The 57,671-nt window shown below is 31.6% G+C and carries 59 protein-coding genes and 1 tRNA gene (2 of these 60 only partly in view); 42 read left to right on the forward strand and 18 right to left on the reverse strand.

Features of this window, described 5'->3' with window-relative positions:
* The 5 genes from dnaK to PMN2A_RS04515 form a co-directional block, all read left to right on the forward strand.
* A protein-coding gene (gene dnaK / locus PMN2A_RS04495) for a molecular chaperone DnaK (RefSeq protein WP_011293846.1) crosses the window boundary here: on the forward strand, window positions 1-531 show its 3' end. It extends 1,470 nt beyond the left edge of the window; only the last 531 of its 2,001 coding nucleotides appear in the window; its start codon lies beyond the left edge, outside the window; it ends in the stop codon at window positions 529-531.
* Entirely contained in the window at window positions 515-1,432 is a 918-nt protein-coding gene (locus tag PMN2A_RS04500) for a DnaJ domain-containing protein (protein WP_011293847.1), read from the forward strand. Before dnaK ends, PMN2A_RS04500 begins: the two co-directional genes overlap by 17 nt.
* 56 nt (window positions 1,433-1,488) lie before the next feature.
* Window positions 1,489-1,881 carry a DUF3110 domain-containing protein gene (locus tag PMN2A_RS04505; RefSeq protein ID WP_011293848.1) on the forward strand — a complete coding sequence of 131 codons (393 nt, stop codon included), beginning with the start codon at window positions 1,489-1,491 and terminating at the stop codon, window positions 1,879-1,881.
* Complete coding sequence (gene murQ / locus PMN2A_RS04510) at window positions 1,878-2,810, forward strand: N-acetylmuramic acid 6-phosphate etherase (RefSeq protein ID WP_011293849.1); 933 nt, start codon at window positions 1,878-1,880, stop codon at window positions 2,808-2,810. The genes PMN2A_RS04505 and murQ overlap by 4 nt, the downstream gene beginning before the upstream one ends.
* Before the next feature lie 89 nt (window positions 2,811-2,899).
* Complete coding sequence (locus tag PMN2A_RS04515; RefSeq protein WP_011293850.1) at window positions 2,900-3,337, forward strand: peptidylprolyl isomerase; 438 nt, start codon at window positions 2,900-2,902, stop codon at window positions 3,335-3,337.
* Window positions 3,338-3,367: 30 nt separating this feature from the next.
* Here PMN2A_RS04515 and ribBA read toward each other — a convergent pair whose 3' ends face one another.
* Entirely contained in the window at window positions 3,368-5,053 is a 1,686-nt protein-coding gene (ribBA, locus tag PMN2A_RS04520) for a bifunctional 3,4-dihydroxy-2-butanone-4-phosphate synthase/GTP cyclohydrolase II (protein ID WP_011293851.1), read from the reverse strand.
* Between the two features lie 87 nt (window positions 5,054-5,140).
* Between ribBA and argC the strand changes: the two genes are divergently transcribed.
* Window positions 5,141-6,220: an N-acetyl-gamma-glutamyl-phosphate reductase gene (gene argC, locus PMN2A_RS04525; RefSeq protein WP_011293852.1), complete on the forward strand. Its 1,080-nt coding sequence runs from the start codon at window positions 5,141-5,143 to the stop codon at window positions 6,218-6,220.
* Here the strand turns inward: argC and purN are convergent.
* On the reverse strand, window positions 6,204-6,902 hold the full coding sequence (purN, locus tag PMN2A_RS04530) for a phosphoribosylglycinamide formyltransferase (protein WP_011293853.1): 699 nt from the start codon (window positions 6,900-6,902) through the stop codon (window positions 6,204-6,206). The two genes, argC and purN, sit on opposite strands and share 17 nt — an antisense overlap.
* Window positions 6,903-7,187: 285 nt before the next feature.
* Here purN and PMN2A_RS04535 point away from each other — a divergent pair, with 285 nt between their 5' ends.
* A complete protein-coding gene (locus PMN2A_RS04535; RefSeq protein ID WP_011293854.1) occupies window positions 7,188-8,786 on the forward strand; it encodes a glucose-6-phosphate isomerase in 1,599 nt (532 codons plus the stop codon).
* 3 nt (window positions 8,787-8,789) lie between these two features.
* On the opposite strand, the gene leuS is transcribed toward PMN2A_RS04535, so the two are convergent.
* A complete protein-coding gene (leuS, locus tag PMN2A_RS04540) occupies window positions 8,790-11,378 on the reverse strand; it encodes a leucine--tRNA ligase (RefSeq protein ID WP_011293855.1) in 2,589 nt (862 codons plus the stop codon).
* 135 nt (window positions 11,379-11,513) lie between these two features.
* Here leuS and dapF point away from each other — a divergent pair, with 135 nt between their 5' ends.
* Genes dapF through PMN2A_RS04560 form a run of 4 tightly spaced genes read left to right on the forward strand, consistent with a single transcriptional unit; the run spans window position 11,514 to window position 15,432 of the window.
* On the forward strand, window positions 11,514-12,368 hold the full coding sequence (gene dapF, locus PMN2A_RS04545) for a diaminopimelate epimerase (RefSeq protein WP_011293856.1): 855 nt from the start codon (window positions 11,514-11,516) through the stop codon (window positions 12,366-12,368).
* Window positions 12,369-12,379: 11 nt separating this feature from the next.
* On the forward strand, window positions 12,380-13,561 hold the full coding sequence (locus PMN2A_RS04550) for a cysteine desulfurase family protein (RefSeq protein ID WP_011293857.1): 1,182 nt from the start codon (window positions 12,380-12,382) through the stop codon (window positions 13,559-13,561).
* Between the two features lie 10 nt (window positions 13,562-13,571).
* Complete coding sequence (locus PMN2A_RS04555) at window positions 13,572-14,192, forward strand: DUF1995 family protein (protein WP_011293858.1); 621 nt, start codon at window positions 13,572-13,574, stop codon at window positions 14,190-14,192.
* A gap of 4 nt (window positions 14,193-14,196) precedes the next feature.
* The gene (locus PMN2A_RS04560) at window positions 14,197-15,432 is read left to right on the forward strand and encodes a D-alanyl-D-alanine carboxypeptidase (protein WP_011293859.1); all 1,236 of its coding nucleotides are present in this window, start codon (window positions 14,197-14,199) and stop codon (window positions 15,430-15,432) included.
* On the opposite strand, the gene coaD is transcribed toward PMN2A_RS04560, so the two are convergent.
* Window positions 15,429-15,905, reverse strand: coding sequence for a pantetheine-phosphate adenylyltransferase (coaD, locus tag PMN2A_RS04565; RefSeq protein WP_011293860.1), 477 nt, complete (start codon window positions 15,903-15,905; stop codon window positions 15,429-15,431). The genes PMN2A_RS04560 and coaD overlap by 4 nt on opposite strands.
* 67 nt (window positions 15,906-15,972) lie before the next feature.
* On the opposite strand from coaD, the gene PMN2A_RS04570 reads away from it, so the two are divergent.
* The 4 genes from PMN2A_RS04570 to PMN2A_RS04585 all read left to right on the forward strand — a co-directional run bounded on the left by PMN2A_RS04570 (window position 15,973) and on the right by PMN2A_RS04585 (window position 19,717).
* On the forward strand, window positions 15,973-16,455 hold the full coding sequence (locus PMN2A_RS04570) for a flavin reductase family protein (protein WP_011293861.1): 483 nt from the start codon (window positions 15,973-15,975) through the stop codon (window positions 16,453-16,455).
* Window positions 16,456-16,473: 18 nt separating this feature from the next.
* Complete coding sequence (gene uvrC, locus PMN2A_RS04575) at window positions 16,474-18,396, forward strand: excinuclease ABC subunit UvrC (RefSeq protein ID WP_011293862.1); 1,923 nt, start codon at window positions 16,474-16,476, stop codon at window positions 18,394-18,396.
* Window positions 18,397-18,488: 92 nt separating this feature from the next.
* On the forward strand, window positions 18,489-19,052 hold the full coding sequence (hemJ, locus tag PMN2A_RS04580; RefSeq protein ID WP_011293863.1) for a protoporphyrinogen oxidase HemJ: 564 nt from the start codon (window positions 18,489-18,491) through the stop codon (window positions 19,050-19,052).
* Window positions 19,022-19,717 carry a PHP domain-containing protein gene (locus PMN2A_RS04585; RefSeq protein ID WP_080502530.1) on the forward strand — a complete coding sequence of 232 codons (696 nt, stop codon included), beginning with the start codon at window positions 19,022-19,024 and terminating at the stop codon, window positions 19,715-19,717. The genes hemJ and PMN2A_RS04585 overlap by 31 nt, the downstream gene beginning before the upstream one ends.
* On the opposite strand, the gene cobN is transcribed toward PMN2A_RS04585, so the two are convergent.
* Window positions 19,706-23,494 carry a cobaltochelatase subunit CobN gene (gene cobN, locus PMN2A_RS04590; protein ID WP_011293865.1) on the reverse strand — a complete coding sequence of 1,263 codons (3,789 nt, stop codon included), beginning with the start codon at window positions 23,492-23,494 and terminating at the stop codon, window positions 19,706-19,708. The two genes, PMN2A_RS04585 and cobN, sit on opposite strands and share 12 nt — an antisense overlap.
* Window positions 23,495-23,565: 71 nt before the next feature.
* Here cobN and PMN2A_RS04595 point away from each other — a divergent pair, with 71 nt between their 5' ends.
* Together PMN2A_RS04595 and metH are read left to right on the forward strand one after the other, a co-directional pair.
* Window positions 23,566-24,480, forward strand: coding sequence for a branched-chain amino acid transaminase (locus PMN2A_RS04595; protein WP_011293866.1), 915 nt, complete (start codon window positions 23,566-23,568; stop codon window positions 24,478-24,480).
* Between the two features lie 63 nt (window positions 24,481-24,543).
* On the forward strand, window positions 24,544-28,092 hold the full coding sequence (metH, locus tag PMN2A_RS04600; RefSeq protein ID WP_011293867.1) for a methionine synthase: 3,549 nt from the start codon (window positions 24,544-24,546) through the stop codon (window positions 28,090-28,092).
* Window positions 28,093-28,126: 34 nt separating this feature from the next.
* On the opposite strand, the gene PMN2A_RS04605 is transcribed toward metH, so the two are convergent.
* Window positions 28,127-28,354, reverse strand: a complete 228-nt coding sequence (locus PMN2A_RS04605) for a hypothetical protein (protein ID WP_011293868.1) — start codon at window positions 28,352-28,354, stop codon at window positions 28,127-28,129.
* 515 nt (window positions 28,355-28,869) lie between these two features.
* Here PMN2A_RS04605 and PMN2A_RS04615 point away from each other — a divergent pair.
* Both PMN2A_RS04615 and PMN2A_RS04625 read left to right on the forward strand, forming a co-directional pair.
* Complete coding sequence (locus PMN2A_RS04615; protein WP_011293869.1) at window positions 28,870-29,706, forward strand: DUF4922 domain-containing protein; 837 nt, start codon at window positions 28,870-28,872, stop codon at window positions 29,704-29,706.
* Between the two features lie 379 nt (window positions 29,707-30,085).
* On the forward strand, window positions 30,086-31,129 hold the full coding sequence (locus tag PMN2A_RS04625; protein ID WP_011293871.1) for a molecular chaperone DnaJ: 1,044 nt from the start codon (window positions 30,086-30,088) through the stop codon (window positions 31,127-31,129).
* Between the two features lie 713 nt (window positions 31,130-31,842).
* On the opposite strand, the gene pheT is transcribed toward PMN2A_RS04625, so the two are convergent.
* Window positions 31,843-34,317: a phenylalanine--tRNA ligase subunit beta gene (gene pheT / locus PMN2A_RS04630; RefSeq protein ID WP_011293872.1), complete on the reverse strand. Its 2,475-nt coding sequence runs from the start codon at window positions 34,315-34,317 to the stop codon at window positions 31,843-31,845.
* Window positions 34,318-34,432: 115 nt separating this feature from the next.
* On the opposite strand from pheT, the gene rpmG reads away from it, so the two are divergent.
* The 5 genes from rpmG to lptC all read left to right on the forward strand — a co-directional run bounded on the left by rpmG (window position 34,433) and on the right by lptC (window position 38,461).
* Window positions 34,433-34,630 carry a 50S ribosomal protein L33 gene (gene rpmG / locus PMN2A_RS04635; protein ID WP_011293873.1) on the forward strand — a complete coding sequence of 66 codons (198 nt, stop codon included), beginning with the start codon at window positions 34,433-34,435 and terminating at the stop codon, window positions 34,628-34,630.
* Between the two features lie 25 nt (window positions 34,631-34,655).
* Entirely contained in the window at window positions 34,656-34,877 is a 222-nt protein-coding gene (gene rpsR, locus PMN2A_RS04640; RefSeq protein ID WP_011293874.1) for a 30S ribosomal protein S18, read from the forward strand.
* A 32-nt stretch (window positions 34,878-34,909) separates the two neighbouring features.
* Window positions 34,910-36,184 carry a ribonuclease catalytic domain-containing protein gene (locus PMN2A_RS04645; protein WP_011293875.1) on the forward strand — a complete coding sequence of 425 codons (1,275 nt, stop codon included), beginning with the start codon at window positions 34,910-34,912 and terminating at the stop codon, window positions 36,182-36,184.
* Window positions 36,185-36,251: 67 nt separating this feature from the next.
* Complete coding sequence (metG, locus tag PMN2A_RS04650; RefSeq protein WP_011293876.1) at window positions 36,252-37,802, forward strand: methionine--tRNA ligase; 1,551 nt, start codon at window positions 36,252-36,254, stop codon at window positions 37,800-37,802.
* Window positions 37,802-38,461 (forward strand): LPS export ABC transporter periplasmic protein LptC, encoded by a 660-nt coding sequence (gene lptC, locus PMN2A_RS04655; protein ID WP_011293877.1) that lies wholly within the window; start codon window positions 37,802-37,804, stop codon window positions 38,459-38,461. The genes metG and lptC overlap by 1 nt, the downstream gene beginning before the upstream one ends.
* Here the strand turns inward: lptC and PMN2A_RS04660 are convergent.
* A complete protein-coding gene (locus PMN2A_RS04660) occupies window positions 38,447-39,064 on the reverse strand; it encodes a cofactor assembly of complex C subunit B (protein WP_011293878.1) in 618 nt (205 codons plus the stop codon). The genes lptC and PMN2A_RS04660 overlap by 15 nt on opposite strands.
* Before the next feature lie 133 nt (window positions 39,065-39,197).
* Between PMN2A_RS04660 and PMN2A_RS04665 the strand changes: the two genes are divergently transcribed.
* Both PMN2A_RS04665 and PMN2A_RS04670 read left to right on the forward strand, forming a co-directional pair.
* A complete protein-coding gene (locus PMN2A_RS04665; RefSeq protein WP_011293879.1) occupies window positions 39,198-39,755 on the forward strand; it encodes a bifunctional adenosylcobinamide kinase/adenosylcobinamide-phosphate guanylyltransferase in 558 nt (185 codons plus the stop codon).
* Window positions 39,752-40,252 (forward strand): tRNA (cytidine(34)-2'-O)-methyltransferase, encoded by a 501-nt coding sequence (locus PMN2A_RS04670; protein ID WP_011293880.1) that lies wholly within the window; start codon window positions 39,752-39,754, stop codon window positions 40,250-40,252. Before PMN2A_RS04665 ends, PMN2A_RS04670 begins: the two co-directional genes overlap by 4 nt.
* Before the next feature lie 7 nt (window positions 40,253-40,259).
* Here PMN2A_RS04670 and PMN2A_RS04675 read toward each other — a convergent pair whose 3' ends face one another.
* Entirely contained in the window at window positions 40,260-40,445 is a 186-nt protein-coding gene (locus PMN2A_RS04675; RefSeq protein ID WP_011295182.1) for a hypothetical protein, read from the reverse strand.
* Between the two features lie 244 nt (window positions 40,446-40,689).
* On the opposite strand from PMN2A_RS04675, the gene PMN2A_RS04680 reads away from it, so the two are divergent.
* Window positions 40,690-40,869: a hypothetical protein gene (locus PMN2A_RS04680; RefSeq protein ID WP_011294977.1), complete on the forward strand. Its 180-nt coding sequence runs from the start codon at window positions 40,690-40,692 to the stop codon at window positions 40,867-40,869.
* Window positions 40,870-40,873: 4 nt separating this feature from the next.
* Here the strand turns inward: PMN2A_RS04680 and PMN2A_RS04685 are convergent, their stop codons facing one another.
* The gene (locus PMN2A_RS04685) at window positions 40,874-41,080 is read right to left on the reverse strand and encodes a hypothetical protein (RefSeq protein ID WP_011294991.1); all 207 of its coding nucleotides are present in this window, start codon (window positions 41,078-41,080) and stop codon (window positions 40,874-40,876) included.
* A gap of 328 nt (window positions 41,081-41,408) precedes the next feature.
* On the opposite strand from PMN2A_RS04685, the gene PMN2A_RS04690 reads away from it, so the two are divergent.
* Window positions 41,409-41,624, forward strand: a complete 216-nt coding sequence (locus PMN2A_RS04690; protein ID WP_011295200.1) for a hypothetical protein — start codon at window positions 41,409-41,411, stop codon at window positions 41,622-41,624.
* A gap of 315 nt (window positions 41,625-41,939) precedes the next feature.
* Here the strand turns inward: PMN2A_RS04690 and PMN2A_RS10985 are convergent, their stop codons facing one another.
* The 3 genes from PMN2A_RS10985 to PMN2A_RS10475 form a co-directional block, all read right to left on the reverse strand.
* A complete protein-coding gene (locus PMN2A_RS10985; protein WP_263892592.1) occupies window positions 41,940-42,074 on the reverse strand; it encodes a hypothetical protein in 135 nt (44 codons plus the stop codon).
* Window positions 42,075-42,689: 615 nt separating this feature from the next.
* Window positions 42,690-42,944 carry a hypothetical protein gene (locus PMN2A_RS04700; RefSeq protein WP_011293882.1) on the reverse strand — a complete coding sequence of 85 codons (255 nt, stop codon included), beginning with the start codon at window positions 42,942-42,944 and terminating at the stop codon, window positions 42,690-42,692.
* A 782-nt stretch (window positions 42,945-43,726) separates the two neighbouring features.
* Window positions 43,727-43,882 (reverse strand): hypothetical protein, encoded by a 156-nt coding sequence (locus PMN2A_RS10475; protein WP_011295121.1) that lies wholly within the window; start codon window positions 43,880-43,882, stop codon window positions 43,727-43,729.
* Window positions 43,883-44,536: 654 nt separating this feature from the next.
* Between PMN2A_RS10475 and PMN2A_RS10480 the strand changes: the two genes are divergently transcribed.
* The 5 genes from PMN2A_RS10480 (at window position 44,537) to PMN2A_RS04715 (ending at window position 46,609) form a co-directional block, all read left to right on the forward strand.
* A complete protein-coding gene (locus PMN2A_RS10480) occupies window positions 44,537-44,722 on the forward strand; it encodes a hypothetical protein (RefSeq protein ID WP_187146472.1) in 186 nt (61 codons plus the stop codon).
* On the forward strand, window positions 44,667-44,873 hold the full coding sequence (locus PMN2A_RS04705; protein ID WP_011293883.1) for a hypothetical protein: 207 nt from the start codon (window positions 44,667-44,669) through the stop codon (window positions 44,871-44,873). Before PMN2A_RS10480 ends, PMN2A_RS04705 begins: the two co-directional genes overlap by 56 nt.
* A gap of 15 nt (window positions 44,874-44,888) precedes the next feature.
* Window positions 44,889-45,032: a hypothetical protein gene (locus tag PMN2A_RS10485; protein WP_011294997.1), complete on the forward strand. Its 144-nt coding sequence runs from the start codon at window positions 44,889-44,891 to the stop codon at window positions 45,030-45,032.
* Window positions 45,033-45,171: 139 nt separating this feature from the next.
* Window positions 45,172-45,714 carry a pyridoxamine 5'-phosphate oxidase family protein gene (locus PMN2A_RS04710; protein WP_011293884.1) on the forward strand — a complete coding sequence of 181 codons (543 nt, stop codon included), beginning with the start codon at window positions 45,172-45,174 and terminating at the stop codon, window positions 45,712-45,714.
* Between the two features lie 821 nt (window positions 45,715-46,535).
* A tRNA-Met gene (locus PMN2A_RS04715) sits at window positions 46,536-46,609 on the forward strand.
* A 128-nt stretch (window positions 46,610-46,737) separates the two neighbouring features.
* Here PMN2A_RS04715 and PMN2A_RS04720 read toward each other — a convergent pair.
* Window positions 46,738-47,148, reverse strand: a complete 411-nt coding sequence (locus tag PMN2A_RS04720) for a hypothetical protein (protein ID WP_011293885.1) — start codon at window positions 47,146-47,148, stop codon at window positions 46,738-46,740.
* A gap of 124 nt (window positions 47,149-47,272) precedes the next feature.
* Here PMN2A_RS04720 and PMN2A_RS04725 point away from each other — a divergent pair, with 124 nt between their 5' ends.
* Window positions 47,273-47,869, forward strand: a complete 597-nt coding sequence (locus tag PMN2A_RS04725) for a peroxiredoxin (RefSeq protein WP_011293886.1) — start codon at window positions 47,273-47,275, stop codon at window positions 47,867-47,869.
* Between the two features lie 20 nt (window positions 47,870-47,889).
* Here the strand turns inward: PMN2A_RS04725 and ftsH are convergent, their stop codons facing one another.
* Window positions 47,890-49,617 (reverse strand): ATP-dependent zinc metalloprotease FtsH, encoded by a 1,728-nt coding sequence (gene ftsH, locus PMN2A_RS04730; protein WP_011293887.1) that lies wholly within the window; start codon window positions 49,615-49,617, stop codon window positions 47,890-47,892.
* A 172-nt stretch (window positions 49,618-49,789) separates the two neighbouring features.
* Here ftsH and rpmF point away from each other — a divergent pair, with 172 nt between their 5' ends.
* A complete protein-coding gene (rpmF, locus tag PMN2A_RS04735) occupies window positions 49,790-49,969 on the forward strand; it encodes a 50S ribosomal protein L32 (RefSeq protein WP_011293888.1) in 180 nt (59 codons plus the stop codon).
* Between the two features lie 6 nt (window positions 49,970-49,975).
* On the opposite strand, the gene PMN2A_RS04740 is transcribed toward rpmF, so the two are convergent.
* Window positions 49,976-50,296 carry a DUF565 domain-containing protein gene (locus PMN2A_RS04740; protein WP_011293889.1) on the reverse strand — a complete coding sequence of 107 codons (321 nt, stop codon included), beginning with the start codon at window positions 50,294-50,296 and terminating at the stop codon, window positions 49,976-49,978.
* A gap of 1 nt (window position 50,297) precedes the next feature.
* The gene (locus PMN2A_RS04745; RefSeq protein WP_011293890.1) at window positions 50,298-51,044 is read right to left on the reverse strand and encodes an HAD-IA family hydrolase; all 747 of its coding nucleotides are present in this window, start codon (window positions 51,042-51,044) and stop codon (window positions 50,298-50,300) included.
* Between the two features lie 61 nt (window positions 51,045-51,105).
* On the opposite strand from PMN2A_RS04745, the gene recJ reads away from it, so the two are divergent.
* Entirely contained in the window at window positions 51,106-52,995 is a 1,890-nt protein-coding gene (gene recJ, locus PMN2A_RS04750; RefSeq protein ID WP_144043266.1) for a single-stranded-DNA-specific exonuclease RecJ, read from the forward strand.
* A 2-nt stretch (window positions 52,996-52,997) separates the two neighbouring features.
* Here recJ and psb30 read toward each other — a convergent pair whose 3' ends face one another.
* Window positions 52,998-53,081 (reverse strand): photosystem II reaction center protein Ycf12/Psb30, encoded by an 84-nt coding sequence (gene psb30, locus PMN2A_RS11090; RefSeq protein WP_071813363.1) that lies wholly within the window; start codon window positions 53,079-53,081, stop codon window positions 52,998-53,000.
* 281 nt (window positions 53,082-53,362) lie between these two features.
* Between psb30 and PMN2A_RS04755 the strand changes: the two genes are divergently transcribed.
* From PMN2A_RS04755 to PMN2A_RS04780, 6 genes are all read left to right on the forward strand, one after another.
* Window positions 53,363-53,710 carry a TMEM165/GDT1 family protein gene (locus PMN2A_RS04755; RefSeq protein WP_011293892.1) on the forward strand — a complete coding sequence of 116 codons (348 nt, stop codon included), beginning with the start codon at window positions 53,363-53,365 and terminating at the stop codon, window positions 53,708-53,710.
* A 16-nt stretch (window positions 53,711-53,726) separates the two neighbouring features.
* Window positions 53,727-54,023, forward strand: a complete 297-nt coding sequence (locus PMN2A_RS04760) for a TMEM165/GDT1 family protein (RefSeq protein WP_011293893.1) — start codon at window positions 53,727-53,729, stop codon at window positions 54,021-54,023.
* An 82-nt stretch (window positions 54,024-54,105) separates the two neighbouring features.
* Window positions 54,106-56,403: an RNB domain-containing ribonuclease gene (locus PMN2A_RS04765; protein ID WP_011293894.1), complete on the forward strand. Its 2,298-nt coding sequence runs from the start codon at window positions 54,106-54,108 to the stop codon at window positions 56,401-56,403.
* Entirely contained in the window at window positions 56,404-57,012 is a 609-nt protein-coding gene (locus tag PMN2A_RS04770; protein ID WP_011293895.1) for a flavin prenyltransferase UbiX, read from the forward strand. It abuts the gene before it with no gap.
* On the forward strand, window positions 57,009-57,566 hold the full coding sequence (locus PMN2A_RS04775; protein ID WP_011293896.1) for a hypothetical protein: 558 nt from the start codon (window positions 57,009-57,011) through the stop codon (window positions 57,564-57,566). Before PMN2A_RS04770 ends, PMN2A_RS04775 begins: the two co-directional genes overlap by 4 nt.
* Before the next feature lie 73 nt (window positions 57,567-57,639).
* A protein-coding gene (locus tag PMN2A_RS04780) for a DUF2996 domain-containing protein (protein WP_011293897.1) crosses the window boundary here: on the forward strand, window positions 57,640-57,671 show its 5' portion. 520 nt of this gene lie beyond the right edge of the window; 32 of the gene's 552 nt are visible here — the first part of the coding sequence; its start codon is at window positions 57,640-57,642; the stop codon falls past the right edge of the window.

A 57,671-nucleotide genomic window follows, 5' to 3' on the forward strand; every position in this document is an offset into this window, starting at 1 on the left:
AAACAGTCTGTAAGTGTTACTGGCGGTTCAAATTTGAATCAAAATGAAGTTAATAAGTTGATTGAGGAGTCCAAAGTAAAAGCATCTGAAGATAGAAAAAAGCGAGCTTCTATTGATCAGAAAAATAATGCATTAACACTTGTTGCTCAAGCTGAGAGACGGCTAAGAGACGCTTCACTTGAGTTGGGGCCCTATGGCGCTGAGAGACAACAAAGATCTGTAGAGGTTGCGATGAGAGACGTTGAAGATTTGCTTCAAGACAATGATTTGCAGGAACTCGAATATGCAGTCGGTTCTCTACAAGAAGCATTGTTTGGTTTGAATCGTCGCTTATCAGCAGAAAGAAAAACAGATTCTAATCCCATACAAGGTATTAAAAATACTTTTGGGTCATTAAAGGACGAGTTGTTTTCAGACGACTACTGGGATGATGATCCTTGGGATTATTCTCAAGGACGTCAAAATAGAAATGGTGATAATAATTATGGGAGAAGGGATGTAGATCCTTGGGATAATGACTACTACCGTTGATCCTAATTATTGGTCTCTATTAGGAGTCTCTCCAGAATGTGATTCTAATGAGCTTAAATTCGCCTTTAGGAAAGAGGCAAGAAAGTGGCACCCCGATTTAAATAAAAATGATGTCAATGCAGAGGAAAGATTTAAATTAATTAATGAAGCCTATGCGATTCTTAGCGATCCAAAAAAGAGAAGGGAATGGGAGAAACAAAATCATAACCATAAAGATATCTTTGATAATAGATTCCCAACCTATGAGGAATATATAGATCTTGTATTAGGAATTAAAACAGATTTAAAAAGTGAAAGTGATGATCAATATTCAGAACATTCTGAAGAAGAATATGAAAACTTTGAACAAACTAATTTTAACGAATATGTTCCTACAACTAGTGAACCTGCGCCACCTCCAACTTTAATTTATGAAGATCAAGAATCAATTGTAGAAATCTCACCAGATCAAGCTCTTTATGGATCTTCAGTTGAAATCCAGTTACAAGACGGCACTCTTGTTGAGGTGTTAACTCCGCCATTTGCAGGTGATGGATGGAGATTACGAATAGAAGGTGCTGCAATAGGTTGTCGAGATCATTTTGTACAATTAAAAGTACAAACAGAAGATGGTCTAAGAATTGATGGATTAAGAGTTACGTATCGTCTTGAATTGTTTCCACATGATGCTTTATTGGGATGTGCTGTAGATATTCCAACTTTAAATGGATCTGTGACATTACAAGTTCCTCCTAATTCATCTACAGGGAGATTGTTAAGACTTAGAGGACGTGGATTGGAATATGAAGAATATCGTGGTGATCAAATCGTTGAAATAATTATTGTGTTACCAGATAATTTAAGTGATTCTGAACTAGCATTATATCAGCGACTAAATGAAATATCTATGGAGAATTATTAGAATTATATTGTTTATTCAATTTATCGATTTATAATCGAATTGGTTATTCATTTATTATGTTAGTTCATGTCCTTTTGTATGAAGCGGGGACTGAAAGTGAAGGTATACACTCCCTCGAACTTAAGGGAACGACAGTAATCCTTATGTTCGAGGATAAGGACGATGCTGATCGATATTGTGGACTTTTAGAAGCACAAGACTTTCCAACACCATCTGTTGAGGAGTTAACGAGGACAGATATTGAAGCATTTTGTATTGAAGCTGGTTATGAACCCCGCTTTGTCGAAAAAGGTTTTATCCCAAGAACTGACGAAGACCGCCTTATGATTTCACCACCACTTTCAAATTTAGAAGTTGGAAATTGGCAAAATCAAGATAATTTAAATGGACAAATATCCTCTAATGATCAACTCCAAGATATAAAAAAGCGTTTAGAAAATCTTTTATGAGTGATACAAATAATCATTCAAAAAATATTATTCATCGAATACTAACAGAGCAGATTAATTTAACTTCGAATGAATTGGATACAAAGTCTACTAAAGAAATAGTTAATATTTTTTCGGAAGCGGATAAAGAACCTCAAAAAGCTGTTGAGCGAGTTATCCCAGAATTAATTAATGCTATTGATGAAATCACTTCAAGACTAAAATCCAATGGTAGATTATTTTATATCGGTACTGGAACTTCAGGAAGATTAGGTGTACTTGATGCTTCTGAATGTCCCCCAACTTTTTGCACGAATCCAGATTTGGTTCAAGGAATAATTGCTGGAGGTATATCATCGCTTACAACAAGTTCAGAACATCTTGAGGATGTATCTGAGATTGCTATCTCTGATCTTAAAGATAGAAATTTCTCATATAGAGATGTCTTAATAGGCATAACAGCAAGTGGTAGAACTCCTTATGTTCTTGGGGCATTAAACTATTCCAAAAGTATAAGCGCACTAACTATTTCTATTTCATCAGTTCCCGAAAGAGATTCAACTTTAGATAATGATATAGATATTAGGCTGATTACTGGACCTGAAATTCTTGCTGGTTCCACAAGATTAAAAGCTGGAACAGCTACAAAGATGGCTTTAAATATAATTTCTACATCTGTGATGATTAAATTAGGTAAGGTTTATGGTAATAGAATGATTGATTTATCAGTATCTAACGATAAATTATTAGATAGAGCAATCGGTATTTTATTTGATATTGGATCGGTTGATAAAGTTACTGCTGTTCAACTTTTAAAGAAGACAAATGGATCTGTAAAACTATCTTTATTAATTGCTTTGTCTGGAATGGATGTTATAGATGCTAAGCAATTACTTAATGATTCAAAGGGTAATTTAAGAACTGCACTAATTAGAGTTAAAGGTAATTGAATTATGTTCAATTAAACTGTAGGTATACATATTATATTTTCTGCAATAAACTTTAAAAGTAGTTATTATGAGAAAAATTTACTTGAGTTATGTCTAAAGTATTGATGGAAACAGATAAAGGCCAATTGACTATTGACCTATTTGATAATGATGCACCCAAAACAGTAGAAAACTTTTTGAAGCTTGTTAAAGATGGTTTTTACAATGGCCTTTCTTTTCACAGAGTCATTAATGGGTTTATGGCTCAAGGCGGATGTCCTAATACAAGAGAGGGCTCAAGAGGGATTCCTGGGACTGGAGGCCCTGGATATTCAATCAATTGTGAAATTAATTCAAACAAACATGAAGCTGGTTCTCTTTCTATGGCCCACGCTGGAAAGGATACTGGTGGTAGCCAATTCTTTTTAGTTCATGCTCCACAACCACATTTGGATGGAGTACATACTGTTTTTGGTAAAACTAATGATATTAAAATTCTTCTATCTATTACTAATGGTACTAAAATTAATAGTGTAAGTGTTATTTAATAGACTTAAATTTATTATCTAATCTTTCAATTAACTCCATTCAATAGTACTCGTCTTATCTTTTAAATTCCAGTCAAATAATGGCGAATTTTCAAAATTTGAAAGTTCGCTTATTTTTTTTGACTCTATAGATATATTTGAAGAAGGATGTAAAAGTCTTTCATAATTCTCAGTTTTAATGATTCCTATTCTTTCTGTATTTTCCCAATTGCTCAACTCCTTAAGTAGTGACTCAAGCAATCTTTTATCTATCAAGTTACCTTCTAAATGTGTTTTGATATCTCTATGTCTAACATTCCAAATAAATAATGGGTTTTCACATAGAGCTATCAACCTTGGAGCTGTTTGAATAGAAATATTTAAAAAATGGTTTTCTGACCACTTACATGCTTTATCTTCAAAATGCTTCAATTCACTGTTGTTAACTTTTCCATCCCAATAGACAACAATATTTTGTCTTTCATTTGTTAAATTCCTCTGAATATTATTATCAATTAAGTGTCCAAGTTTTTCTCTTTTCACCTCAAGATAAGCCGCATTATGATCTCCGGGACAAATAACTAATGGAACTCTAGATTCAACCTGAAGACCATATCCACCAAGACCAGCTATTTTTCTAGGATTATTTGTTAGTAATTTAAGTCTATTTATTCCTAAATCTGTCAATATTTGCGCCCCTACTCCATAGTTTCTTAAATCTGCAGGAAAACCTAACTTCTCATTGGCTTCAACAGTATCTAATCCTCCATCTTGTAGATTATAGGCTTTTAATTTGTTAACTAAACCTATACCTCTCCCTTCCTGCCTTAGATAGACAACAACTCCTTCTCCTTCTTCTGAAATTCTTGACAAGGCAGCTTCTAATTGAGGCCGACAATCGCACCTTAATGATCCAAATGCATCTCCTGTAAGACACTCTGAGTGCATTCTTACCAATACCGGCTCTTTTAAATTTTCTGGATTTCCTTTTATTATCGCGACATGTTCTGATCCATCCAATTCATTCTTGTAACCGATTGCCTTGAAATCTCCAAATAGGCTAGGCAACTTTGCTACTGCTTGTCTGTACACAAATCTCTCATTTTCAAGTCTGTAGTGAATTAAATCTGCAATACTGATCAATTTTAAATTTCTTTCTCTCGCATATTTTTTTAACTCTGGTAATCTTGCCATTGAGCCATCCAGATTTTGAATTTCACAGATAACGCCTGCAGGAGATAAGCCTGCTAACAAAGATAGGTCTACTGCCGCTTCCGTATGTCCAGCCCTTTTTAATACTCCTCCAATTTTTGCTCTTAAAGGGAAAATATGACCGGGTCTTCTTAAATCAATTGGTTTTGTTTGACTGTTAAGAGCAACTTGAATTGTTTTAGCTCTATCTTCAGCTGAAATACCAGTAGATACTCCAAATTCTGGACCTGCATCGATACTTACAGTGAATGCTGTTTGGTTTGAGTCGGTATTTCTGTCAACCATTAAAGGAAGATCTAATTCATCTAACCTTTCCCCTTGCATTGCTAGACATATCAAACCTCTAGCTTCTGTTGCCATAAAATTTATTTGCTGGGGAGTCGCAAATTGAGCAGCACATATTAAATCGCCTTCGTTTTCTCTCTTTTCATCATCAACCACAACAACACATTCACCATTTCTGATAGCAGCTAGTGCATCTGCAATATCATCAAATTCAATTTCATAACAATCTTCTGATTTCAACTTATTCCTCGTGTTTGTGGTGAAATGGTTCTTTGCTAATTATTCTCAAATGAATATCTCCTCATTCTACGAAATAACATTGATGTTATGGCAATAAGTACATTGAAAACTGGGAGGATCGCAATTATTGGAGCATCTGGATATGGTGGACTTCAACTAGTCAAGTTGATCAATGAACATCCTGATTTTGAGATTTCAACTTTAAATGGTGAGCGATCAGTGGGTAAAAACTGGAATGAAATAAATCCGTTTATGAAAATTTTGGGAGATAAAAAGATTACTAAAAGCAATATTGACGAAATCGCTCTTGATTCTGATTATGCAATTTTAAGTCTTCCTAATGGTTTATCATCACAGTTAACACCTTTATTATTAAAAAAAGGTGTTAAGGTCCTCGATTTGTCGGCAGATTATAGATTTAAATCTCTAGATAAATGGAAAGAAGTCTATACAAAAGAGGCAGCGAAATATAAAAGATATGACTACGATTTATGTGAAGAGGCTATTTATGGTTTTTCAGAAGAATTTAGTAGCGAAATCTCAAAGTCAAGATTAATTGCCTGTCCAGGTTGCTATCCAACTGCCTCACTTAGTTTACTTATTCCATTTTTAAAACAAGGTTTAATAGAAAGTGAGGGAATTATTATTGATGCAAAATCTGGTACATCTGGTGGTGGGAGAAATCCAAGTGAGCAACTTTTATTGTCTGAATGCTCTGAATCAATTAGACCCTATGGAGTTATCGGACATAGGCACACGGCTGAAATAGAAAGTATTGCCAGTCATTTTGCTGGTCACCAAGTCAATTTACAATTCACTCCTCATTTAGTGCCAATGGTTAGAGGGATTTTGTCGACAGTTTACGCTCGTTTAAGAGATCCCGGATTAACAGCTGAAGACTGCAAAATTGTAATTGAAGCTTTTTATAAAGATCAACCATTTATTGATATCTTGCCTGTAGGAACATATCCAGCAACTAAATGGGTTAAAAATACTAATAAAGTTATGATTTCTGTTGAAGTTGATAAACGTAACGGAAGAATTGTTCTAATGAGTGTTATAGATAATCTTTTAAAAGGTCAAGCGGGACAGGCAATTCAAAATTTAAATATTATGCACGGACTTGAATCAGATATTGGTCTTCCTAAGATTACTTTTTATCCTTGAAACTAGTTCTAATTTCATCTGCTACTTTAGCAATCGCTAAAGGTAATATTATATGTTCCATATCTTGAATTCTTTTTTTTAAGGTTTCTATACTATCTTTTTCTTTAAGAGGGACTGCCGCTTGAATAATTATTGAGCCTGAATCAACCTCCTTTTGAACATAGTGAACTGTACAGCCAGTAATAGTTACCCTTTTGTCCATTGCCTGCTGTATTGCATCAATGCCTTTAAAAGATGGTAAAAGTGATGGATGTATATTAATTAGTCTATTATTGAACTTATTAATTATTTCTTCACCAACAATTCTCATCCACCCAGCCATAACAACTAGTTCTACAGATAGTTCCTCTAGTTTATTCATAACCAATTTATCGTGTTCTAATCTCGAATTACAATCTCTATGATTAATAATTACATAGGGTATATCATATTTAATTGCCTTCTCTATTGCTAAGCAATTAGGATTATTAACAATTAATATAGATACTTCTGCATTAAGTTCATTGTTTTGAATAGATTTAATAATGAATTCAAAATTTGATCCATTACCAGATGCAAGGATACCTAATCTAATCTTTGGCTCAATAAAATTACTTACTGATTCAATTGGACTTATTAGGCTATGTCCATTTAAACCATTAAATAAGTTACTTTCGCAATATTCTTTATTATCTTGATTCATCAATTAAGTCTTATATACAACAAATATATGACCTAACGAAGAAATTACAATATCTAAATGTAAAGACATTTTTAATATTAATAATATTCTAGACTAGTATTTATAAAGATACAGGTTTAGATAGTAATAACTAATTAACATAATATCATTCTTATTTGTCAATTGCTAAACATTCAGCATATACAAACCATTCTTGACTAATATAAATTAAATATTTTTGTTAAATGGCTCTCATTTGAGTGTACCTGTTAGCAGAATTCATTAAGGAGTACTCTTTTATTAATAATGGCAATAACTGACATCTTCCAGATGAATAACAACGATAAATGGGCAAGGTATTGCGACCTTTTGTATAGCGATGATTCATTAGGTTTTTGGCTTGATATAAGCAGAATGGATGTAGCGATAAATGATTTTGAAGATTTTAATGAAATTTATTCCAAAGCCTTTGATGCATTAGAAAGTCTCGAGAATGGTTCTATTGCTAATATTGATGAAGGTAGGCAAGTAGGTCATTACTGGCTTAGGAATCCAAAAGTTGCTCCAAGTCCAGAGATTTCAGATTCTATAACTAAGGAAATTCAAGACATATCAAAGTTTGGGTCTTCTATATTAAATGGTGAAATAACAAACAGCGATGGAGAAAAATATACAGATGTATTTTGGATTGGAATCGGTGGTAGTGGTTTAGGTCCTCTACTCATTAAGGAGTCCTTCAAGAGAGAATCAATCGGATTGGATCTACACTTTCTAGACAATGTAGATCCTGAGGGAATTTCCCATAAATTAAATTCTATCCTTCCTAATCTTAATTCAACTTTGTTTGTAGTCGTTAGTAAATCGGGTGGCACTCCAGAACCATTAATTGGAATGGAGCAAGCTATGAAGTTTGTTCGAGATAACAACCAGAATTGGTCATCTCGAGCGATAGCTATTACATCAAAAGGGAGTAAATTAGATCTTTTGGCACATAATGAGAATTGGTTAGATATTTTTGATTTGCCCGATTGGGTTGGCGGCAGGACAAGTATTACTGGCGCTGTTGGATTATTACCTGCTGCTCTAATTGGCGCTGATATTAATAAATTCTTAAATGGAGCATCTCAAATGGATGCACTAACAAGAGTAAAAGACATTAAAAATAATCCAGCAGCACTTTTGTCCTTAGCTTGGTTTAAATCTGGAAATGGAAAAGGGTTAAGGGATATGGTTGTTCTTCCCTATAGAGACAGATTAGAAGTTTTCAGTAGATATCTTCAACAACTTGTGATGGAATCTTTAGGAAAGAAGTTTGATAGAGATGAAAATCAAGTTAATCAAGGTATCGCAGTTTATGGAAACAAAGGTTCTACAGATCAGCATGCATATGTCCAGCAATTAAGAGATGGTATTGATAATTTCTTTGTTAATTTCATTGAAATTCTTCACGATCCTTTAGAGATTGTTGAAGTAAAAAATAAAAGACCAGGTGACTATTTGTCTGGATTTCTTCAAGGAACTCGTTCAGCATTGACTGAAGGTGGTAGACAGAATTTGACAATCACTTTTAAGTCATTTGATGAATCAAGTCTTGGCGCTTTAATTGCATTGTTTGAGCGAGCTGTAAGTCTCTATGCTGAATTGATTAATGTTAATGCCTACAATCAACCGGGAGTTGAAGCAGGTAAAAAAGCGGCTACAAAGATAATAAAACTTCAAAAAGAGATTGAGGAATTATTAGATGATGGAAAGCAAAGAACATTAAATGAAATCAATGATGCGTTATCTTCTGATTCAACAGAGTCAATTTATTTAATTCTTAGAAAACTTTCAGAAAATTCTGATCATTATTCAATGATTGGTAATCAATCAAATCCCGATAAGCTTATTATTTCGAAAACTTAATTGCTAAATAACTATATTTACTAATTTATTCGGGACAACAATTATTCGTTTTGGTTCCTTTCCATCCATCCATTTTATAGCAGCCTCAGTTTTAATAGCTAAGTCCTCTAAATTTTCTTTAGATAGATTTTTACTAGCATTAATTGATCCTCTAACTTTTCCATTTATTTGAATCATAAGTTTAAAAGTATCTTGTTCAATTGCACCTGCATCAAATTCTGGCCATGACTGAAGATGAATACTTTGAGTATTTCCGATTGTCTTCCAAAGCTCCTCTGCAATATGAGGAGAAAATGGAGAAGTTATTTTAACTAATATTGAAATAACTTTATTTAGAGTTTCATTACTACAGTAATTAACTATTAAACTTAGGCCATTTACAACCTTCATAAGTTCAGATATTGCTGTATTAAATTGAAGATTATCCAAATCATCAGTAATTTCCTTAATAGCAATATTAATTAGGCGTAAAGCCTCTTCGTCTTTAGACTTTTCTTTTTCTATATTAGATCTTGAATTATTATTTGTTAGTTTAAAAGTATTAATAACAAATTTCCAGAGTCTCTGTATAAATCGGTATTGCCCTTCGACATCGGAGTCATCCCACTCTAAATCTTTCTCTGGTGGAGCTTTAAAAAGAATAAACATTCTTGCTGTGTCAGCTCCATATTTATCTATCACTACAGATGGATCTACACCATTGTATTTTGACTTCGACATCTTTTCATAGATGATTTCAATATTCTCTCCTGTAAGTGGATCTTTAGGATTATCAATATCTTTAATTTGATCCTTTGAAAAATATTTATTTGTATTGGGATTTTTAAAAGTAACGGCTTGAACCATCCCTTGAGTTAGCAGTTTCTTAAAAGGTTCATCGATATTTATTAATCCACATTTCTTGAGAGCCTTGGTTAAAAATCTAGAATATAGTAAATGTAAAATAGCGTGCTCGATACCACCAACATACTGCTTAACTGGAAGCCATTTGTCTATTTCGCTTTTCAGAAAAGGCTTTTCACAATTATCAGGATTTATATATCTTAAAAAGTACCAAGATGAACACATAAAAGTGTCCATTGTATCAGTTTCTCTTTTTGCTTCAGTTCCACATTTTGGGCAACAAGTATTTATCCATTCGGTTTTGGTTGTTAAAGGACTCTTACCTTTACCAGTTAATTTAATATCAATTGGTAGTACAACTGGAAGATCATTGTCAGGGACTCTTACTTGGCCACACTTCTTACAATTAATAATCGGAATTGGGCAGCCCCAATATCGTTGTCTAGATATAAGCCAATCTCTTAATTTGTATGTGATCTTTGGTTTTGCCCAATTTGAATTTGAACCAAATTCAAGTATTTGTGTTTTTGCAATATCAGATTCAATACCATTAAATTTATCTGAATTGATCATGATTCCTTTATCAACAAATTCAGCATTTAAATAACTTTCATCTTCATCAATATTGGGTTTTATTACATATTGAATTGGTAAATCATATGATTTTGCAAACTGATAATCTCTACTATCGTGAGCTGGAACACCCATCACAGCACCAGTTCCATATTCCATAATCACATAGTCTCCTATCCAAATCGGTATCTCTTTATTATTTGCTGGATTAATTGCATCTACTCCTAAGTACATTCCAAGTTTTTGTCTAGTATCTGAATTACGTTCAAGATCACTTAACTTTTCTTGAGTTTGTCTAAAGTCATTTAATTTATCTATATCATTAGAACTTATTAATTGATCAATTAATGGATGATTCGATGCTAATACCAGATAACTCACTCCATAAACGGTATCTATTCTTGTTGTGAATGCTGTTATTTTTTGGTCGCTATTTTTGATTTCAAATGTTATTTCTGCTCCGATGGATTTACCAATCCAATTTTTTTGCATAACTCTTACTCTATCTGGCCAGTCATTAAGCTTAATTAAATCCTTATTAAGATCTTCGGCGAAACTAGTAATTCGTAAAAACCACTGATTTAATTCTTTTTTCTCAACTTTAGCTCCAGATCTCCATGATTTACCTTCAGCGTCTACTTGCTCATTAGCAAGAACAGTTTGATCAATTGGATCCCAATTAACTGTTGCTTTTTTTTGATAGGCAAGATTATTTTTATGTAATTGATTAAATATATATTGAGTCCATTTATAATATTCTTCTTTGCAAGTAGTAACTTCTTTAGACCAATCTATTGATAGTCCTAGACGATCTAATTGATCTTTCATTTGTGAAATATTTTTATCTGTCCATGTCGATGGACTTATTTCTCTCTCTATTGCTGCATTTTCAGCAGGTAAACCGAAGGAATCCCAACCCATTGGATGTAGGACGTTAAAACCTTTCATCCTTTTATATCTAGCGAGCACGTCTGTAATTACATAATTCCTGACGTGACCCATATGTAAAGAACCTGATGGGTATGGAAACATGGACAAGGCATAGAAAGTATTTTCTTTATTTACTTCAGTATTTGTCCTATAAAGGTCATCACTAGCCCATTCTTTTTGCCAATAAGCTTCTACTTCCCGAGGCTCGTATCGCTGGTCATTAATATCTGAAGTAGTATTATTCAAGGAAGATCTCCTTCAGTAGTTGATTTGCTAATCAAATAATGTTCTCATAAATTGATGCGCAATATGCCAATAGTTCTGAAATTACTACCAAGAGTCCTTTATTTCCTACAAACATAGTTTAACAATCAGAAAATCATGAAAAATAATTTTTCAAAATATCAAGGACTTGGTAATGATTTTATTATCTTTGATGCTCGTAGTAACAATTTAGACCATTTATTTTCAAAAAATAAAGATAATTTTATTGAGCACCTATGTAATAGAAATTTCGGCATCGGAGCTGATGGTATTATTCTTATATTAGAGTCTAATAATAAATGTTTTGTGAGAATGAAGATTTATAATTCTGATGGATCTGAGCCAGAAATGTGTGGCAATGGTATTAGATGTCTGATTGCTTTTTTGAATGATAATAATGAAATTAATGAATTGTCTGAGATCCCCATTGAGACCAAAGCGGGTCTTATTCTTACTTATATTGATGGTAATGAAAATATAAAAGTAAATATGGGTGAACCTATTCTTTCTCCTTTAGATATACCCACAAAATTGTTGATGAACAGTTTAAAAGTTCCTAATGGTGTGATTACATTAAAAGATCAAATATTAAATGTTTATGCTGCTAGTATGGGCAATCCTCATATGATCGTATTTGTTAATGATATTGAAGGGATACCATTTCAAGAATGGGGTAGTTTCCTAGAAAAACATAATACATTCCCAAACGATACCAATGTTCACTTTGTTGAAATAATCGATAAGTCAAATATTAAAGTAAAGGTATGGGAAAGGGGTTGCGGCCCAACATTAGCTTGTGGTACTGGAGCATGCGCTTGTCTAGTAGTTACCTCTAAGCTAGGGAAAACTTTAAACAATGCTAATGTCTATTTACCAGGCGGCAAATTAGAAGTTGAGTGGCCAAATCAGTCAGGTCCCGTTTTCATGCAAGGACCAGCTTTAAAAGTATTTAGTGGAGAGATAGATATTTAATAAGTCCTCATATGAATGATATTTATCTCGATGCATCAGCGACTACTCCTCCTCATTTAGATGTTATTACTAAATTAAAGGATATTCAATTTGAATGCTGGGGTAATCCATCAAGTATTCATAAAGTTGGGGTTATCGCAAGAGAGATTTTAGAAAGATCAAGATTATCAATAGCAAATAAATTGAAAGCGTCTTCTGACGAATTATTTTTTACATCTGGAGCAACTGAATCAAATTATCTAGCTCTAAAAGCTGTATCTAATAATCTTGATAGAGGAAGAATTGTCATTTCTAGCGTTGAACACCCCTCGATTAACCTAATAGCTAATCAATTGCGTAATGAAGGCTGGGATATTAAATACTGGCCTGTGGATAGTTATGGAATTATTGACCTAGATTTATTAGAGGAGGTGTTATCTCCTCCGACAAAATTGGTTTCAATAATCTGGGGACAAAGTGTGATTGGCTCCATTCAGCCCATAAATCTCATAGGTATGGAATGTAAGAAACGAAATATTCTTTTCCATACAGATGCAACACAGGTCCTCCCTTGTGGCCTTATTGATTGGAGTAATTTAAATGTCGATATGCTTAGCGCCTCTGCTCATAAGCTTCAAGGCCCTAAGGGTATTGGTTTATTGATGTTGCGAAAGGGTATTCAAGATTTATTAATGAAGAATCCTTCATATGGATTTAAAAATGGCTCTATAAGATCTGGTACTGAGTCTGTTCCCCTTATTGCAGGTTTTTCGACAGCGATTGACTTACTCAATGAATATATAGAGGTTAAAGATAATCAAACTTTATTTCCTGTTAATAATGTTTCAAAAATGACTTCTCTTTTAAAAAGAAAGCTAATTAATAATAAACATCTTACGTTTATCGGACCAGACAAGGAACGACTGCCCAATAATCTTTCATTTCTCTGTCATACAGAAGCAATGATTCCGATTAAAGGTAGAGAAATTGTTCGATTATTGTCAAAACATGGAGTTTATATAAGTAGCGGTAGTGCTTGCTCTTCATCTAGTCAAGGACCAAATCCAATACTTGTAGCAATTAATGTCGATAAAACATTTCAAGAATCTGGATTAAGAATTACTATTGGTCCATGGATTTCAAATGATGATATTACCTCAGTCTCAAATATAATATTCGAATCATTGAAATCTTTAGAACTCAAAAAACAATGATCATTAAACAATGAATATGTTGCCATCAGATCTTAAAGAGGCTGAATCAAATGTATATGAATCTGTTCAAAGTTACTTTTTAAGTAACTCCGAACAATCATTTCTATCTATAAATCTAAAATTCGATGGATTAAGACTAAATCCAATTATCTTTCGTTTATCTAATAAACTTACAGAAATTAAATACGATAATATTTTATTGTGGGCTGATGCTGGTGGAGCAGCTCTCGCGAAAAGAGATTATCCTGAATTAGCTACTAAGATCTTTACTTTTAAAGAATTTATTAATTCTACAGATTTGTCAAATTCTATATTATTAGTTTGTTCTCCTCAACCATATGATATAGAAATGTTTGAACAAGTATGTTCACATGCAAAATCTAATGTAATTATGATTAATGGTAAGCTGGAGGATCCAATTGTTGGAATTGGAAGCGTAGGAAGAGAAATGAGAAAAAGATTTGCTAAAAAATGGAAAGTTTTATACTTTGTTCAACCATTATCGATGGGTGCATTATTAAAAAGATATCCCAATGATTGGGAACTTTTTAAATTAAATAATAATGGTTATACTTTTGTTAAATCATTTATTAATAGACCTGACGATGAAACAATAATCCTTAACTTGTAAATTAATGAAAAAAAATCTTTCTTTATTTATTGGATTAATAATTATATCGATAAATACAGCCAATGGTAATATATTTTCGATATATTCTTACGTCCGACAAAGAATTAATATTAATACTATAAGTCCTGAGGAGACAAATATATGTTATGCATTGCAAAAAAAGATAGAGGATTATATTGATAACTTTAATAGTCAAATAAGTGTTAACATTTTAAATAAAAATGGTGAGTATATTGTAGATATAAATGGAAAAATCCCTAGAATTCCTGCTTCGAATCAAAAGATTTTGTCGAGCGCTTTTTCTTTAGATAATTTAGGACCAAACTATATTCTCAAAACATCTCTAAAAGAGATGAGTAGTGGAGGATTATACTTTGATGCATCTGGTGATCCTGACTTTAATAAAAGACATTTAGATGAGTTACTAAGAGGACTAAATAGTAAGGAGATTAATACGGGTATTAAATTACCAATTTTAATCAGTAGTAGTAATAAAAATACTTGGTGGCCCCCTAGCTGGTCCTATTCTGATAGGAAAGAGGAGTATGGAGCACCAATTACTAAGTACTCGATAGCTAGTAATGCAAGTACTAAAGCTTTAAATAATCCAATAGATAATTTTATTAATGAGTTAAATACTTCTCTAGTAAGAAATAACTTATCAAGTAAATATTTTATTAAACCTGTTTATAAGGATTTTTCTGTTGATTTTGCTTCTACTATCAAAAGTGTTAATTCTGCGCCCTTATATATTTTACTTAATCTAGTTAATTCTGAAAGCCATAATTATACAGCTGAGGTTGTTTTCAGACATTCATTAAATAATTGGTCTCATGATTTTCCTAATGTTAAATACACTAAGTGGTTAAATGATCAAAACTTTGATTCAGATGATTTTATCTTTGCTGATGCTAGTGGTTTATCAAGAGAAAATAGAGTTACTACATATGGTTTATCTCAATTTTTGAGAAGAATGCAATTAAGTAGATATTCCGATTATTATTTCTCATCTTTTTCTATTTTAGGGGTTAGAGGATCATTGAAAAATGTAAAAGCCCCAATAAATCTCAAAGGTAGAATTTTAGCTAAATCAGGAAGACTTAGTAACGTTAGATCTATTTCTGGTATTATATTAGGCAAAGATAAAATATTTAGTATTATTGTTAATAATAAGGAAAATTCGACGAAGAATATTATTAATATTTTATCAATAGTAGATAATACTAATTATTGTACTTAATTAGTATTTAGTTTCATAAGATCCTTAGCGATGAATTCAGGAACCATATGGCGAATCTCACCGCCAAATCTTGCGACTTCTTTAACTACTGAACTACTTAAAAAGCTATGGTGCGTTTCTGTCGCGAGAAAAATTGTTTCGTACTGATTATTTAAAGATCTGTTTGTATGAGCAACCTGTAGTTCATATTCAAAATCACTCATAGCTCTTAAGCCTCTTAAAATAAGATCAGCATTGTTTTCATGAGCACAATCAACAGTTAATCCTTTAAAAGCTATTGTTCTGCAACCTGGGATATCTTTTGTAGCATTTTTAATCTGCTCGATTCTTCTCTCGCACGAGAAAGTTGCCTTTTTTGATGGGTTTTCTAATACTGCAATGAGAACCTCTCCAAATAAATCACTTCCTCTTTGAATTAGATCAAGGTGCCCAAATGTTAATGGGTCGAAACTACCCGGATAAAGCGCCTTCATTGTTTTTTAGCTTTAAAAATGTCCATTTCTTTCATAGAATCACATATCTATAAACGTATCAAAGCGCATGACTCTCAATCAGGATGCAAAAAAAGTTCTTTTGCGCAAAATCCCTCATGGATTATTTATATGTGCAGTAAGAGAGGGTGATGAAATAAATGGTTTTACAGCTAGCTGGGTAACACAAGGTTCATTTACACCACCATTAGTTGTAATGGCTGTTCGTGCCGATGGATCTAGTCATGGAATTATTCAAAGAACAAAGATGTTTTCTTTAAATGTTTTGAGAGAAGATCAAAAGGACCTAGCAGCTGTGTTTTTTAAGCCTCAAAAAGGATTAGGAGGAAGATTTGAAGCTTGTAAATTCACTTATGGAGAATTAGGCATGCCGTTAATCGAAGATGTCATAGGTGGCGTTGAATGTGAAGTCATTTCAGGAGTCGAGCATGGAGATCACACAGTTTTCGTCGCTGAAGTAAAGAGTGCAGTATTGAATAAAGATGGATCTGCCTTAAATTTAGCGAGCACAGGTTGGAATTATGGTGGTTAATTTATCGAGACAAGTTCGGTGGAACTAACACCGTTAATAAGGGACAAGTCAAGATTATCGGATTTTTTAAAGGATATACCTAATGATCCTGGATGTTATTTGATGAAAGATGGTGAGGATAGATTGCTTTATGTTGGTAAATCTAAAAAGTTAAGGAATAGAGTTAGAAGTTATTTTCGTTCAGGTAATGAATTAAGTCCTAGAATATCTTTAATGGTGAGACAAGTTGCAGATATTGAATTGATTGTTACTGATAATGAAAGTGAAGCATTAACATTAGAATCAAATTTAATTAAATCTCATCAACCATATTTCAATGTTTTACTAAAAGATGATAAAAAGTATCCCTATGTTTGCATTACATGGGGTGATAAATATCCAAGAATATTTTTAACTAGAAAAAGGCGTCAACGACAATTAAAAGATAAATATTATGGTCCTTATGTAGATGTTTATTTACTTAGACAGACTCTATTTAGTATAAAAAAATTGTTTCCACTCAGGCAAAGAAGAATTCCACTTTATAAGGATAGAACATGCCTTAATTATTCAATTGGAAGATGTCCTGGTGTTTGTCAGGAAGAAATAAGTTCAGAAGATTATAAAAACACTTTAAAACGTGTTGAAATGATATTTCAAGGAAGAACAGATGAATTAAGAATATTATTAGAAAAACAAATGATTTCTTTTTCAGAGTCATTGAAATTTGAAGAGGCTGGATCAGTTAGAGATCAGCTTAAGGGTATAGATAGATTGTATGAATCTCAAAAGATGATTATTCCTGATTCATCTGTTTGTAGGGATATAATTGCAATGGCATCAGAAGAAAATATAAGCTCAGTACAAATTTTTCAAATGCGATCAGGTAAATTAATTGGTCGTTTAGGATATTTCTCAGATAATAGTAATTTTAATTCATCTCAAATACTTCAACAAGTAATAGAAAATCATTATTCAAATGTAGATCCTGTTGAAATCCCATCAGAAATATTAGTTCAACATCAACTTGTAAATAATATTTTAATTTCAGATTGGCTTAGTGAAATAAAAAAACAAAAAGTTAATATAAATGTTCCTAAAAGATCTAGAAAAGCAGAGATTATTAAACTCGTAGAAAAAAATGCTAATTTAGAATTACAAAGAATTAAACAATCTCAGGATAAGAATTTAGTTGAACTTGATGATCTGACTAATATCCTTGATTTAGAAAATATTCCAAAGAGAATTGAATGTTATGACATAAGCCATATCCAAGGAAGTGATGCTGTTGCATCACAAGTAGTATTTATTGATGGTATTGCGGCAAGGCAACACTATAGAAGATATAAAATTAAAAGCCCGAATATAAAAATTGGTCATAGCGACGATTTCGAATCAATGGCTGAAGTGATAACTAGAAGATTTAGAAGATGGGCTCGTTTTAAAGAAGAAGGTGGAGATATTGATGCCCTATTAAGTAATGAAAGCAGTGTTCTTGATAATCTGAATTTAAATGACTGGCCAGATCTCGTTGTGATAGATGGAGGTAAAGGTCAATTAAGTTCTGTCGTAGCAGCTCTTGAGGGCCTGAAACTTGATCAAAATTTAAATGTCATTTCTTTAGCAAAAAAGAAGGAGGAAGTTTTCATTCCGAAGGTTAAACAATCATTAGTTACCGAATCAAATCAACCAGGAATGCTTTTGCTAAGGAGACTGAGAGATGAGGCTCATAGATTTGCAATTACTTTTCATAGACAAAAAAGGAGTCAACGGATGAAACGTTCTCAGTTAAATGAAATACCGGGTCTTGGACCTCAAAGAATAAAATTATTGCTTGAGCATTTCAGGTCAATTGAGGCAATTCAAATGGCTACTTTTTCTGAACTTTCATCAACACCAGGCTTAGGCAGATCAACTGCTGTTGTTATTAGAAACTATTTTCATCCCGATAAAAATATATAATCTATTTTTAAATTATTAACTATTTAGCGACATCTAATCTTTATTAGAGTAATGTATAGAGTGATATGAACGTACCTAACATTTGATTTAGTATGAATTTTTCGCCAGAGACATATTTATGGTTTAAATCATTTCATATTATCGGCGTAGTTGTTTGGTTTGCAGGTTTATTTTATTTAGTTAGATTATTTATTTACCATGTTGAAGTACAAACTCAGAAAGAGGAAATTAGGGAAGTTTTTAATAAGCAATATACTTTAATGGAGAAAAGGTTAGCTAATATAATTACCACTCCAGGAATGGTATTGGCTGTTATAATGGCAACTGGTCTATTATATATGCAGCCTTCTTATCTATCGCAAGCATGGATGCAAGTTAAATTATTATTTGTATTATTTCTACTTATATATCATTTTTATTGTTATAGAATTATGAATCAATTAACTAATAATCAGTTCAATTTTAGTGGTCAGCAACTCCGAGCATTGAATGAGTTGCCAACACTACTGTTGGTAGTTGTTGTAATGCTTGTTGTATTTAAAAACCAATTCCCAACAAGTGCTGCAAGTTGGTTGATCTTTGGGTTAATACTTTTTATGGCGGCAAGTATACAATTTTATGCCAAATGGCGCAGGAACAAGAAACAACTTACTTAGTTAATATGATTAATAAGGATTTTCTTTGTATAAAAAATATAATCAAATCTGTTACTAAAGATAGTTGTCCAAATTCTATTAACTTTCATATGCATTCAACTTATAGTGATGGAAGTTTGTCTCCTATAGAAATCTATAATCAAGCTTTAGAACTAAATATTGATCATTATGCAATTACAGATCATCATTCAGTTGATGCATATCTTGAATTAGTTAAAATTATTGAATCTGATTATCTTGATAGTTCATTTTTTCCAAAACTTTGGACTGGTATAGAAATTACCTGTTTATTAAAAGGATGTTTAGTCCATGTTTTAGGGCTTGGATTTGATCCTAGCTCTAAACACTTATTACCTTATGTTGAACATAGATCTGCTATTGGTAATGAATTACTAGCATCAAATGTAGTTGATTCGATACACAATGCGAATGGAATTGCTGTTTTAGCTCATCCTGCAAGATATAAGCTTCCATTTGATATTTTAATTAATGAAGCATCAAAGCTTAATTTTGATGCTGTTGAAACTTGGTACAACTACGAAAGAGCACCTATTTGGATCCCGTCAGAGTTTATTTGCGATAAAATATTTGATTGTGCAAATTCTTATTCATTGTTATCAACATGTGGAACAGATACTCATGGATTATCTCTTTTAAGACGCTGATTTATTATTTCTTCTATTGGAATTAAATTTTTCAATTTTACTGTCTATATCAGATAAAGCAGATTTAATAGATGCTATTTCTTCATTAGTTGCATCTGTCCAAAGCTTTCGATTTGATGCTTCTAGTAGTCTTTCAGCGATATCTCTTAATGCCCATGGATTGTTATCAATAATAAATTTTCTTGTCTTTTCATCTACCAACCAATTATTTGCAATTGACTCATAACACCAGTTAGGAACAAGGTTAGTTGTTGCATCAAAAGAGAATAAATAGTCAAGGCTTGCTGACATCTCGAAAGCTCCTTTATAGCCATGTTGTTTCATTCCCTCAAGCCATTTTGGATTTAATAACCTACTCCTAACAACCTTATCTATTTCTTTTGAAAGTTTATGTATTCTTGGTCGTTGATATCTAGAATTATCTGCAAAATAAGCTTGTGGATTGTTACCACTAGTTTTCTTTACAGCAGAGATTAAGCCACCCTGAAATTGATAGTAATCATCTGAATCGAGTATGTCGTGCTCTCTATTATCTTGACTATGTAGTACTACTTTTACTTTTGATAAATTATATTCCAACCCTTTTTTGTCTTTAACAATATTGTTTGAACCTTCATATCGCCATTTACTCCATTCTATAAATGCATTAGCCAGTTCAGATTGATGATCCCATGAGCCATTATTGATAATTTCTTGCAAACCTGCTCCATATGATCCAGGTGCTGATCCATATATTCTTGAGTCGGTTTTTCCATTTCTATAAGACTCAGCAAGGGGATTAATTGCATTGGGCTCATTTAAGTTCCCAATAAGGTTTTGTCCTCTTCGTATTAATTCAATGATTTGTGGGAATGCATCCCTAAATAAACCAGATATTCTTAATGTGACGTCGACTCTGGGCCTATTTAAAACACTCATGGGAATGACTTCAACGTCCACAACTCTTCTTAAAGTTCCATCCCATATAGGCATTAGACCCATAAGTGCAAATAGTTGACAAATATCTTCTCCTCCATTTCTCATGGTTGAAGTTCCCCATATTGAAATAGCGAGATGTAAAAGGTGCTCTCCATTTTCTTGTAGGTAAAGATCAACTAATTTTTCAGCACTTCTTTTCCCTAGGTCCCATGCTGTTTCTGTTGGAATAGCTCTAATATCAACAGAAAAGAAATTTTTACCTGTCGGTAAGACCTCTAATTTTCCTCTTGTTGGGGCACCAGAAGGGCCGCTAGCAATTCTCTTCCCTTCCAATGCTTTAAGTAAATTAGTCTTTTCGGTTTTGGAACTTTTTAATAATCTAGGTAAAATATTAGTTATTAAATGATTTATAAATATATTTGGGTTTTCAATATCTAAATATTTTAGTAGTTTACTATCAAGTTCGATTTTATTTTTGACAGTGGTTTCGAGATTAAGTATATGTATACAATGAAACTCAATTATATACATTCCAATTTCATTAAACCAGTCAATTAGCTGCCCTACTTTTCTTGCATTAATAGAGGTATATTTTTTAAATAAATTAATATCTATTTGCGTTAAGTCCAAACTTTCTTCGTCTCTCCAGGGGTCTATGGTAAAACCTAAATCTTCAGCTAAACATTGTGATAAACCAGCGATATTCCCTGTAGGTACATTTGATATAGCCAACGTTAATTCAATTAGTTTATCCATACTTAGATTCACACCAAAGATATGAAGTCCTGTCCTTATTTGGGATTGTTTTAATTCACATAAATAACTTTCTGCAGTATCTATTATCTCTTGTATATTAATTTTTTTCATATCATCTTTAATTATATTTGGGTCAATACTTGGCCATGAATTTTTAATTAATAACTCTATAATCTTTTTTTCTAATAACTCATTTCTATTATCATTTATAAGTTTAGATTCATAATATTCATCAATTAGGTTCTCAATTTCTATTAACTCATTATAACTACCAGCGTGAGAAAGTGGTGGTGTTAAATGATCAATAATTATCGCGTGTGTCCTTCTTTTTGCTTGTGACCCTTCTCCAGGGTCATTTACTATAAATGGGTATATGTTTGGTACTGGTGGGCAAATAATAAATGGGAAACAATTACTACTTAAACCAACACCTTTACCAGGTAACCATTCAACGCTACCGTGCTTTCCTAGATGTATAATTGCATTTGCCTTAAATGAATGCGTTAACCAAAAATATTGCGCAATATATTTATGTGTAGGTGGTAGATCTGGTGAGTGCAAATCTGATAAATTATCTGATTCAAAGCCTCTACTTGCTTGAACTAATACAGTTATATTTCCTAGAGTAAATCCATTGATCGGGAACCCGCTTTCTTCTAATTGTTTTGAAAAATTTGGTTCTCCCCATCGTTTAATTAACTTTTCCTTTGCATTAGATTCCATTTTATTCCAATGGTATAAATAATCAACAAGGCTTAAATATGATTGGGGTTCGTTAGATATGGTTTCTTCAGAATTTGTCCTATAAGTAATTAACTTGTTAATTAGCTCTTTACTAGTTCGTGGCAAGGTGCTATCTCCTAAATAATATCCTTCATCTTTTAACCATCTCAAAAGGTACATAAGGCTTTCTGGTGTATCTAAACCAACTCCATTTGCAATCCTTGAATCCTTAACAGGATAATTAGCTATTACAACGGCAATTTTTTTATTGAAGTTACTTGATTTTCTAAGATAAACAAGATTTTTTATGTAATTAATACACCATTCAATATGTTTGCCATAAGGTTCTGTCTTATATACAGATATAGATAATTCATTATCTATATAGCTAAGATTTTTAAATGCAATTGGAACTGTACAAATTCGACCATCTACTTCTGGCAGAACAACTTGAATTGATAAGTCAATTGGATTTAAACCAACTGTTGATTTTTTCCATTCATTAACCGTCGAACTGGATATAAGTAGTTGATAGACAGGAACGTCTAATGTGTCCCATAGGCTATTTTTTATATTATCATTCTTATATTCAACTGATGAAAATGAAGTAGTAGTAATGATCGCTTCAATTTTTTCATTATCCAATAAATTTATTATCTCTTTCTGAATATCTTTTGACTTAAAACTAGTAATCCATACGATTTTGGCATTTATCTGATGTCTTTTTGATATTTCAACTATTGAGTCTGCTAATTCTGTGTTGCCTGATTGCAATAATGATTTGTAGAGAAATATAGCAATCTTAGGGTAATCATTATCTATCCATTTCCATTTGACTAAATCATCATGATATTCAATTAAATCTCTTTCTACTTTAATTTCCTCTAAACTTTTTAAGTTATCTAAAACCTTTAATAAGTAATTATAGTTTTTTAAACCGCCTTCATTTAATAGAAGTTGAATAAAATCAACTTGAACTTTTTTTATACTACTAATATCTTTAAGATCATTTGCTGTACTCTCTATGCCAGAGACTACTATTAATTGTCTATTAGGTTTCTCTAATTGCCATAAACTTAATTGTTCAAATCCATATGACCAATATGATCTTGATCCTAAAAACCTAACAATAACGATTTCTGCTGTGTTACATGTATTGGATATATAATGGTCAATTGATGCATTTGATGATAAATAAGCTATTGGTAAAGCCCTGATTTTATTTCTCCACTTTTTATTTTTAGGTTGCTTTAATACAGAGGATAAGCATGTTATGTCGGATGTAGCACTAGTTAAGAAGATAACTGGTGCATTTGGTTGTTCAATAAATGTAATTTCTTCTTGAGGATCATTCCCAGGAAGGCTGGCAATTCTATGCATTCATTTATTATGTGTAATTAGTGCAGTAAAACTAAAAATGCTGATTTTTTTTCATCCTAGCTCTAGCTTAAATGCATAATTTTCTTCCCTTCGCTTGGTTTGAGGGTCAATGTATTCCATTCAATGATGCAAAGCTATCAATAGCTACTCACGCTCTTCATTATGGAACTGCAGCTTTTGGTGGGATGCGTGCTATCCCTGACCCAAATAATAGTAAATCATTTTTATTATTTAGGGCAGATAAACATGCAAAAAGATTATGCCAAAGCGCTAAATTTTTGATGACTGAATTAGATGAGGATTTTGTATTAAACTCTCTAGAAACGTTTCTAGTCAAAAATAAACCTACTCAACCTGTTTATATAAGACCATTTGTATATACTAGTGATTTAGGAATTGCACCAAGATTACATAATATCGAAACTAATTTCTTTATTTATGGAATAGAATTAGGGGATTATCTTTCACCAGATGGTGTTACATGTCGTGTCAGTAGCTGGACCCGTCAGCAAGACAATTCACTTCCTCTGCGTGGAAAAATTAGTGGAGCATACATAACAAGCTCATTAGCTAAAACAGAAGCAGTAAAAAGTGGATTTGATGAGGCACTTTTACTTAATAGTCAAGGTAAAGTTAGTGAGGCTAGTGGAATGAACATCTTTATAGTTCGGAATGGTGATCTTATAACACCTGGTGTAGATCAAGATATTCTTGAAGGTATTACTCGTGCAAGTGTTATAGAACTTGCTAAGAGTAATGGAATAAATGTTATTGAAAGACCTGTAGATAAAACAGAGTTATTTATATCGGATGAGGTATTCTTAACAGGCACAGCTGCAAAGATAACTCCGATTAAAATGATTGAAACAACATTAATGAGTAAAGAAATGCCAACAATGAATTTACTCAGAGATAAATTAACTAAAATTACAGAAGGTTTAGTACCCGAATATGAGAATTGGGTTAAACGTGTGAATATAGATTAAAATCTTAATGTATAATTTATTTAGATTTATGTTTTTCATTTTTATAAGTAAAGTATATATTATATGACTCACTTTTTAGACTATCTAAACTCAGAGAAAAGGCCAATAATAGTCTTTGATGGTGCAACAGGCACGTCTTTACAAGATCAACAACTAACTGCAGATGATTATGGTGGTGCTTCTTTAGAAGGTTGTAATGAAAATCTTGTTTTAACCTCTGTCTCTAGTGTTGAGAAAGTACATCAGTCATTCTTAGAGGCCGGTTGTGATGTAATAGAAACAAATACATTTGGCGCAACTTCTATTGTTCTTGATGAGTATGGAATTGGAAACAAAGCTTATGAGATCAATTTCAAAGCTGCACAAATAGCAAGGAGTATTGCAAATAAATATCAAACAGCTGAAAAGCCAAGATTTGTTGCTGGTTCAATTGGTCCAACAACAAAGCTTCCAACCCTTGGTCATATCAGTTTTGATGAATTAAAAAAATCTTATCTTGAACAAGCTAAAGCACTGATTGAGGGTGGAATTGATCTTTTTCTTATTGAAACTTGCCAAGATGTTTTACAAATAAAGGCAGCTCTGCAGAGCGTAAATGAAGCAATAGGTGATGGAATTAAAATCCCAGTAATGGTATCTGTAACCATGGAAACTACAGGTCAGATGCTTATTGGTAGCGATATTTCTTCCATAACAACAATTTTAGAGCCTTTTAATATTGATATTTTGGGCCTTAATTGTGCTACTGGCCCAGAAGAAATGAAAGATCATATTAAATACTTATCTGAGCATTCACCCTTTCACATAAGTTGTATTCCAAATGCTGGACTTCCTGAAAATGTAGGAGGTAAGGCTCATTATCGATTAACCCCAATGGAACTTAAGTTCCAACTTAGTCATTTTATTAATGATTTAGGCGTTCAATTAATTGGTGGTTGTTGTGGGACGAGGCCAGAACATATAAAACAACTTTCAGATTTATCGCTTGAGCTTTTATCATCAGATCGTAGGTTGATTAACCTATCAAAGGAAAGATCTATAATTCCAGCTGCATCTTCAATTTATGAGTCAATTCCATATGAACAAGACAACTCATTTTTGATAGTTGGCGAAAGATTAAATGCAAGTGGTTCAAAAAAGGTAAGAGAACTTTTGAATATTGAGGACTGGGATGGTCTGGTTGGAATAGCAAAATCACAACTTAAGGAAAATGCGCATGTACTTGATGTAAATGTTGATTTTGTTGGAAGAAATGGCATAGAAGATATGTCGAACTTGGTTAAAAGATTAGTTAATAATATCAATTTACCTTTGATGCTTGATTCAACGGATTATGAAAAAATGGAGAGTGGTTTAAAACATGCTGGCGGAAAATGTATTTTAAATTCCACTAACTACGAAGATGGACAAGATAGATTTCATAAAGTGATTGATCTAGCTAAAGAACATGGTTCAGCAGTTGTAATTGGAACAATTGATGAAGATGGAATGGCTAGATCTGCAGAAAAAAAAGCCGAAATAGCAACTAGGGCTTTTAAGGATGCTACAAATTCTGGGTTGAAACCCTATGAAATTTTTTATGATCCTTTAGCTTTGCCAATATCTACAGGACTTGAGGAAGATAGAAAGAATGGTTTTGAAACGATTAAAGCTATTAAGTTAATTAAAGATCGACATCCACAAGTACATTTAATCCTAGGCATTTCAAATGTAAGTTTTGGCCTATCATCTAGTGCGAGAGTTGTCCTTAATTCTATCTTTCTAAATGAAGCAATTAAGGCTGGATTAGATTCGGCAATTGTTTCACCATCCAAGATATTACCTTTAAATAAAATTAGTGAAGAAGAGATAAAAATATGTTTAGATCTTATTTATGACAAGAGAATTATAGATAATAGTGTATGCACTTATGACCCCCTAACGACCCTAACTTCTTATTTTGATGACTCGAAAAAACTTCTAAATAATAGCTCAATTGATGAGGATATTAATTTACCTATTGAAGATAAGTTGAAGAATCATATTATTGATGGAGAAAAAACAAATCTACATTCAAATCTTGATTTAGCATTAAATAAATATAAGCCTTTGGTAATAATTAATGAATATTTACTAGATGGAATGAAAGTTGTTGGGGAATTATTTGGATCAGGTCAAATGCAATTACCTTTTGTACTTCAATCTGCAGAAACAATGAAATATGCAGTTTCATATTTAGAAGATTTTATGGATAAATCCGAGGTAAATCAATCAAAGGGTAAATTTATTATAGCTACTGTCAAAGGCGATGTTCACGATATAGGAAAAAATTTAGTAGATATTATTTTGTCGAATAATGGGTATGATGTTATTAATTTAGGAATTAAACAAGATGTCAATGCAATTATAAACGCACAAAAAGAACACCATGCCGATTGCATTGCAATGAGCGGTCTACTTGTAAAATCGACTGCCTTTATGAAAGATAATCTTAAAGCTTTAAATGAGGAAGATATTGATGTACCTATTATTTTAGGTGGGGCTGCATTAACCCCTAAATTTGTTAACCAAGATTGCGCAAGTGTGTACAAGGGCAAGGTTATTTATGGGAGAGATGCCTTCACTGATTTGAAATTTATGGACGCATATATGAAAGCTAAATTAGCTAATAACTGGAATAACAAAACAGGTTTTTCCGAAGGAGCTCCTGAGGGGATTACTATTGGAACTTATAAAAGTTCTAATTCAGATCCAAAAGTAATAAAAGAGAGTTTAGAGGTTAAAAAAGTTAACGACAATTCCAGATCAAAAGATATATCTTCAGTAAAATCTATTAAACCTCCATTTTTAGGCCCCAAGGTTTTACTTGAAAAAGATATTGATTTATCCAATGTTTATAAATTCTTAGACCGTAATGCATTATTTGCTGGACAATGGCAAATGAAAAGATCCAAGGACATGTCGGCTTCAGATTATAAGGAATTTCTTAAGAAAAAGGCTGAGCCAAAATTAGATTATTGGATGAATAAAATCATAAATGATAATCTTATCTCACCATCATTGGTATATGGATATTTTCCATGTGGGAGAGAAGGGAATTACTTAAATGTTTATGACACTGATCACAAATCTCTTTTAGGAAAATTTCTATTACCCAGACAAAGATCTGGAAAGAGATATTGTATCGCAGATTTTTATAATGACTTAGTAGATAATCATCCTTCTGATTATCTACCTATGCAGGCAGTTACAATGGGAGAAAAAGCTAGTGACTATTCCCATAAATTATTTAGCAAAGACTCTTATTCTGATTATCTATTTTTCCATGGTTTAACTGTACAATTAGCTGAAGCCCTAGCAGAATATATACACTCAATTATTAGAATAGAGTGTGGTTTTAAATATGAAGAACCAGATAATATTAAAGATATATTGGATGTAAAGTATAGAGGTTGTAGATACTCATTTGGTTACCCTGCTTGCCCAGAGGTATCTGATTCTAGAAAGCAATTAGATTGGCTAGATGCAGATAAAATTAATATATCTATGGATGAAAGTGAGCAACTGCATCCAGAACAAAGTACTACTGCAATTGTTGCATTACATCCAGTAGCTAAATACTTTGGTATTTAATTAATTGACTTAATTGTTTAAACTTTTAATTAATCTAAATATTATTTTCATCCATCGCCTCTAATACTTCTATCTGAAATTCTGCCATTGATTCTGAGTCACTTAAATCAATTCCTTCTCCAGCAGCATTTTGAGTTAACTCTTGAAAATGAAAAGCTCCTTCACCAGTGGCTAAAAATTCCATAGCAGAAGTTTCGCCGCTCTCTTGAAAAGCGTCACAAAGAGCCAAAAATGCTCCGTCTTCAGAAAAGTCCCAATCCATCGAGGACACATTACTGAAAGAGGTTTTAACTCCTTCCCCCCTGCTTACGTCAACCTAAACTGACAAGATTTTTAAACTTTTTTGCAAAATGATAAATTAGGAATCGTTTATTTTTGCTTCAGATCTGTTCCAGCACAAGCGTTTCTATATAATCATTGAACATAAAATATATTTTCAGAATTAAATCAATTTTTAATGCTTGCCAACAAAAGAATTTGTTCGCATAAATAATTTTTTTATTCTGGAATAATTCAAACCATACCCAAGACGCTAAATAGCCTGAAAGACCTTTTAGAAGGGCTGTAGAGCATCCAATCAAATGAAGACAGGTATTATGCCTTTCAGTCATTTGATCCTTCTCTGAGTTAGAAATAAGGAAAGATAAAAAATACTCTGCCGATTTTATTGAGATCAGATCCCTTGAAATTTAATTAGTTAATAAGTTTTGATTTGAACTTTAACTTTTTAGTAGTTAAATCTATAATAATCATATTAATGAATAAGGTCTATTGAAGGTGAAGAGCGAATTAATATGGTCGAAAGCTCTTGAAACCAGCAGAAAAGCTATTGATTGTGCAGCTGTTATTCCATTAGAAACTTATAAATATAAATCTATTAAAAAATGTTTTGACTTTGAATTGAGGTTTCTAAAAAGAACCTTTCCAAAAAATTTAATTGACTATGGTCCAAAGGCAAATCCCTTTATCCCTTGGGATAGAAGACTTGAAGTTCAGGCAGTAAATGATAATTACACTATAATTTTAAATAAATATCCTGTACAACTTGGGCATTTATTATTAATTAGTAATTATTGGAAACCACAAAATAGTTGGTTAAGTATCGACGATTTTGAAGCAATTGCCAAAGTTGATAACGATACAACAGGATTATGGTTTTTTAATAGCAGTAAGGATGCAGGAGCGAGCCAGCCTCATCGTCATTTTCAATTATTACGTAGGGATAAATATGAAAATATTTGTCCTAGATATGAATGGTTTTGTTCTTTACTAAATAATAGTGAAGGTTTTAACTCTGACATCAAACAATGTATTTCAATTAAACCAAGAAAGAGTAAATTAGATATAGATGCTCATGACTTATTTAATTCATACAAGTCAATGATTATTGAAATGGATTTGGGTAATATTAATAATGATGATAAACCATTAAAGCCATATAATCTTCTTATCACTGAAAAATGGATTTCACTAATTGTAAGATCAAAGGATAGGGCTCATGGTTTCGGTATAAATGCACTTGGATTTGCAGGGTACTTTCTTGGAACAAGAAGATCAGATATTGATATGTTAATTAAATTTGGTCCAGAATCTATTTTAAAAGATGTAATTTAAACTATAAAAAATATTTTTTAACTTTCTACAGTAGAGAGATTTGATTCAATTTGCTCCTCTAGCTTAGAAATAGAAGCTGATATTGCAGCAAGTTTCCTTTCATAAGATTCTTTAATCGATATTAACATATGTAATTTTTTAGTTTGAAAGAACTTTTTTCTTTTGCTCCAATCTTGATTAGAATTACAGAAGTCCATCTAGGTTAAATTAATTAAATTTACAATAGACATTAATTATAGCGAATGTGTATCAAGAGTGATTATTTAAAGAAGATCAAAGATTTTATTTTTTTTATATTGATTCTATTTATATAAATTCAAACGTATAGGAGTGTTGAGATTCAAAACCCTATTACTATAGTTTTAGTTTATGACTTGATGTGGCAGAAGCAGAAACTGAAGAGAAGAAGGTAAAAAGAATTTCAATTGACTTGCCAATTGAGTTAATAGAAGGTGTAGACCGTCTTCGTAAAGAGTGGGGACTAAGAAGTAGAGGACTTGTCTTTGCGAGGTTATTAGAAGTCATTTTGTCAAATGACTTAGAGGAAGATTTAACTAATAATCAACAACTAGAGCTTAACCAAAGTGCTAAGACTGACTTAGTAACAAACAATTATGATGAAATAGACAATAAGACTGAAGAAAAGGCAATTGTTATAGTTGGTGATAAGAATATTGAAATAAAGAATGTCTCAGTACTAGAAAATGATTTAGAAAATAACAATAAGAATAAAAAAGATCAGATAACATCTGGCATTGAACTACCTGGGTTTATTAGGAAACAAGCTACTAATCTTAAGAGAAGTTTAAGCAAGGACAAGTCTATAAAAAATATGGAGGACACATCAATTACTACTATTGATATAAACGATTTATTAGAGGCTAAAAATGATGCAGTAAAACATTGGATCTACCTTTACGGACAAAAACCCACAGATAATGTTCTTGAGGCATCAATGATTTGGCTAGCAAGAGATATATGGCCTAACGTCGATGGAACGGAAAATATTCCTTTCACATGGAGTGCTGCATGCAAAATGTTGAATTCATATTGCAAGGATTGGCACAATGAAGATTTGACGTTTGATCAAGTAATCATATTAGCTGGAGCATTAGAAGATCCATTCTCTACTAGAAACCTAAAAAGTAGAATTCCTACTCTCATTCGAAGATTCGTTAATAAATTTAAGCGAAGCAATAATGTGACTTCTTTTCAAACACTTGAATCAACCATGACCGTCCATGGAGCACTTAAATTATTAGGTTTACCCACAAAGGCCGGCTCTTCATTAACACTTTCTTTCATCAGGGAAGCATATAAAAATAAAGCATTATCTAACCATCCAGACGCTGGGGGCTCAAATGAATCAATGAGGAAGCTAAATGAAGCATATCAACTTTTAAAAGATCTATACAAAAATTGACGTCTAATATATCCCATGCAAGACTTACTATGAGTCTCATAACGCGTCTGGAACGAGTCAAGTAAGATAAGAATTTTTCCTTTTGAACGAATGCAATCTTTGTAAAAAAAATGGTGAGAAATTTGCTTTTATTACTTGTTTTTTCATGGTCTTTGTTCAGTTGAAATGACTACTACCATGTAAGCAACAAATTAAAATGCTTATTTATCCGTCCTTTTCAACCTAAAATCAATAAGAAAACTCTAAAAAAATATTAACTTACAAAATTACAGTCCAATTCCTGTCCATTTTAATTATCGAGGCTTAAATGTACTGCCGCAAAATGCTTTTGAGGTGTGCATAACTGCTTTATAGACAGTTATGCATAGATATCGATCAAAACATCTCTTGGATTTTCAACTCCTATATGTATTCTATGGATTTCCTTAGTTAAAAAAATTCTCATTAGTCTAATGTCAGTCCTATTACTAGTCCTGTATTGCGTCGCATTAAGGATCTTAGAGACTATTCTTAAGATGTTTTTGCAATTGAAATATAAAATTTTAAATATGAGTGATTTTTCATCAATGTATATTTTCAAGCAATAACAAAGACATCGATCTTCAAAAAATGTTTATTCTCTAAATATATTTTCTTAAAAAGCGGTGGTCTCGCAAGTCTTGTATTAGACTCTTTATTGGTCTAACTAAGAGACAAGGCTGATATTTCTGAGACTAACTTCTTAGTTCCGCTTTTATTTTTTCTTTAAGAGCATTTCTAATCTTTTCGTGTATTGGATTAATGTCTTTCTCTACTAATGTTTTTTTTGCATCTCTGTATCTGATTCGAAAAGCTTGGCTAATCTCATCCTCGGGCATTGAAGAGCCCTCGTAACGATCTATTAACTCTACTTTCTCTAATAATGGCCTTCCAGTTTTTTTAATTAGACCCATGATTTCTAAAGAGCTATATTTTTTTGAATGTATGAGGGCAATATCTCTTTCCATATAAGGAACAGTGGGGTAATCCTTGTAAATTCTTGTCCAATTTGTTTTCCTTGTCGCAGCTTTTATCAATGAATCAAAATCAAGGTTAAATAAATAAGTTTCCTTAATTAGATCAAATTTCTCAGACTGCGAAGGATGAATTTGACCAAAGAAGCCGATACTTTTGCCTTCAACAAATAATTCAGAAGTTCGGCCTGGATGCATAAAATCTTTTTCAGCAAGCTGCTTATCAATAGTCTCAACTCCAAGAACATCAAGAGATTGCTTAAGTTTGCCTCTTGCTTCAAAATAATCTAACGATAGTTGTTTTGACGCTCCGCCCCACTTACTAAGTCGTTTACTACCAGTCAATGCACCTGATAACAAATTAGTTTCAACAAAACATTCTTTATCTTTTTTGTATGTCTTTGCTATTTCAAAGATCCAACAACCTTCAGCTCCAAAAGATACGTTTCTCTGAAGTATTTTAAGATGTTCATCCCATACATTTGTTCTTAATCTACTTGTCTCTGATAGTAATGGGTTTTTAATCAATACAGCATTATCATCAGTATTTTCTGGACCAACAAGTGAAGAAGTAACTACCTCTTGAAAACCATTGTGGATGAAAGAATTTCGTAAACGTCTTTCAACTAACTTAGTGGGTGAAAGTACTCCTGGCTCAAGAGGATCTGGCATATTTGAATCAAAATTGTCATATCCAATTAGCCTCGCTATCTCCTCTATTAAATCAATTTCTCTTGTTAAATCAGATGATCTATAAGGAGGTACTTGAACATTCCAACCGGAATCATTTGAAGTAAGTATGAGACCAAGTTTTGATAAGAGTGTCTCAATCTCATCTTCATTAAGATATCGAAGTTTAGTAGAATTATTATTTACAAAATTACTATCAGAGCTACTTAATTTACCTAAGACGCTATTGATTTTATCCATTCTTAGATTAACACTAATACTTTTTTTCTTGAAATCAGTATTAACATAAGAAGATATATTGTCTCCTCCTAACTGAACAGAAATTAGTTCACTAGCTCTTTTAGAAACAGCAGTAGTCATATTTGACGATATTCCTTTTTCGTACCTACTACTTGCATCTGTCCTAAGACCTATTTCTCTACTGCTATTTCTAATTGAAGTAGGGGTAAATACAGCAGCTTCTAACCAAATCCTTGTTGTTTTATCACTTACAGAACTATTATTTCCACCTATAACTCCTGCTATTGCTATTGGAATATCGTCGCAGGTAATCAACTTTATCGTGGGATTTATCTTATATTCCTTTTTATCAAGTGCGACAAATAATTCACCTTGCTTACCATTTCTAATACCAAAATCATTTGGTTTAACCTTTCTACCAATTATATTATCTAATAGATCTGCATCAAAAGCATGTAATGGTTGTCCCTGTTCAAGCATTAAATAATTTGTTATGTCTACAACAGGATTTATACAATTTTGTTTTAATGAACTTAATTTATTAAAAATATTTTTATTTGTCTTTCCAGTATTGTCAATACTGTCTATATACGTAATTGAGTATATACAGTCTACTCCAATCGTTTCTTTATCACATATTTTTGGTTCAAATATATTAAAGTCTTCAATGTAATTTAAATTTGGTAATGTTAATTTTGAATTTGTTATTGTAGATATTTCTCGTGCAATACCTACCATTGACATACCATCAGGTCTATTAGCAGTAATAGCTAATTCAATTATGGTGTCATTCAAACAAAGGTAATCAACAGCATTTGAACCAATTGGTGGGATATTTGCTTCATTTTCTTCAAGAATTTCAATACCTTCATTACTACTTTCAATACCTAATTCTTCCAGCGAGCAAATCATTCCCTCGCTTTCAACGCCACGTAAATTAGATAATTTTATTTTTAGTGACTTTGAAGATAAATAAGCTCCAACCTTCGCCACTAGGACGTGAAATCCTGCTTTTACATTTGGTGCACCACAAACAATGCTCAACTTTTTGGGTAAACCAACATCTACAGAACAAACTTTTAGCTTTTCAGCATTTGGATGCGGCGTGATTTCCTCAACAAAACCAATAACAACATTCTTTGCTTGTTCTGATAAGTCTTCTAAAGATTCAACCTCAAAGCCTGTCATTGACAGCTTTTCAGAAAGCTCGTCAATATCATTGTTAAATTCGACAAGATCTTTTAGCCAAGAAACAGATACCTTCATGATTTGTTCTTACACGAGTTATACATAGGTGCTCAAATGAATTTATAAAAAAGGGTGCTTAGCCTAGTAAGATTGTACTTTGTTCCCAGACTCACCAAAGTTGAGCTAAGTTCATATGGCGAAAAAAGGTACCAGAATTGTGGTTACTTTAGAATGTACTGAGTCTAGAACTGTTCCTAGCTCAAAAAAACGTTCTGCAGGAGTATCTAGATACACCACAGAGAAAAATCGTAGGAACACTACTGAGAGACTTGAACTTAAAAAATTCTGTCCTGAATTAAATAAGATGACAATTCATAGAGAAATCAAATAATTGTCCCATACAAACTTTTAAAAAAATGACTAATTCACTATTTAAACAAAAGCTTTCTCCAATAAAGCCAGGCGATCCTATTGATTATAAGGACGTTGAATTATTAAAGAAATTTATTACTGATAGAGGAAAAATTTTACCTAGAAGACTTACAGGATTAACAGCTAAGCAACAAAGAGACTTAACAACAGCGGTTAAAAGAGCAAGAATTATTGCCTTACTTCCCTTTGTTAATCCAGAAGGATAGTTATATATTTTTAATATTCTATTAAAAATAGAATGGGCACAAAAATAATAGAAGATGAAATAAAAGATATAATATTCAGATCTAACACAAGTAATAATTTAAATTCTGCAGTTAAAGATCTTACCCATCTTAAAACATATACAATAGATGATTCTAAAACGGTAGAAATAGATGATGCAATTTCACTAGAACAAGTATCTGGTCAGAACAAGTTATGGATTCATATTGCATCCCCTGCCTCCTATATTGAATATCAATCAGGTATAGATGAAAAAGCAAGAAAACTTGTCTCAACTGTTTATTTGTCTAACAATACCTATTACATGCTTCCCAAAGCCTTAATAAATAATGTATTCAGCCTAAGTGATAAAGAAAAGAGAGAATCATTAAGCTTAGGTGTTATCTTAAATGATGACGGTAGTATTTCTTCTACTGAAATTGTTCAGAGTTTGATACAAGTAGATTATCGCTTAGATTTTATAGAAGCTGATGAACTTATAGATTATGCGCCAAAAGAAGAGATAGATTTAAGTCTTATATCAACAATTTTAGAAAGTAGAAAGAGCTGGAGAAAGAATTTAGGTTCAATTGAAATATTAGAATCTTATGGAAAAATAGTTGTTGAAGATAAGATTCCCAACATAAAAATAATTGATCCAACTTTATCAAGACAACTTATAAGTGAGGCTATGATCTTGTACGGAGATATTATTTCAAATTTTACTAAGCTAAATAAAATACCTGTTCCATATAGGGTTCAAGAACGCTCAGATAAAGTAAGTAATGATAATATTCAACTTTCTGATAATAAAATTTTATATAATTTTTTACTTAAGAAAACTATGGGTAAAACTTATTATTCTATAAATCCAATGCAACATGATAGTTTAGCATTAACTTCTTATTTACATGCTACATCTCCCATTAGAAGATATGCTGACTTGTTAGTTCACTATCAATTAAATAGATTTCTTAATAATAAAGTTCTCATATCTAAGGATGATGTTCAACAGATTATTCATGAGATTAATATTCAAGGAAGACAAAATATCATGAGATTTAGAGAAGATCAAAAATATTGGTTAGGTAAATGGTTCGAAAATAACACTTTTAATGAATATAGTGTGATATTGCTTAATTGGATAAATAGGTATAAAAATACTTGCCTTCTATACTTTGTCGATTATAATTTTTCTACAATATCCAATTTGCATTCAAAATTAAATATAAATATCGGGGACAATTTTAACGTAAAAAATACTAACCATGATAATAACGATATGAATAATTTTGAGATAATTCAATGATTAATATAAACTATAATCATTGAAGTGCAAAAGCCTTTAAAATATAATATAATAATCAGAATATGTAATGAATATGAAATACACAATTACAACACCACTATATTATGTTAACGACAAGCCTCATCTAGGTAGTTCATATACAACAATCGCTTGTGATGCAATAGCTCGTTTTGAAAGACTAAATGGAAATACTGTTCTTTTTCTTACTGGTGTTGACGAACATGGTCAGAAAATAGAACGTACTGCAGAAAGCAAAAACCTTGAACCTCAACTTCATTGCGATGAAATCACAGAAAAGTATAAGTATTTATGGGATAAACTAAATATTAGTTACGATCGTTTCGTTAGAACAACTTCTATTGAACATACATCTTTGGTCCATCAATTTTATTCTAAAGTTTTGAAATCTGATGATGTATACATGGGTAGGCAAAGTGGTTGGTATTGTGTTGGATGTGAGGAATATAAGGATGTTGAGGATAAAGATAAAAGTCCAATCTGCTCAATCCATAAAAAGGAATTAGAGTGGAGAGATGAAGAGAATTTATTTTTTAAATTATCAAAATATCAAGATCAAATTGAAAAATTAATTCATGTCGATGGTTTCATATCTCCGAAAAGTAGAAAAAATGAAATTATAAATTTTGTCTCTAAGGGCTTAAGAGATTTCTCAATTTCAAGAGTGAACTTAAAATGGGGAATAAATGTTCCAGGAAATAAGGATCACACATTTTATGTCTGGTTTGACGCATTACTAGGTTATGTTAGTGGATCTCTTAATGATCAATGCTCACCGGAACTAACCGAAAAATCGTTAAGTAATTGGCCTGCAAACATACATGTTATTGGTAAGGATATCCTCAGATTTCATGCTGTTTATTGGCCTGCAATGCTTCTGTCCGCAGGTATGAAAACGCCACGAAGTGTTTTTGGACATGGATTCCTAACTCGAGAAGGTCAGAAAATGGGTAAATCACTAGGTAACGTACTTGACCCCATTGAACTTCTGGAATATGGCGGGATCGATGCAATGAGATGGTATCTTCTAAGAGATATTGAATTTGGAGAAGATGGTGATTTTCAAATGAGAAGATTTGTTGATATCGTTAACAGTGATTTATGTAATACTATTGGTAATTTATTAAATAGAACAATAACGATGTCGAAAAAATGGTTTAAAGAAAATATCCCAATAGATAATACTTTATCATCTGATTCTACACTTAAAGTTAAATCAGAGACAAAGATAATCGAATATATGGAGTCATTTAAGGATAGTAATTTTAAAAGCTCAGCTAATGCAATAATAGATTTAGCCAATAGTGCAAATCTTTATCTAAATGATCGAGCACCATGGAAACTAATTAAGGATATTTCTAATAAAAATATTGTAGCTCTTGATATTTATTCTGTTCTCGAATCATGTCGGATTATTGGAATATTACTTAATCCAATCGTACCAAATTTAAGTAATAGAATATTAAAACAACTTAATATTGACACTTCAAATATAAATTTTAAAGATTCACTGCAATGGGGTTTATTAGATCCTAATAATGGATTACAGGATCCGACTCCTGTAATGGATAAGATTGAATTTAATGAGGACCCTAGATAGTGAAATCATTCAATATCTATTTACTATTTATACTTACTATATTTGCACTTTTAGGGTGTCAGAAATCTAATAAATCTACTGCAAAGATTGATAACAAAAGCTATATTAATGATTTTGAACTACTACAAGAAAATCCAAACAAAGAAACTAGTGTAAAAATTACTAGTCCTAAAGCCATAATTGATCCGACCATTAACGATATAGAAATATACGAAAGTTCAATTGATATACTGAATAGAAATGGAATTGACTTTCAAGTTAAATCTGGTAATGCAACCCTAAATAATTTATCAAATAATATAAGAGTTTTTAATAATGTATACATATCATTCCTGAAAGATTCATATTACAATATTACCACTAATTCATTTAATTGGGATTTAAATACCTCAGTTATAGATATAAGTAATCCACTTGCTATAAATTTAGAAAATACTAAGATAAATGCATCTAATGGATTTTATAATATCGACACCAGCCTACTAAAAATAGATAATACTAGATTTAATAGAAAAATAAGTAATTCTGAAGGTGTAGAGGAATATCAAGTAGAAATAAAATCTGACTTTGCTAAATGGTTCAAGAATGATAATAAATTAGTTTTCACATCGAATGAGAAACAGGTAGAAACAACTATTAAATTTCTACTTACTAAGTAGAACGTATAACTTATCAGACCATCCTGAAATCCATTTCTCATCTGAATTTGTAAATGATCTCTTTGACCAGCCTCCAACTATAGTTAGGCCCCTATTAGAGAGAGGATAAACAATCACTGCAGGTAAATCAGTTAAAACGTCATCAAATTCTTCTCTCCCTGGAAATAACTTTGTATTTACTAACGAAATAAGTCTTTTTTGATCAATAGCTCTATTACATATTTCTCCAGGTTTAAATTTATTATTTGATATTATGCCTCTTCTAAGTATAACTCTATTATCCCAATATATTAATATTGTACTTGCCGCTGTTGCAGTTAGTATTTGCTTGCTTCCCCATGCTAATTCATTTCTTTGATCTTCTGATAATTCATTGCAAAGTTCAAAACCTTCATTTCCATTCAACTTTACTTTTGAAGGTTGTTTAGGATTAATTTCGGTCCAGAGATATCCTATAGTTATTAATGCTATAGAAGAAATTCCAGATATAGTCTCTGCTCTAACTAGGCTTGGATTTACTTGATTAGTAGTAACAATGTTTATAATTGATAAAATTAATAGAAAAGCTCCAAATATAATAACTAAGCTTGAAATTTTATACATTTATAAGTTCTAAAAAATTAAAAAACTAGATATATTGAATATGTATTATACATTTCGATGTCAACTTTAATTTTTGGCTTTATCGATATAATATAAAAAAACACTATTAATAGATAATCCAATTGCTCAACATATGATTACACCATTAGAAAAAAACTATAAAGGACTTATATCAATTACAGGACCGACAAGAAGTGGAAAAAGTCAATTGGCAGAATTTTTAATCAAGAAACAACAATCCGTCACTTATATAGCAACATCAAAACCAAGACCAAATGATCCAGATTGGCAACAAAGGATTGACCTCCACAAGAAGAGAAGACCTGATCGATGGAAGTTAATTGAGCATCCTAAGGATATCTGCAAAGCAATTGAATCGATCAGTAAAAATGGATCAATATTAATAGATTCAATAGGTGGCTTAGTAGAGCATCACCTAGGAGATGACGATACTCAATGGGAAATATTCCAAGATAAATTACTTAATTGTTTTACAGATGATAATTTGCTAATTGTTTTTGTTTCAGAGGAGGTTGGTTGGGGAATTGTTCCTGCAACACCAATAGGCCATTTATTTCGTGAACGTCATAGCACGTTAACCTCATTGCTTAGCTGTCGTTCAAAAAAAAGGTTGCTTGCTATCAATGGGATTGCAATTGATTTAGATCAAATTGGCGACCTCATACCATGAATTCATTTAATCGTACAAGACCTCGTGTCGCATTATTTGAACCAAGAATTCCACAAAATACTGGAACAATTGGTAGAACATGCTTAGCCTTTAATATGTCATTAGATATTATTAAGCCAACTGGGTTTAGCTTCGAAGATAAATATTTAAAAAGAGCAGGTTTAGATTATTGGCCTCACGTAGATGTACATTTATATGAATCGTTTGAACAATATAAAAATTCATTTAAAAACTCAAGAATTATAGCTCTTACAAAAAAAAGTAATAATTTAATTTCAAATATTATTTATAAAGATACAGATATACTATTATTTGGACGAGAGGATACAGGTTTGCCCGAAAGCATAATTAATAAGTGTGAAATTGTTGCAGGAATACCTATGCCAGGAGGTGAGAATCAATTAAAGACAGGAGGAGTTAGAAGTTTGAATTTATCCGTTGCAAGTGGGATAGTTTGTTATTCTGCATGTTTACAATTAAACTTATTAAGCAAGTAGAAAGTCATTATCCAAGATAATTACAATATAAAACCCCATCATTTATTACATTATCATCATCAACCTCTAACCATTCTTTGTATTCATCATACAGAGCTTCCCTGTTTTCACCATTCAAATTATTCAATCGTTTAAGTGATGCGTTTAGCATCACTTCTACTGCGTTTAAAGCTCCAGATTGCCTAGCAGACATAGAATAAATGAAGATTTAAATTAAATATTAGATCATGTAATACTTTTTTTCAGTTTCATTTATTACAGAATTCAGAATTTGACTAGTTTACGTAAAAAAATTTCTAAATAATTGAACAAATTTTGATTAATGTAGATGTATACATATAATGAGATTCATTTCATAGAGGTTTTAACTTATACGGGATTTACTAATTAACAGATGCTAGTAGAGATAATAGTATAAATTTAACTCATTAATTTAGATGTCTAACACAAACATTCTAGGAAGTTGTGAAGTCACAATTAACTCTGCACTTAAGAGAATTTCTCAACTCGAAGGCAAAGACAAACAAGCTCTAAAGAGTGAGTTTAAAGAGTGGATAAATGCAATTGAAAGTATAGAAAAAAACTATGATGTTCTTTACATAAATAAAATCATTTGATCATTTATGCACGAGGATGTAAATCTGGATATCTACTGTTTTCGTCTTTTATTCTATTTGGATTTTCACGATCTGAACTTCTGGCAGCGTTAAAAATAACTAAAAAAGGTATGAATATTGCGAAGAAATAAAAATGCAAGAGGACTAAATCCCATGGAGCACCTGTACTTCCGTAATCTGGAAAAAACAAAGCGGTAGCAAAAGGAAGCATTTTGATCCAATTTCTGATATCAACATAGCCAGATTCGCTATCAAGCGTGGGTTACTTTTTTGACCAGGACTTAATTAAAAGCTGCAACTCTCTTATGCGTTTCTCTGCTGCTTCAATCTTTTCTGACTTCATTTTAGAATCTCAAATAAGCAGAACATATCCAAATGAACTGTACTGCGCGGTGTTAATAACCGTAAGAGAGTGATTAAATCCTAATAATTAAACTAAATATTTGCTGTATGTAATAAGTTCAAACAACATACTAAAGCTTTGCACAAAAATAATTAACGAACTATATTAAAATCGTAAATATTTAATTCTATAAAGGATGAAGTACATAACAGAGAGCATAAAAAATATAAAAAACCTTTTACCCTATTTACTGTTAATAGCTATATATTTCTTTTTTGTTAATCTTGAGGCACGGAAGGATAACGAAACTATCAGAATAAACGAGAATGAAGTTAAGTTGATAGAAGAAAAATCAAGCGAAAAAAATAAACAACAAAGAATAAAAATCCCAGTTATTCCATATAAACAATAAATTAATACCTAATATTTATTTTAGAAGTCCTTGCTTTAAATAAATTGGCTTGTCTTTGAGCAGCCCTATCTAGCTGTTTTTTAATTTCTAAGCAGTGCTCGCAGTTGCATGTCATTTTAGAAAATAAATAAAGAAGGTTTTAAGTGAGAAGGTAAATAAATGAAAAGCGAAAATGATTGAGAAGTTTAAAACTAACTAATTTTATGATAAATTTAACAAGAAATTAGAAAATTTCAAGTTGATTTTTTGAATAAAAGTAAAGTCTGATATTAGCTTTGTATGTGATTTAGTTGAATCTAATCCTTAGAGAATGATTTAGTGATCATTGGAACCACGTTCGGCATCAATCGACTTCTCATAATAAAGGTCGAGAGTTGAGTTTAGTTCAGCTAATAAATATGTTATGCGTTCGTCCTTTTGATTTAAATCTTCTTGATTGATTAGTTTCATATTTATATGAGTAAGTAAGGTACTCAGGAATGATTGGAATTAATTTGAAGTACATGATTAGATAAAGCTTCAGATATAATCTGACTTTAAATAACCAGTGTTTTGAAATATTTAGTTAATTATTGGGGATTGAGAACTGAAGTGTGAATAAAGCTTGTTCGGTTTACAACCAGTCGGATTCTTCAGGATTACCAAATTTTAATAATGAATGTTTATATTTTTAAAAACTCCATTACCAATATTTATAAGTGATCTAAAATTAAAAATCTATCAGATGTCAATGAAAAGAAAATTATTTAACATCGATAAAAACACTCCATTTTCACTTATAGGTCTGGAAAAAAGAGCTGCACTTGCTATTCAGAACCATTTTCGATTGAGCAATTATCAAATGCTAGTACTAAGTTGGATAAAGGGTCTATGGACAGGTATTTTGCTTTCTCTAGTGGTTCATTATTTTATAAGTCATTAAACTCATGGATTTTTGCCATTTAATTAAAAATACTAATATATTTCCTTATAAAAAGTTCAACATCTTGGCAGGTTATAAAGTAGGTTTTCTATAGGAATTAATTCGATGTTCTATTTTTAAAAAGAAGATTATAAATCTTACTTTTATTCAGATGTTAACTGAACTTCCTTTCCCAAAATATTATCGTCTGTATTATCTAAATCATGAATCTCAAAATCATCTGTTAAAAATGTTTTTTTTGATTCAGCTGATTGGCTTTCTAAGGTTGTAAGATATGTTTTACCTATTTTTCTTTTATTTGTATAATACATACCTTGAATATAATTTTTATTTTCGGTAAATCTCATCAAAAATAATTTTAGATTTGAATAAGTGAAATTTTTAAAATTCTTAAACATAAAAAAACTGATATATATTTATTATGGCTAAGCTAATTATTTAAACTGAATGAGATTAGTAGTGCATTCCGAACTTTTTTGTCTTTCTATACTGTATTTATAAACTACGATAAAATTAAAAAAGCTACAAATCGGTAAATGTTCACGCATATAACGATCATTTTTAAATTAACATACTACTTTTATTTGATAGGTAGCAAAAAATACAAATTACCTTATAAGAAATTAATTTTAACTTCTTATGGTTTGTAAAGACATTAATCAAATATTAATATCCTAAATATTGCTTGATAATTGGTGTGGTATGAGTCATGTTCAATTTAAATAACAACAAGTAAAAATGATATATAACTCACTCTACTAGTCAATAATTGAGAGTAGATAATACCGAACAGTGAAAACACGCATTTATATGTATCTGTTCTTATAGTTGTAAGAACATGATAGAAACAGTTTTTAAAAATCAAGTCTTAATGACTTTTGTAATTGCAAGTATTTGGATAATCCCAGGTATACTATTCACATTTGCAACGAATCGCAAATACAAAAATCGACAAATTGAAAGGCAGATTAAAAAGGTAGCTAAATTATATCCTCAGCAATGATTTAAATGTATCGTAATCCAGCAAATTCTTAGTTGCTTTAAGATTTATTTTTTATTTTTTTCGTTATTATTTACTGGACGAACAGGCTTAGGTAGAAGCATAAGAGAAAAATGTAGCTAATCTTTTTTAACCATGATCGATATAGGAGTCTGCATTTAATGATACGATTTTCTATTTTTAGCTTTTAGTTGTCTTTTCTATAACTTTTTGGAGTTCAGCTCTTGAAAGAGTAGCTTCAATTTGAGCCAAAACTTGCTGTAGTTCGGCAGTTTTATTCAATGACGTCTCAGCCATAGATCTAAGCTTTTGAAGTTCTTTAGAGGCAGTTTTCATAGATAAAATGAAAAGATTGATTTTTTCCTAGAGAAAGTACAGATAATTAGCGAAAAAATTAATAGTGACAACACACGAACAAATTTGCCCTAGATTTTCATGATGTCAATAGATTTGATTGTGAACTGTTAATAAATCAATGGGTGTATGAATTTTCTATTAAGTTTTTTATTTATATCTATATTTCTGTTTTAAAAAATATAAGGAATATATAACCTTTTACTTAAATTGATTTATTGAGCATAAAAAAAAGAACAAAGGTATTCATTGATACCTATGTTCTTTTAATAACAAACAATAAAATAATAATTAAGAATTAATTAATTAAATAATGATCTTAGCTAGCTGTCTTTACCTTTCTTTTCAGCATCAACAGGTCTAACTGGCTTAGGCAATAGCATGATAAAAATCCAATCTATATACTTATTTATAGGTGGTTTTCAAAATACGTAAATAAGAATTTAAAGTTTGAAACTTCTTGACATAAGCCTACCTCCTTTTTAAGGACTTCTCAGTCACCTTTTGCGTTTCCTTTCTTGAGAGCGTTGCCTCCAATCTCGCTAGCGCTTGTTGTAGTTGAGCAGTTTTATCTGTTGATCCCTCAGCTTTAGAGAGTAGCTTCTGAATTTCTTGTGATGTATTTATCATAACTGAATGAAAATAGCAGTTGAGTCTGCATGTTTGATTAAAATAAAGAAACCAAGACAGTCATTTGCCTACGAAAAGCTAGGATTTAGAGGATCATTAAAGATTCCATTAATGATTCTTAATGGAGAGAATATCTATGACAGAAGATTGGAAGCCAGTAGATTCTCAAGTCTTAGTAGACGCATGGGATGAAATTAAGGACTGTGCTGAAGGTATACAAAAAGATTTAGCTTGCCCAGACGAGACTATTTCAAAAATGCTGCGGTCAGTCGCTGAAACATTTGATAACACTGTCGAAGATATTCTTGATAAGGCTGAAGAGGATTGGGAAGAAGATAAATAGATGTATTATTGACATATGAATCCAGATTTCTTTCAATCTCCTGACCCTCTAACTCATATGGGCCAATGGAAAACGATAATTGGCTTGTTCATAGTTTTATTTGCAACTTTTGTAGGAGTCGAAATTAGGATTGGTAATGAAGATGAAGAGACAAAATAAAAGTTAATGTCTCAGTATAATATTTGGCCTTAACAATATATTTAAAGCTTAAATATAAATTTGATTTTTAAAATGTACTAAATACAATAATTCTATTTTAATATTCATATATTCATAGATTTAAATTTAAATAAATCCTATGCCACCATGGTTAACTCAACTTAGCTCAGTTCAGAGAAAAGAATCAAAATTAGACTCTTCAAGATGGCTTCAACTAGCCACAATTGGAATAGATAATAATCCCAGAGTAAGAACAGTGGTTTTTAGAGGATGGAGTAAATCCTATGAAATGGAAATATATACTGACAAAAGAAGTCAAAAATATCATGAATTAAATTTGAACAATAACGTAGAAATATGCTGGCTTTTTTCAAGATCAAAATGTCAATTCAGGTTTAGAGGAACTTCAACAATTGAATTAGATAAATACAACCTTCTACATTGGGAAAAACTAAGTGAACAATCTAGATTAATGTGGAGTTGGCCAACTCCAGGTAATCAATTTAATCTAGAAAAAACTAATGATTTTTCTGTCAAATCAATTAAAGAGTTATCAAATAATTTCACTGTATTAAAGATTAAAATCAACCATGTTGACCAATTGCTTATTCGTAAACCTGTTCATAAAAGAAGAAGGTGGATTCGTGCTAATGACTGGAAAGAAGAAAGTATAAACCCTTAAATAATTGAGGATGACGAAGCTTACTGTTGGGGAAGCTTCATTATGTTCCGATCACCCTCTGTGTATAAATAGCAATGTTTTTATATAATGGCAAGTTCATTTGTAAATCAATTTTCAAGAGAGAAGTTGAAATGGAGGTTAATAAAATTTATATTTTATTCCTATGTTTTAAAAAAAGAGTCTTTTGGTATGAGATTCTTTTCCCCCCAGGCTTTGTGCTTTCTGTCTAAGTCAGATATTGAATTACACTGAGCCTTTAATTTCAAAAGATAGGAAACTTTCGAGATTTTGGTATGTGAAATCTTAATGGGGTAATCCACCAAAGACTGGTATGCATTTAAATAATCACTACTCATTAAGTTGATAAGTCCTGTATATTTTCTATTTTTATACAGCAGTGAATCAACTTAAAATCTTTTAATTATCTCTTAGTCTTTGCTTTACAAGGTTAAGGACAGACATAAGTTTTTCTACTTAACTGAATTTATTAAACCTAAGACCACAAACCTACATTTATAATTAGCAAGATTATGTATTTACTTGCTTGAAAATTCTTATCAGTACTTATCCATGGAATCAAGAGTCATTAGCTTCTGGTGAAAAAGAGTGGTATTCATTACCAATATTAATACAGTAGAACATTGAAAGCTTTATTCATAGACTTCAAAAAAAAATATAGATCTCAAGATTTCTTCCGAAGAAGACCTTCCTGAATTATCATGTTGTATGTGTACCTTTCTGTCTCAGTTTTGATAGATGTTATTCACGAAAAACTTCTTGAATAACATCAGCGAAAGCTGGAATTTATTTGGTATTAGTTAGTCAGTGTAGCTCAGCCGGTTAGAGCACAGCATTCATAACGCTGAGGTCGAGAGTTCAAGTCTCTCCACTGACATTAGTTCATAGGATCAAAGCATATATAAGTATTAGTGATAGTTTAATTAACTCGTATACATTCAAATAGTTGGTTAAATGTATTATTTATTCAAATTGATAAAATTAAATATTTTTATAAGGTAGATATTATTTCATATCTATATTATCAAGACGCTCTTTGAAAGATTTAAAGGAAGAGTCTTGGTTTGATTTCGAAGAATCAGATAAAATGCTTTCATTTTGTTGAACTATATTATTATTTGTCGTTTGGTTATATATAGAAAAATTTTTGGCATTATTAAAACTCACAGTTGATTGATTACTATTGACTTTAGAACTTTGATTAGAACTATTAGTGTAGGAACTATTTTGTATTGCTGGTATATTTGCTTTATTTTTATTGCTAATAGTTTCCTTAGTCGGAATAGAAGTTGTATTTTTCTTTTTATTTAGAGGATATTTTTTAACTTCATTTCTCAACTGATTTAAAAGTTTATAATGATTTGAGGAACTAAATTTTTTAATAAGTGATGGGTCCCAACTTACTGATTCTTTCATTTTTTGAGATTATGCTTGCTTAGATAGAAAGAGTAAGTCTCTTTGATCTTTACATGATAAATTATAAAGAGGAAAAGGGGAAGTTCTCTACTCTCCAAACCATTCAAAATACGAAACAAATTCCATGACGACAAATGAGTGCCTAAGGGTAGGAATGCAAGCACCAGATTTTGCTACAACAGCAGTAGTAGATCAAGAATTTAAGGACATAACACTTTCTCAGTACAGAGGAAAGTATGTTGTTCTATTTTTCTATCCATTAGACTTCACGTTTGTTTGCCCTACTGAAATCACGGCCTTCAGCGACAGATATAGCGATTTCAGTAGCAAAAACACAGAAGTTTTAGGTGTTTCGGTTGATAGTAAATTTACACATCTTGCTTGGATTCAAACACCAAGGAATGAGGGAGGAATTGGTGACATTAACTATCCACTAGTATCTGATTTAAAACGTGAAATTTGCCAATCTTATAATGTTTTAAATGAGGATGGAGAAGCTGATAGAGGTTTGTTTATAATTAATCCAAGCGGAATAATTATGCACTCAACAATAAATAAAGCACCTGTTGGCCGAAATATAGACGAAACTCTAAGAGTATTACAGGCATATCAATACGTTGAATCTCACCCTGATGAAGTATGTCCAGCAGGATGGACTCCTGGTGACAAAACCATGAAAGAAGATCCTAAAGGAAGCAAGGAATACTTCTCTGCATTATAAAAATTATAGATATTATTTACTTAGTTGCTAGATAAGTAAGAATTAAGTGAATCAATTACAAAATCAGATTCAAGAGTTTCCTTAACTATTAATTCATCAACAAGATTATCCATTAAGGAAACTTTATCTGAAAGAAGAAATATTGCATGATTAACAGCCTTATTTGCTATTGAAATAATTTGCTTATCAATTTCCCTGCTTGTCCTCTGAGAATATTCTTTTTTATTCTTCATAAGATCCTTTCCAAGAAAAATTGTATCTTTTTCTGAATCATAAGTAATAGGTCCAAGATCTGAGAATCCAAATTTAGTAACCATTTGATTTGCCCAAAAATATACATTTTCTAGTTCCTTTTGTGATCCTTGTGTAACTTCCTTAGAGCCAAAAATAATCATTTCAGCAGCCCTAGAACCAAGTGAAATAACAATTTTGTTATAAATGTAGTTACGTGTAAAAAGTCCGCTGTCAATGGTCTCTTCATCTGGTGTGAAATAAGTCATTCCAGAAATATTTCCGAGAGACTTAAATAAAGAGATTTTTTCTAATTTATCTTGGGTCGGAATCAATAAAGCAACAAGGGTTTTACCAATAATCTGATAAGCAATTTGTCTTTTTTTTGTCTGATCTGAAAGTGGCTTAGACAGTATTCCAAATCGTGTTTTTTCAAGTGCATTTTCTAGTTCAACACTGCTTATGACTGACTTATTATTTCTAGCAGCATAGATTGCAGCCTCATTCATTAGGTTTTGTAAATCTGCACCTGAGTAGCCAGGCGTCTTAGTTGCCCAGTCTTTCAGATTCACTGAATCACATAAAGGTTTTGTCCTTGCGTGAACGGACAAAATTTTGTGTCTAGCTTCTCGATCAGGAAGGGATATGTCAATACGACGGTCAAATCTACCAGGCCTAGTTAATGCTCGGTCAAGAATATCGGGTCTATTCGTAGCTGCAATAACTATGACTCCATTATTTGCTTCGAATCCATCCATCTCGGTTAAGAGCTGGTTAAGTGTTTGCTCTCTCTCATCGTTGCCTCCTCCTATTCCAGCTCCCCTTTGTCGTCCAATAGAGTCAATTTCATCTATGAAGACTATGCAAGGAGCCTTTGATTTAGCACTTTTAAATAAATCACGGACACGTCCAGCTCCAACACCTACGAACATTTCAACAAATTCCGATGCAGAAATAGAAAAGAAAGGAACATCAGCTTCTCCTGCAATTGAGCGAGCTAGTAATGTCTTACCGGTTCCAGGTGGACCCACTAATAAAACTCCCTTCGGCGTTTTAGCTCCGAGGTCTTTTAATGTCTGTGGATTCTTTAAAAAGATTACTATTTCCTTTAATTCGTCTGATTCTTGATTTAATCCAGCCACATCATCGAATGTGTATTTTCTAATATCATCTTCATTTACTTGAGAAGAACGACCAGAAAAACTTTGCAGATTGTTTAATAACTTGGATGATCTTCTAATTAAAAATACAAGAGAGAAAACAAAAATCAAAGTGAGGCCAAAACCTGTTATGTAGTTTGCTAATCTCTGGTCTGATCTAATATCTCTTACAGTAAGAGGAACATTATATTCCTCAGATATTCGAAGAATTTTCTGATCATTATAAAATATAGGTATTAATTTTTTCTCTCCATTTATTAATTCAACAATGACCTCTCTTCTATTTGGAATTAAAATAATTGAAATAATTTCACCACTTTCAATATCCCTCAATAATTGACTATAACTTTTACTCATTTTATAATTAAATCAATTAATTCAAATGAATTTATATACTAACTATAGTAAAAATGATAGCGAACTTGAATTTATATAGAAAAAGAGACAAGAAGTTAGTATTTCCTTAAGTTTTTTTTGTTAAATTGGAGCTTGACGTTATAAAATATAATGTCTGTAATTGTTGAGAAAAATGGCGGTACCCAAGAAAAAAACCTCTAAGGGGAAGAGAAATCAAAGACACGCCACATGGAAAGGTAAGGCTGCTGTAGCAGCAGAAAAGGCATTATCAATTGGAAAATCAGTACTTACTGGAAGAGCTCAGGGATTTGTTTATCCAATGAATGAGACTTCAGAAGAAGAAGCTGATTAAGGATAATTAAGAACCAAGCTTATAGGCTTCAAGAATCAGAGCATATGTAGAACCAATTCGGATATTATTTATTATCATTACGGGAATGGTCAATTTAGGTATTAGATATGATCGGATTACCAACTCCATAATTAATAATATTATAATTGCCAAAAATATTGTATTAACAGATTTATCTAGTAAAAAAGAAAGAAAACTATTGGTAAAATAAAAACCAAATAGTAATGAAAGAACTAATAAACTCCTCTTACTCCATGAATCAGAGATAATTGGATTAATAATGAAAATCAGTGAATCTATAAATTCTCTGAATTTAGTTTTCTGCATTTTAATTTATAATATTTGTCAAATAATCAAAATCCACATGATTACTAATTAGCTTTTTACCATAAATTAGACTAGATGGATTATCAAAATTACCAAGGCTATTTAAACATGCATTAGCGTTTTTAGAAATATTTTGCTTAGAACTATTCCACGGAGGCAAAATCAAAAGGCAATTAAGATTAGCTGCCTTAGCAGATTCAACGCCAATCTTAGAGTCCTCAATAGCTATGCAATTAAATTGTGATTGCTTACTTAATTTAAGCGCTAGCTTATATGCATCAGGGAAGGGCTTGTGCCTACTTACATCTTCGTATGTAATAAAACCGGAAAAATAATTTAAATGCGAACTCAATGAGGTTTTTAGAAAAGGATCAAGGGAATCTTTACCACTGGTCGTAACAATAAATTGTTCTATATCAGAGTTGTAAAGTTCATTAATAAGCCTCAGAACTCCCTCTCTTACTTTAATTTTCCCAGATTGAATTAAATTCTTGTAATGAATACGCTTTAAGGCTTGAATTTCGGAACATTGACTTTCAGTAAGGTCACTGTCGATATTGTTTCGATAGTGGATTATGCGGTTAAAACCTCCCGATATTTTTAGAAGATCCAAATATTGGCTCTCATTCCAGTTCCAATCCAAACCAAAATCCTTAAAGGCCAAATTAAAAGCGACTCTATGCCCACACAATTCTGTATCGGCAATTGTTCCATCCACATCCCAAAAGACTGCTTTTAACTTATGCATGATTTTTCAGTATAAAACAAATATAATTCTGATTAATAAGTAATCAATCTAGGATAAGCTTTTGGAAACAGATAATGGCCTGATGAATCGATGGATATTACCTAAGCCAATAAATGAAGCTGAGATAACTAATATAAATTTAAATCACACTCTTCAAGCCGTCTTAATTAGGAGAGGGATCGATCTAAATAATGAATTTGATGAATATATAACACCATCAGACCTTCCAAATCCCGAAGAACATTTCGATGAATTATCTAAAGCGACTCAAAGAATAATTAAGGCTTGCTTACAAAAAGAAAATATTGCAATATGTGGTGATTATGACGCGGATGGTATAACAAGTACAGTGCTTTTAGTTGAATTATTGTCAATACTTGGAGCAATAGTTAAGCCGTTTATACCTTCAAGACAGGATGAGGGTTATGGCCTTAATGAAAACATGATAAATAATATAAATAATCAAGGAATTAAGCTTGTAATTACAGTTGATAATGGCATATCTGCATTTGCCGCAATCAAGAAATCTGTTGATCTTGGGATTGATTTAATTATCACAGACCACCATAAAATACCTGATAAGAAATTAAATATTTTTTCGCTTATACATCCAGAAAAAACTCCTATTAATTCACCTTATAAATATTTGGCAGGTGTAGGTATTGCATACCTACTAGCAAAGAATATATGTGAGAAGATTGATTATGATATAAACATTTCTACGGCTAATATATTCTTTTGTATTGGCACTATTGCGGACATGGCTCCCCTTAAAGGTGCCAATAGAAAATGGCTTAAAGAGTGTTTACCAAAAATAAATTCAACAACTAACAAAGGGATTAAATCTATTATGAAGAAGCTATCAATTCATAATGTTGATATAACATCAGATGATATTGGGTTTAAGATAGCTCCTTTAATAAATGCTGTCGGTAGAATTGGTGACCCCAACCTTATCATTGATCTCTTTACAAATAAATCAAATGATTCAGTTGTTAAACTCACAAATGATTGTTTTAATATGAATCGGGAAAGAAAAAGATTAACGTCCTTAGTTGAACAAGAAGCTTTAGAAATAGCAGTAAGTGAATATAGATGTGATAGAAAATTTCTAGTATTAACTAAGAGAGAATGGCACCCTGGAATAATAGGAATAGTTGCGGCTAGAATAGCTGAAAAGTTTAATTTACCAACTGCTTTACTTGCACAAGCAAATGATGGGAACTTCAGAGGATCTATAAGATCAAACAATAAATTAATGGTAAACCAGGCCTTAGCTGAATGCGATGATCTTTTAATAGCGCATGGAGGCCACTCAGCCGCTGCAGGGTTTTCAATTAAAAGCGAAAATATTGACAAGCTTAGAGAAAAGCTAAATCAAATAGCTAATCGAGAATTTAAAGATATTAATTTATATAAGTCAATAACTCCTGATGCATTTATTAGTTTTGATCAAATTAATTATAATTTTTATAGAGAATTAACTTTAATAGGTCCATTTGGAATAATGAATCCTACACCGATTTTCTGGGCAAGAAAGTGCAAAATCCTAGATATCTATAAACTAAAGGGTGATCACCTAAAAATGACTCTTAATGACGGAACTTCGACAATAGAGGCAATTAAATGGAATGGATCTATTGAATTAAAAAAACAAGATTTAATTGATATCGCTTTCTATATTGAAATAAATAGATGGAAAAAATTAAATACACTTCAATTAAATATTTTAGATATTAAACATCATAAAGATATAGTTAGTTTACAATTGCACAATCGTATGTATAAATGCCAATTAATGGACACTAAAAATATATTAATCACTAACTCAAAAGGCCAGTCTTTTAGTTCAGACTTATCAATATCATCTGAGAATTTAAATGTAGATCAGAAAGTATTTGCAAAAAAAATTCTTACTTTCGCAAAGATTGCACTAGGCAAGGCTGCTTAGCTTTATACACCTCTTCTATAGAAGATCAAAGCAATTATTGCTGGTCCTGCAAGAAAGACTGCTACTAAGGGCAATAGGTTTCCCATGATTTTAAGAAATTTTTACCATCTTACTAAACAACTGGCAATCCCAGCCATTATTTAAAAAATTTTGATGTTCAATGATTTCATGCTGATTTTATAGACCTCGTCTAAATAGCTTGAAAGCAGATGTTAGGCGCATGAAATGATTTTAATATAGATAACCTGAATAAGGATCCATTCGTATAAAATCAGGTATTTTCAATTTTAACTTGTTCATCTATAGTATATAAGATATATATTTTTTGTATAAACATAAAAAGTAGAAAATCTCTTAATTGGAATTAATGGGTAAACCTAATTCGAATTCTAAAATAGAAGAGGGTGATTCAAAGGATTCCAGTCCTTTTTTTAGCATATTAATTACATCTTTTAGTACAATTTTTTTAGCTGAGTTAGGAGACAAGACCCAACTTGCAACATTAATTATTTCTGCACAGTCTGGTAGACCGCTAATTGTTTTCATTGGTGCTTCACTAGCACTTATTTCTACCAGCCTGTTAGGAGTCCTAATAGGTAGATGGATAGCTAATAACCTCCCAAGGCAAAAGTTTACTGTGGTTTCGGGAATAGTTATGTTAAGTTTAGGAATATACCTAGTAACACAAGGCTTTATTGGTTTTATACAAAATTAGAACTTGAACTAATTTAATGATTCTTACGCTTCTCTTTACAACTTTTGTTACTGTATTTCTTGCTGAAATGGGCGACAAAACTCAATTAACAACTATAACTCTAAGTAGTACAACTAATAAACCATTAGCAGTATTTATTGGCTCGTCATTAGCTCTCATATCAGCTACTCTTTTAGGAGCTTTGGCCGGTGGGTCTATTTCTAATCTAATTCCTGCCTTTTTACTCAAACTACTTTCAGGAATAGTATTCTTAGTAATTGGTATTAACCTATTATTACAGAGCAAAACAGAAGCTTCTAATGATAGCTTCTAAACTAAACTTATTTTCGAAATATTTAGTCTTTTATTTTTAAAGACTTACTCCAATGAAATTAAATTAATCCCCGACTTTTATTATGACATCAGTTCTAAAAATACTAGAAAGTCTTGATTGTGTGGATGGATTAGAAGTTTCAAAACTTGAGAGATCCTTAAAAATCACAAAAAAAATTGATAAAGATAATTTAAACGTAGCTATTAAAGCTCTTACAAAACTAGGAATAGTACAAACTATTATTGACGATAAACTGACGATAAACAATGATAGAGATTTTTTGCGAGGTAGGGTGCGTTGTAGTAGTAAAGGCTATTGTTTTGTTGTTAGAGAAGATCAAGGTGAAGATATTTACATAAGAGAGGGTAATTTAAATAATGCCTGGCATGGCGATTCTGTAATTGTATTAATAACTAAGCAAGGAGTAAGGAGGAGAGCACCTGAAGGGAAAATACAATGTGTTTTAAAAAGATATAATGAAACTCTGCTGGCAAAAGTTGAACCTGACAAGTCCACTGGAGAATTAAAGGCCTACCCTTTAGATGACAGAATACCAGCAACAATTGAACTTGAAGATGAGATAGAAACTAATAAGAAATATCCTGATAAAGATTTAATTCATGAAATAAAGATAACTAAATATCCAATTGCTCAATTTAATGCTAAGGGTTCAATTGTTAGAGAATTATCTATTAATTCAGGAGTGGAGGGAGATATTGAATTATTACTTTCTAAGAATTATATATCTAAGAGTTTGGTAGCACCTAAAGTTGCTCCCAAGAAGATTTCCTCAAAAGGAAGATCAGATTTAACTGCTCAACCTTCTTTATTATTTGAAAGTTGGGAATCTACTAATTCACCTTCTCTTCCTGGATTATATGCGCAACCCTATGAAGGGGGTAATAGAATATGGGTTCATGCGCCTACGATCTCTGAAAGAATCAATTTAGGCGGGAAGCTAGACAGATATCTTAGAGATAAAGGAGAAGTAATTTGCCTAGGTAACAACTGGCTAGAGTTTCTTAATGAATCACTTAGATCAGCATCTCAATTTAAAATCAATAAGGAATGCGAAGCTATTTCATTGATGATAGATATTAATGCCGATGGCAATATAACTGATTGGAAATTCACACTCAGTATTATTAAGCCTGTGAAAATCATTACCCCAAAACACCTTATAGCTATCAACAACAGAAAGGCTACATCTAAGTCAGTTCCTATAGCCCTTAAAGGTATTAAAGACAATCTAGAAGTCCTTTATACTCTTTTACATTCAGCTAAAATAATAAATAATATGAACAATATTTCTATTAAATTAGATGAGTATATTCCTAAATTAGAGAGATTAAGTGAATTGTCAAAAACATTTCCTGGCAGGGACTTTAACGGGTGGTCTAAAACTTACGATTGTTGCGATCCACAATCTCTAATAGATATTTATATAAGACTTTCAAATAATATTCTTTCAAAACATTTAATAGGCTATAGATTACCATTTATTTATAAAGAGCACGAAGAAATTGATCAATCATCTATTAACGAATTAACTAAATCAGCATTGGCATTAGATAAAAAAATAACCGTTAATGCTGATGGAACAATAACATCTAGTGAATTAATAAAGTCATTCGAATCAAGTACTGAAAAGAAAATACTTCAAAAGCTTGTTAAACATATAATTCCTGGTGTTAATTTAAAACTCTACGAGATAAATACACCTGAAGACATTTCGTATTTAAATTATGATGCAGCACAAACTAATATTGAATCTCCATGGTGTTGCCCATCTTTAAACTACTGGAATATATTTAATCAGTTTATATTAACTTTACTTTTATCTGAAGGTAAAAATAAACCTACAAGCCGAAGTAAACAGACTGTCGAATTAGGAAAAAATGATAGCTGGAGAGAAGTTGATTGGGAAATATTTCCATCTAAGCTTAAAGAAATTATTGCTAGTCATTCAAATTTAAGATTAATTAATAATCTAAATGAAATTAGAAAAAAATCTAAATCATTTAGAAACAACATCATTTCAATTGCTCAGGGTAGAGAGGCGCAGAAAATTATAGGTAAAGAAGTAACAGCTATTATAACTGGTGTACAAAGCTATGGTTTTTTTGCTGAGATAGATGACTTAACTGCTGAAGGCTTAGTCCATGTAAGTACTTTGGGTGACGATTGGTACGAATATAGATCTAGGCAAAACCTTTTAGTAGGTAGAAAAAGCAAAAAAACATATCAACTTTCACAAAAAATCAATGTCAGAGTTTTAAAAGTTGACATTCTAAAAAATCAAATTGACTTGGAGCTTGTAAACGATACAGAAACAGAAACAATAAATACTATTAATGTTGAATCTGATAATGATGATTAAATGAAGAGTATTGTGATTGCAATTACTGGTGCTTCGGCTATGCAAATAGCAGAGCGTTCAATCCAGGTATTGCTAGAGAATGATCAATCAGTAGATTTAATCCTCAGCAAAGGTTCATATGAAGTAGCCAAAAGTGAACGTGGTATTAATATTCCAGTCGAACCAAATACCCAAGAAAAATTTTGGAGAAAAAAGCTTGAAGTTCAATCCGGTAAATTAACTTGTTATAGATGGAATGATCATTCAGCATCAATTGCAAGTGGCAGTCATAAGACAAAGGGCATGGTAATTGTTCCTTGTTCAATGGGAACCTTGGGAAGGATAGCCTCTGGCTTTTCCTTAGATTTAATAGAAAGATGTGCCGATGTTCACTTAAAAGAAAATAGGCGACTAATTATATCTCCAAGGGAGTCACCTTTAAGCTTGATCCACATAGAAAATATGAAACGACTTGCTATTGCTGGGGCTTCAATTGTACCCCCAATTCCAGCTTGGTATACAAACCCACGAACTATCGAAGATATTATAGATTTTATTGTGGTTAGATTATTTGATTCTCTTGGAGAGGATTTAAATTATATTAAAAGATGGAATGGTCCGATTAAATGAAGCTTAGTTATTTACTTAAAGCTACGCCATTCTTATCTACATTAGTATTAATAATTTTTCTAAGTATAAGTAATCAAAAGGAATATACAAAAATAAAAATATTAATCTGGAGTACACCCTCACTTACTTTAGGAAATTATCTTGCAATATCAACAGGAACAGGTTTTATTCTCTCATACTTAATAACAACAAAACTCGGAAAAATAATTCAAACATCACAAGGACAAGTTCTAGAATTTAAAGAAGAAGCTAAATATGAAGAGAGTCCTGACTACAAAGAAGCTCTAAAGAATACCAATCATTCTTACGATAATACTTTAATAGAGAGAGATATTAAAGACCCTTCACCAACAATTAATGCAAGTTTTAGAGTAATAGGAAGAACAGAAAGAAGTAGTTTTACTTATAAAACATCTAATAATGATGAAGCTGAATATGAAGGCGCTTTCGAATTTGATGATGATTTGGATGAACAATTTGTTAAAAATGAAACGATCAATCAACCAAACTCAATTATGAGTGACTGGGATGATGAAACTTATTCAGCATGGTAAACGAAGAACAAATCAATATATTTAATCAAGAATATCTTTGCAACCATCTTTATTAATTTGCTAATATAAAAATATGGAAAATCAAAATCCCTCAAACGAAATAGA

Origin of the sequence: Prochlorococcus marinus str. NATL2A, assembly GCF_000012465.1 — a bacterium.
Classification (GTDB): domain Bacteria; phylum Cyanobacteriota; class Cyanobacteriia; order PCC-6307; family Cyanobiaceae; genus Prochlorococcus_B; species Prochlorococcus_B marinus_B.

Coding starts and splice junctions, on each gene's coding strand:
- PMN2A_RS10475 (WP_011295121.1), bottom strand. CDS start 43,882: ATGAAAACTGCCTCTAAAGAACTTCAAAAGCTTAGATCTATGGCTGAG.
- PMN2A_RS04585 (WP_080502530.1), top strand. CDS start 19,022: ATGGCGCAGGAACAAGAAACAACTTACTTAGTTAATATGATTAATAAG.
- PMN2A_RS04645 (WP_011293875.1), top strand. CDS start 34,910: ATGGGCACAAAAATAATAGAAGATGAAATAAAAGATATAATATTCAGA.
- PMN2A_RS10485 (WP_011294997.1), top strand. CDS start 44,889: ATGAATCCAGATTTCTTTCAATCTCCTGACCCTCTAACTCATATGGGC.
- PMN2A_RS04725 (WP_011293886.1), top strand. CDS start 47,273: ATGACGACAAATGAGTGCCTAAGGGTAGGAATGCAAGCACCAGATTTT.
- rpmG (WP_011293873.1), top strand. CDS start 34,433: ATGGCGAAAAAAGGTACCAGAATTGTGGTTACTTTAGAATGTACTGAG.
- argC (WP_011293852.1), top strand. CDS start 5,141: ATGGCAATAAGTACATTGAAAACTGGGAGGATCGCAATTATTGGAGCA.
- psb30 (WP_071813363.1), bottom strand. CDS start 53,081: ATGGGAAACCTATTGCCCTTAGTAGCAGTCTTTCTTGCAGGACCAGCA.
- PMN2A_RS04745 (WP_011293890.1), bottom strand. CDS start 51,044: ATGCATAAGTTAAAAGCAGTCTTTTGGGATGTGGATGGAACAATTGCC.
- PMN2A_RS04670 (WP_011293880.1), top strand. CDS start 39,752: ATGAATTCATTTAATCGTACAAGACCTCGTGTCGCATTATTTGAACCA.
- PMN2A_RS04755 (WP_011293892.1), top strand. CDS start 53,363: ATGGGTAAACCTAATTCGAATTCTAAAATAGAAGAGGGTGATTCAAAG.
- PMN2A_RS04515 (WP_011293850.1), top strand. CDS start 2,900: ATGTCTAAAGTATTGATGGAAACAGATAAAGGCCAATTGACTATTGAC.
- PMN2A_RS04760 (WP_011293893.1), top strand. CDS start 53,727: ATGATTCTTACGCTTCTCTTTACAACTTTTGTTACTGTATTTCTTGCT.
- pheT (WP_011293872.1), bottom strand. CDS start 34,317: ATGAAGGTATCTGTTTCTTGGCTAAAAGATCTTGTCGAATTTAACAAT.
- PMN2A_RS04570 (WP_011293861.1), top strand. CDS start 15,973: ATGACTCTCAATCAGGATGCAAAAAAAGTTCTTTTGCGCAAAATCCCT.
- PMN2A_RS04765 (WP_011293894.1), top strand. CDS start 54,106: ATGACATCAGTTCTAAAAATACTAGAAAGTCTTGATTGTGTGGATGGA.
- PMN2A_RS04605 (WP_011293868.1), bottom strand. CDS start 28,354: ATGGATTGGGACTTTTCTGAAGACGGAGCATTTTTGGCTCTTTGTGAC.
- PMN2A_RS04775 (WP_011293896.1), top strand. CDS start 57,009: ATGAAGCTTAGTTATTTACTTAAAGCTACGCCATTCTTATCTACATTA.
- metG (WP_011293876.1), top strand. CDS start 36,252: ATGAATATGAAATACACAATTACAACACCACTATATTATGTTAACGAC.
- PMN2A_RS04550 (WP_011293857.1), top strand. CDS start 12,380: ATGAATGATATTTATCTCGATGCATCAGCGACTACTCCTCCTCATTTA.
- metH (WP_011293867.1), top strand. CDS start 24,544: ATGACTCACTTTTTAGACTATCTAAACTCAGAGAAAAGGCCAATAATA.
- rpsR (WP_011293874.1), top strand. CDS start 34,656: ATGACTAATTCACTATTTAAACAAAAGCTTTCTCCAATAAAGCCAGGC.
- PMN2A_RS04555 (WP_011293858.1), top strand. CDS start 13,572: ATGAATATGTTGCCATCAGATCTTAAAGAGGCTGAATCAAATGTATAT.
- murQ (WP_011293849.1), top strand. CDS start 1,878: ATGAGTGATACAAATAATCATTCAAAAAATATTATTCATCGAATACTA.
- PMN2A_RS04560 (WP_011293859.1), top strand. CDS start 14,197: ATGAAAAAAAATCTTTCTTTATTTATTGGATTAATAATTATATCGATA.
- PMN2A_RS04700 (WP_011293882.1), bottom strand. CDS start 42,944: ATGTTTAAGAATTTTAAAAATTTCACTTATTCAAATCTAAAATTATTT.
- PMN2A_RS04500 (WP_011293847.1), top strand. CDS start 515: ATGACTACTACCGTTGATCCTAATTATTGGTCTCTATTAGGAGTCTCT.
- ftsH (WP_011293887.1), bottom strand. CDS start 49,617: ATGAGTAAAAGTTATAGTCAATTATTGAGGGATATTGAAAGTGGTGAA.
- dapF (WP_011293856.1), top strand. CDS start 11,514: ATGAAAAATAATTTTTCAAAATATCAAGGACTTGGTAATGATTTTATT.
- PMN2A_RS04685 (WP_011294991.1), bottom strand. CDS start 41,080: ATGCTTCCTTTTGCTACCGCTTTGTTTTTTCCAGATTACGGAAGTACA.
- coaD (WP_011293860.1), bottom strand. CDS start 15,905: ATGAAGGCGCTTTATCCGGGTAGTTTCGACCCATTAACATTTGGGCAC.
- PMN2A_RS04505 (WP_011293848.1), top strand. CDS start 1,489: ATGTTAGTTCATGTCCTTTTGTATGAAGCGGGGACTGAAAGTGAAGGT.
- rpmF (WP_011293888.1), top strand. CDS start 49,790: ATGGCGGTACCCAAGAAAAAAACCTCTAAGGGGAAGAGAAATCAAAGA.
- PMN2A_RS04535 (WP_011293854.1), top strand. CDS start 7,188: ATGGCAATAACTGACATCTTCCAGATGAATAACAACGATAAATGGGCA.
- PMN2A_RS04665 (WP_011293879.1), top strand. CDS start 39,198: ATGATTACACCATTAGAAAAAAACTATAAAGGACTTATATCAATTACA.
- PMN2A_RS10480 (WP_187146472.1), top strand. CDS start 44,537: ATGAAAATAGCAGTTGAGTCTGCATGTTTGATTAAAATAAAGAAACCA.
- PMN2A_RS04770 (WP_011293895.1), top strand. CDS start 56,404: ATGAAGAGTATTGTGATTGCAATTACTGGTGCTTCGGCTATGCAAATA.
- purN (WP_011293853.1), bottom strand. CDS start 6,902: ATGAATCAAGATAATAAAGAATATTGCGAAAGTAACTTATTTAATGGT.
- PMN2A_RS04720 (WP_011293885.1), bottom strand. CDS start 47,148: ATGAAAGAATCAGTAAGTTGGGACCCATCACTTATTAAAAAATTTAGT.
- PMN2A_RS04595 (WP_011293866.1), top strand. CDS start 23,566: ATGCATAATTTTCTTCCCTTCGCTTGGTTTGAGGGTCAATGTATTCCA.
- PMN2A_RS04710 (WP_011293884.1), top strand. CDS start 45,172: ATGCCACCATGGTTAACTCAACTTAGCTCAGTTCAGAGAAAAGAATCA.
- PMN2A_RS04675 (WP_011295182.1), bottom strand. CDS start 40,445: ATGTCTGCTAGGCAATCTGGAGCTTTAAACGCAGTAGAAGTGATGCTA.
- cobN (WP_011293865.1), bottom strand. CDS start 23,494: ATGCATAGAATTGCCAGCCTTCCTGGGAATGATCCTCAAGAAGAAATT.
- PMN2A_RS10985 (WP_263892592.1), bottom strand. CDS start 42,074: ATGAAACTAATCAATCAAGAAGATTTAAATCAAAAGGACGAACGCATA.
- PMN2A_RS04705 (WP_011293883.1), top strand. CDS start 44,667: ATGACAGAAGATTGGAAGCCAGTAGATTCTCAAGTCTTAGTAGACGCA.
- hemJ (WP_011293863.1), top strand. CDS start 18,489: ATGAATTTTTCGCCAGAGACATATTTATGGTTTAAATCATTTCATATT.
- PMN2A_RS04660 (WP_011293878.1), bottom strand. CDS start 39,064: ATGTATAAAATTTCAAGCTTAGTTATTATATTTGGAGCTTTTCTATTA.
- PMN2A_RS04680 (WP_011294977.1), top strand. CDS start 40,690: ATGTCTAACACAAACATTCTAGGAAGTTGTGAAGTCACAATTAACTCT.
- PMN2A_RS04690 (WP_011295200.1), top strand. CDS start 41,409: ATGAAGTACATAACAGAGAGCATAAAAAATATAAAAAACCTTTTACCC.
- PMN2A_RS04740 (WP_011293889.1), bottom strand. CDS start 50,296: ATGCAGAAAACTAAATTCAGAGAATTTATAGATTCACTGATTTTCATT.